56 protein-coding genes (2 of these 56 only partly in view) are annotated in these 57,671 nt (G+C 40.8%); 47 read left to right on the top strand and 9 right to left on the bottom strand.

Annotated features, from left to right (window positions below; genetic code table 11):
* From ORH16_RS07415 to ORH16_RS07380, 8 genes are all read left to right on the top strand, one after another.
* Positions 1-487, top strand: partial view of a DUF4352 domain-containing protein gene (locus tag ORH16_RS07415; protein WP_265457602.1) — the 3' portion only. 608 nt of this gene lie to the left of the window's left edge; 487 of the gene's 1,095 nt are visible here — the last part of the coding sequence; its start codon lies beyond the left edge, outside the window; its stop codon occupies positions 485-487.
* A 322-nt stretch (positions 488-809) separates the two neighbouring features.
* A complete protein-coding gene (gene alaS, locus ORH16_RS07410) occupies positions 810-3,455 on the top strand; it encodes an alanine--tRNA ligase (protein WP_265457600.1) in 2,646 nt (881 codons plus the stop codon).
* Between the two features lie 118 nt (positions 3,456-3,573).
* On the top strand, positions 3,574-4,188 hold the full coding sequence (locus tag ORH16_RS07405) for an ECF transporter S component (protein WP_265457598.1): 615 nt from the start codon (positions 3,574-3,576) through the stop codon (positions 4,186-4,188).
* A gap of 65 nt (positions 4,189-4,253) precedes the next feature.
* Entirely contained in the window at positions 4,254-5,423 is a 1,170-nt protein-coding gene (locus tag ORH16_RS07400; RefSeq protein ID WP_265457596.1) for a cation diffusion facilitator family transporter, read from the top strand.
* Positions 5,424-5,583: 160 nt separating this feature from the next.
* Positions 5,584-6,930 (top strand): PTS sugar transporter subunit IIC, encoded by a 1,347-nt coding sequence (locus ORH16_RS07395; protein ID WP_265457594.1) that lies wholly within the window; start codon positions 5,584-5,586, stop codon positions 6,928-6,930.
* 63 nt (positions 6,931-6,993) lie between these two features.
* The gene (locus ORH16_RS07390) at positions 6,994-7,254 is read left to right on the top strand and encodes a hypothetical protein (RefSeq protein WP_265457592.1); all 261 of its coding nucleotides are present in this window, start codon (positions 6,994-6,996) and stop codon (positions 7,252-7,254) included.
* Between the two features lie 12 nt (positions 7,255-7,266).
* The gene (locus tag ORH16_RS07385) at positions 7,267-8,352 is read left to right on the top strand and encodes a DUF871 domain-containing protein (RefSeq protein WP_265457590.1); all 1,086 of its coding nucleotides are present in this window, start codon (positions 7,267-7,269) and stop codon (positions 8,350-8,352) included.
* A 45-nt stretch (positions 8,353-8,397) separates the two neighbouring features.
* The gene (locus ORH16_RS07380) at positions 8,398-9,393 is read left to right on the top strand and encodes a sugar kinase (protein WP_265457589.1); all 996 of its coding nucleotides are present in this window, start codon (positions 8,398-8,400) and stop codon (positions 9,391-9,393) included.
* 58 nt (positions 9,394-9,451) lie between these two features.
* On the opposite strand, the gene ORH16_RS07375 is transcribed toward ORH16_RS07380, so the two are convergent.
* A complete protein-coding gene (locus ORH16_RS07375; protein WP_265457587.1) occupies positions 9,452-9,862 on the bottom strand; it encodes a ribonuclease HI family protein in 411 nt (136 codons plus the stop codon).
* A gap of 64 nt (positions 9,863-9,926) precedes the next feature.
* On the opposite strand from ORH16_RS07375, the gene ORH16_RS07370 reads away from it, so the two are divergent.
* Positions 9,927-10,340 carry an EbsA family protein gene (locus ORH16_RS07370; protein ID WP_265457585.1) on the top strand — a complete coding sequence of 138 codons (414 nt, stop codon included), beginning with the start codon at positions 9,927-9,929 and terminating at the stop codon, positions 10,338-10,340.
* Between the two features lie 46 nt (positions 10,341-10,386).
* Here the strand turns inward: ORH16_RS07370 and ORH16_RS07365 are convergent, their stop codons facing one another.
* Complete coding sequence (locus ORH16_RS07365) at positions 10,387-10,593, bottom strand: cold-shock protein (RefSeq protein ID WP_265457583.1); 207 nt, start codon at positions 10,591-10,593, stop codon at positions 10,387-10,389.
* A 180-nt stretch (positions 10,594-10,773) separates the two neighbouring features.
* Between ORH16_RS07365 and ORH16_RS07360 the strand changes: the two genes are divergently transcribed.
* The 17 genes from ORH16_RS07360 to ORH16_RS07280 all read left to right on the top strand — a co-directional run bounded on the left by ORH16_RS07360 (position 10,774) and on the right by ORH16_RS07280 (position 28,920).
* The gene (locus ORH16_RS07360) at positions 10,774-12,444 is read left to right on the top strand and encodes a formate--tetrahydrofolate ligase (protein WP_265457582.1); all 1,671 of its coding nucleotides are present in this window, start codon (positions 10,774-10,776) and stop codon (positions 12,442-12,444) included.
* Between the two features lie 120 nt (positions 12,445-12,564).
* Entirely contained in the window at positions 12,565-12,999 is a 435-nt protein-coding gene (locus ORH16_RS07355) for a hypothetical protein (protein ID WP_265457580.1), read from the top strand.
* Between the two features lie 17 nt (positions 13,000-13,016).
* Positions 13,017-13,709: a CBS domain-containing protein gene (locus tag ORH16_RS07350; protein ID WP_265457578.1), complete on the top strand. Its 693-nt coding sequence runs from the start codon at positions 13,017-13,019 to the stop codon at positions 13,707-13,709.
* 31 nt (positions 13,710-13,740) lie between these two features.
* On the top strand, positions 13,741-14,211 hold the full coding sequence (gene lspA / locus ORH16_RS07345) for a signal peptidase II (protein ID WP_322597292.1): 471 nt from the start codon (positions 13,741-13,743) through the stop codon (positions 14,209-14,211).
* Positions 14,198-15,103 carry an RluA family pseudouridine synthase gene (locus ORH16_RS07340; protein WP_265457576.1) on the top strand — a complete coding sequence of 302 codons (906 nt, stop codon included), beginning with the start codon at positions 14,198-14,200 and terminating at the stop codon, positions 15,101-15,103. Before lspA ends, ORH16_RS07340 begins: the two co-directional genes overlap by 14 nt.
* Before the next feature lie 223 nt (positions 15,104-15,326).
* Positions 15,327-15,863, top strand: coding sequence for a bifunctional pyr operon transcriptional regulator/uracil phosphoribosyltransferase PyrR (gene pyrR / locus ORH16_RS07335; RefSeq protein WP_265457574.1), 537 nt, complete (start codon positions 15,327-15,329; stop codon positions 15,861-15,863).
* Positions 15,864-15,870: 7 nt separating this feature from the next.
* Complete coding sequence (locus ORH16_RS07330; protein WP_265457572.1) at positions 15,871-17,154, top strand: solute carrier family 23 protein; 1,284 nt, start codon at positions 15,871-15,873, stop codon at positions 17,152-17,154.
* A gap of 45 nt (positions 17,155-17,199) precedes the next feature.
* Entirely contained in the window at positions 17,200-18,126 is a 927-nt protein-coding gene (locus tag ORH16_RS07325; protein WP_265457570.1) for an aspartate carbamoyltransferase catalytic subunit, read from the top strand.
* Between the two features lie 33 nt (positions 18,127-18,159).
* The gene (locus ORH16_RS07320; RefSeq protein WP_265457568.1) at positions 18,160-19,443 is read left to right on the top strand and encodes a dihydroorotase; all 1,284 of its coding nucleotides are present in this window, start codon (positions 18,160-18,162) and stop codon (positions 19,441-19,443) included.
* Positions 19,444-19,445: 2 nt separating this feature from the next.
* Positions 19,446-20,525, top strand: coding sequence for a carbamoyl phosphate synthase small subunit (locus tag ORH16_RS07315; protein ID WP_265457567.1), 1,080 nt, complete (start codon positions 19,446-19,448; stop codon positions 20,523-20,525).
* Position 20,526: 1 nt separating this feature from the next.
* Positions 20,527-23,709, top strand: coding sequence for a carbamoyl-phosphate synthase large subunit (gene carB, locus ORH16_RS07310; protein ID WP_265457565.1), 3,183 nt, complete (start codon positions 20,527-20,529; stop codon positions 23,707-23,709).
* Positions 23,710-23,863: 154 nt separating this feature from the next.
* The gene (locus tag ORH16_RS07305) at positions 23,864-24,646 is read left to right on the top strand and encodes a dihydroorotate dehydrogenase electron transfer subunit (protein ID WP_265457564.1); all 783 of its coding nucleotides are present in this window, start codon (positions 23,864-23,866) and stop codon (positions 24,644-24,646) included.
* Positions 24,647-25,585: a dihydroorotate dehydrogenase gene (locus ORH16_RS07300; RefSeq protein ID WP_265457562.1), complete on the top strand. Its 939-nt coding sequence runs from the start codon at positions 24,647-24,649 to the stop codon at positions 25,583-25,585.
* 31 nt (positions 25,586-25,616) lie between these two features.
* Positions 25,617-26,330: an orotidine-5'-phosphate decarboxylase gene (gene pyrF / locus ORH16_RS07295; RefSeq protein WP_265457788.1), complete on the top strand. Its 714-nt coding sequence runs from the start codon at positions 25,617-25,619 to the stop codon at positions 26,328-26,330.
* The gene (gene pyrE / locus ORH16_RS07290) at positions 26,331-26,960 is read left to right on the top strand and encodes an orotate phosphoribosyltransferase (RefSeq protein ID WP_265457560.1); all 630 of its coding nucleotides are present in this window, start codon (positions 26,331-26,333) and stop codon (positions 26,958-26,960) included. It abuts the gene before it with no gap.
* Positions 26,961-27,334: 374 nt separating this feature from the next.
* A complete protein-coding gene (locus ORH16_RS07285) occupies positions 27,335-28,024 on the top strand; it encodes a carbonic anhydrase family protein (RefSeq protein ID WP_265457787.1) in 690 nt (229 codons plus the stop codon).
* Positions 28,025-28,026: 2 nt separating this feature from the next.
* Positions 28,027-28,920 carry a LysR family transcriptional regulator gene (locus ORH16_RS07280; protein ID WP_265457558.1) on the top strand — a complete coding sequence of 298 codons (894 nt, stop codon included), beginning with the start codon at positions 28,027-28,029 and terminating at the stop codon, positions 28,918-28,920.
* 22 nt (positions 28,921-28,942) lie between these two features.
* On the opposite strand, the gene ORH16_RS07275 is transcribed toward ORH16_RS07280, so the two are convergent.
* Positions 28,943-29,386: a GNAT family N-acetyltransferase gene (locus ORH16_RS07275; protein ID WP_265457556.1), complete on the bottom strand. Its 444-nt coding sequence runs from the start codon at positions 29,384-29,386 to the stop codon at positions 28,943-28,945.
* A gap of 165 nt (positions 29,387-29,551) precedes the next feature.
* On the opposite strand from ORH16_RS07275, the gene ORH16_RS07270 reads away from it, so the two are divergent.
* A complete protein-coding gene (locus ORH16_RS07270; protein WP_265457554.1) occupies positions 29,552-30,010 on the top strand; it encodes an NUDIX hydrolase in 459 nt (152 codons plus the stop codon).
* Between the two features lie 160 nt (positions 30,011-30,170).
* Here the strand turns inward: ORH16_RS07270 and ORH16_RS07265 are convergent, their stop codons facing one another.
* From ORH16_RS07265 to ORH16_RS07250, 4 genes are all read right to left on the bottom strand, one after another.
* On the bottom strand, positions 30,171-30,569 hold the full coding sequence (locus tag ORH16_RS07265; protein ID WP_265457552.1) for an NUDIX hydrolase: 399 nt from the start codon (positions 30,567-30,569) through the stop codon (positions 30,171-30,173).
* Between the two features lie 102 nt (positions 30,570-30,671).
* Positions 30,672-32,363 (bottom strand): fibronectin-binding protein EfbA, encoded by a 1,692-nt coding sequence (efbA, locus tag ORH16_RS07260; RefSeq protein ID WP_265457550.1) that lies wholly within the window; start codon positions 32,361-32,363, stop codon positions 30,672-30,674.
* 126 nt (positions 32,364-32,489) lie between these two features.
* Complete coding sequence (locus ORH16_RS07255) at positions 32,490-34,151, bottom strand: phosphoenolpyruvate carboxykinase (ATP) (RefSeq protein WP_265457548.1); 1,662 nt, start codon at positions 34,149-34,151, stop codon at positions 32,490-32,492.
* Positions 34,152-34,217: 66 nt separating this feature from the next.
* Positions 34,218-34,586 (bottom strand): DUF1622 domain-containing protein, encoded by a 369-nt coding sequence (locus ORH16_RS07250; protein WP_265457547.1) that lies wholly within the window; start codon positions 34,584-34,586, stop codon positions 34,218-34,220.
* A gap of 650 nt (positions 34,587-35,236) precedes the next feature.
* On the opposite strand from ORH16_RS07250, the gene trpX reads away from it, so the two are divergent.
* The 16 genes from trpX (at position 35,237) to ORH16_RS07170 (ending at position 53,184) form a co-directional block, all read left to right on the top strand.
* Positions 35,237-36,271, top strand: a complete 1,035-nt coding sequence (trpX, locus tag ORH16_RS07245) for a tryptophan ABC transporter substrate-binding protein (protein WP_265457546.1) — start codon at positions 35,237-35,239, stop codon at positions 36,269-36,271.
* Positions 36,271-37,155 carry an ABC transporter permease gene (locus ORH16_RS07240; RefSeq protein ID WP_265457544.1) on the top strand — a complete coding sequence of 295 codons (885 nt, stop codon included), beginning with the start codon at positions 36,271-36,273 and terminating at the stop codon, positions 37,153-37,155. Before trpX ends, ORH16_RS07240 begins: the two co-directional genes overlap by 1 nt.
* The gene (locus tag ORH16_RS07235) at positions 37,155-37,937 is read left to right on the top strand and encodes an ABC transporter ATP-binding protein (RefSeq protein WP_416207843.1); all 783 of its coding nucleotides are present in this window, start codon (positions 37,155-37,157) and stop codon (positions 37,935-37,937) included. The genes ORH16_RS07240 and ORH16_RS07235 overlap by 1 nt, the downstream gene beginning before the upstream one ends.
* Positions 37,938-38,200: 263 nt before the next feature.
* A complete protein-coding gene (locus tag ORH16_RS07230) occupies positions 38,201-39,511 on the top strand; it encodes an alkaline phosphatase family protein (RefSeq protein ID WP_265457784.1) in 1,311 nt (436 codons plus the stop codon).
* On the top strand, positions 39,495-40,751 hold the full coding sequence (locus ORH16_RS07225) for an MFS transporter (protein WP_265457542.1): 1,257 nt from the start codon (positions 39,495-39,497) through the stop codon (positions 40,749-40,751). Before ORH16_RS07230 ends, ORH16_RS07225 begins: the two co-directional genes overlap by 17 nt.
* A gap of 374 nt (positions 40,752-41,125) precedes the next feature.
* A complete protein-coding gene (gene aroE, locus ORH16_RS07220; protein ID WP_265457540.1) occupies positions 41,126-41,995 on the top strand; it encodes a shikimate dehydrogenase in 870 nt (289 codons plus the stop codon).
* A 52-nt stretch (positions 41,996-42,047) separates the two neighbouring features.
* Entirely contained in the window at positions 42,048-43,088 is a 1,041-nt protein-coding gene (gene aroF / locus ORH16_RS07215) for a 3-deoxy-7-phosphoheptulonate synthase (RefSeq protein WP_265457539.1), read from the top strand.
* Complete coding sequence (gene aroB / locus ORH16_RS07210; protein ID WP_265457537.1) at positions 43,088-44,158, top strand: 3-dehydroquinate synthase; 1,071 nt, start codon at positions 43,088-43,090, stop codon at positions 44,156-44,158. Before aroF ends, aroB begins: the two co-directional genes overlap by 1 nt.
* Before the next feature lie 3 nt (positions 44,159-44,161).
* A complete protein-coding gene (aroC, locus tag ORH16_RS07205) occupies positions 44,162-45,328 on the top strand; it encodes a chorismate synthase (RefSeq protein WP_265457535.1) in 1,167 nt (388 codons plus the stop codon).
* Positions 45,329-45,396: 68 nt separating this feature from the next.
* Complete coding sequence (locus tag ORH16_RS07200) at positions 45,397-46,497, top strand: prephenate dehydrogenase (protein ID WP_265457533.1); 1,101 nt, start codon at positions 45,397-45,399, stop codon at positions 46,495-46,497.
* 29 nt (positions 46,498-46,526) lie between these two features.
* The gene (gene aroA / locus ORH16_RS07195) at positions 46,527-47,813 is read left to right on the top strand and encodes a 3-phosphoshikimate 1-carboxyvinyltransferase (RefSeq protein ID WP_265457531.1); all 1,287 of its coding nucleotides are present in this window, start codon (positions 46,527-46,529) and stop codon (positions 47,811-47,813) included.
* Between the two features lies 1 nt (position 47,814).
* Positions 47,815-48,333, top strand: coding sequence for a shikimate kinase (locus tag ORH16_RS07190; protein WP_265457530.1), 519 nt, complete (start codon positions 47,815-47,817; stop codon positions 48,331-48,333).
* The gene (pheA, locus tag ORH16_RS07185; RefSeq protein ID WP_265457528.1) at positions 48,334-49,185 is read left to right on the top strand and encodes a prephenate dehydratase; all 852 of its coding nucleotides are present in this window, start codon (positions 48,334-48,336) and stop codon (positions 49,183-49,185) included.
* 181 nt (positions 49,186-49,366) lie between these two features.
* A complete protein-coding gene (locus ORH16_RS07180) occupies positions 49,367-50,632 on the top strand; it encodes an LCP family protein (RefSeq protein ID WP_265457526.1) in 1,266 nt (421 codons plus the stop codon).
* Between the two features lie 80 nt (positions 50,633-50,712).
* The gene (locus ORH16_RS07175; protein WP_265457525.1) at positions 50,713-51,561 is read left to right on the top strand and encodes a DegV family protein; all 849 of its coding nucleotides are present in this window, start codon (positions 50,713-50,715) and stop codon (positions 51,559-51,561) included.
* Positions 51,562-51,750: 189 nt separating this feature from the next.
* Complete coding sequence (locus ORH16_RS07170) at positions 51,751-53,184, top strand: alanine/glycine:cation symporter family protein (protein ID WP_265457524.1); 1,434 nt, start codon at positions 51,751-51,753, stop codon at positions 53,182-53,184.
* A gap of 208 nt (positions 53,185-53,392) precedes the next feature.
* Here ORH16_RS07170 and ORH16_RS07165 read toward each other — a convergent pair whose 3' ends face one another.
* The gene (locus tag ORH16_RS07165; RefSeq protein ID WP_265457522.1) at positions 53,393-54,259 is read right to left on the bottom strand and encodes a LysR family transcriptional regulator; all 867 of its coding nucleotides are present in this window, start codon (positions 54,257-54,259) and stop codon (positions 53,393-53,395) included.
* A gap of 116 nt (positions 54,260-54,375) precedes the next feature.
* On the opposite strand from ORH16_RS07165, the gene ORH16_RS07160 reads away from it, so the two are divergent.
* The 3 genes from ORH16_RS07160 to ORH16_RS07150 are packed head-to-tail and all read left to right on the top strand — an operon-like array spanning position 54,376 to position 55,908.
* A complete protein-coding gene (locus tag ORH16_RS07160; protein ID WP_265457520.1) occupies positions 54,376-54,945 on the top strand; it encodes a DapH/DapD/GlmU-related protein in 570 nt (189 codons plus the stop codon).
* A gap of 17 nt (positions 54,946-54,962) precedes the next feature.
* Positions 54,963-55,511, top strand: coding sequence for a cyclophilin-like fold protein (locus ORH16_RS07155; protein ID WP_265457518.1), 549 nt, complete (start codon positions 54,963-54,965; stop codon positions 55,509-55,511).
* A 16-nt stretch (positions 55,512-55,527) separates the two neighbouring features.
* On the top strand, positions 55,528-55,908 hold the full coding sequence (locus ORH16_RS07150) for a MerR family transcriptional regulator (protein ID WP_265457516.1): 381 nt from the start codon (positions 55,528-55,530) through the stop codon (positions 55,906-55,908).
* A 33-nt stretch (positions 55,909-55,941) separates the two neighbouring features.
* On the opposite strand, the gene ORH16_RS07145 is transcribed toward ORH16_RS07150, so the two are convergent.
* Positions 55,942-56,799, bottom strand: coding sequence for a LysR family transcriptional regulator (locus ORH16_RS07145; protein WP_265457515.1), 858 nt, complete (start codon positions 56,797-56,799; stop codon positions 55,942-55,944).
* Positions 56,800-56,890: 91 nt separating this feature from the next.
* On the opposite strand from ORH16_RS07145, the gene ORH16_RS07140 reads away from it, so the two are divergent.
* Positions 56,891-57,671: the 5' portion of an MFS transporter gene (locus ORH16_RS07140; protein WP_265457514.1), read on the top strand. Its footprint extends 416 nt past the window's final position; 781 of the gene's 1,197 nt are visible here — the first part of the coding sequence; it begins with the start codon at positions 56,891-56,893; its stop codon lies off the right edge, out of view.

The raw sequence follows: 57,671 nt of genomic DNA, 5'->3' as shown, positions 1-57,671 counted from the left end.
CTCTGAGACAGCAGGCAGTGAAACTTCTGCTGATGACAGCACTGACGCGTTGACAGAATCTTCAGAAGCAGCATCTGAAACAATTGTGCCAGTTTTTGAAAGTTATGACGGAGAAGAATTTCGCATCGCTGTCACCGAGATTCGGATGGAACGGGAGATTCGTGAATCCGATTTGCTGAGTTATACAGCAGACGAGGGAACAAAATATTTGCTAGTCTATTTAACTGTCATGAACACTTCTGACAGTATGGGCTCGTTTTCCACCAGTGATTTTAGGGTAATTGATGAAGCAGGGGCGCAATATTCGCCGACAACTTTATTGGGCCTATCAGACAACATTTCCTTTGAATCGATGAATCCGGGAATTGAAACGCGGGGCTTTTTAGCTTATACGGTGCCGGAAAGTTTAGAGGTTACCGGCCTGCAATTAGCGTATAGTGGTTCAAGTTTATTTTCCAGCGAACGGGTTTTATTTGCTTTAAGCTAAACTTTCCTTTGACATTTCCACAAGTTTTTCATATAATTTCAGTAGCAAAAATATGATTTAATTTTCACTCTTCACAGAAAATCCTTCATTGCTGAAAGAAGGATAAGAGTCGGTTAAATTGCTCTTTTGCAGTTTTGATAGCAATATCAACGGCAACTCACCGTTATCGAGTTTAAGAGGTAATGATCGACATCATTGCAATCAAGGTGGTACCGCGAGTGTTCGTCCTTGAGTGCAGGGGTGTCTTTTTTGCATTTAATAGTTGGTAAAAAAATTGCCAGCTTTTAAACCAATGCCATCATAAAAAACGAGGAGACCAGTTATGAAACAATTATCAAGTGCCCAAGTACGACAAATGTTTTTAGATTTTTTCAAATCTAAAGGCCACAGTGTAGAACCCAGTGCATCTTTAGTGCCAGTGAATGATCCAACTTTATTATGGATTAATTCTGGGGTTGCAACCTTAAAAAAATATTTTGATGGCAGCGTAGTACCGGAAAATCCCCGGATTACCAATGCTCAAAAATCAATTCGCACCAACGACATTGAAAACGTCGGTAAGACTGCCCGTCACCACACCATGTTTGAAATGCTCGGTAATTTTTCGATTGGTGATTATTTCAAGGAAGATGCCATCACCTTTGCTTGGGAATTTTTAACCTCATCAGAATGGATGGGCTTTGAGCCGGAAAAAATTTATGTGACTGTCTATCCCGAAGATGCCGAAGCAAAACGGATTTGGCGGGAAGTCATCGGCTTGACAGAAGAGCATATCGTCGAGATTGAAGATAATTTTTGGGATATCGGCGCGGGTCCTAGTGGCCCCGATTCAGAAATTTTCTATGACCGGGGACCTGAATTTAATAATCTAAGTGAAGATGCCCCTGAAAATTATCCTGGTGGCGAAAATGAACGCTATTTGGAAATTTGGAATCTCGTCTTCTCTGAATTTAATCATAAACCAGATGACACCTATGAACCATTACCCCATAAAAACATTGATACGGGGATGGGCTTAGAACGAATGGTTTCGATTATTCAAAACGCTCCAACTAATTTTGAAACAGATTTATTTTTGCCGATTATTCATGAAACGGAAACCCTGAGCGGCCAATTTAAATATGCCGCAGATAAAACAAAGGATATTTCCTTTAAAGTAATTGCCGATCACATTCGGGCTTTATCTTTTGCGATTGGTGATGGTGCTTTACCTTCAAATGAAGGACGGGGTTATGTGTTGCGTCGCTTATTACGTCGCGCAGTCATGCATGGGAAAAAATTAGGCATCAACGAACCATTTTTATACAAATTAGTACCGATTGTCGGCGATATCATGGTCAGTTATTATCCAGAAGTGACCAATCAAAAAGATTTTATCGAAAAAGTTGTTAAATCAGAGGAAGAACGCTTCAATGAAACCATCAACGAAGGCTTAGCAATGTTAGACCAAGTGATTGCTGAAGTTAAATCAGCTAACGAAGATACGCTAAAGGGAGAAATTATTTTCAAACTGTATGATACTTTTGGCTTCCCCGTTGAATTAACGGAAGAAGTCGCTGAAGATGAAAATCTAAAGGTTGATCATGCCGGCTTTGAAGTTGAAATGGCCGCTCAAAGAGAACGAGCGCGTGCTGCCCGCAGCAAAGAATTATCAATGGGCACCCAATCAGCCTTGTGGACAGATATTAAAGTTACTAGTAAATTTGTCGGCTACGAACATTTGGAAGCCGAAACAGAATTAATTGTTGCCGTGCAAAATGAAGAGGTTACACCAGAGGTTCATGACGGTACAGCGCAATTACTTTTTGCTAAGACACCATTTTATGCAGAAATGGGGGGCCAGATTGCTGATAAAGGAACTTTAGTCAGCCTTGAAGGTGAAGTAGTTGCTAACATTATCGATGTTCAAAAAGCACCCAACGGTCAGTTTATGCATGAAGTTGAAATTGTTAGACCTGTGTCTGTTGGTAAAACTTACTTTTTACAGGTGGATGCTCACCGCCGCAATAAAATTTTGAAAAATCATACAGCGACGCACTTATTGCACAAAGCATTGAAGGAAGTCTTAGGTACCCACGCCAATCAAGCAGGTTCACTTGTAGCGCCAGGTCATCTGCGTTTTGACTTTACCCACTTCGGTCAAATCACCACCGAAGAATTGGCGGAGATGGAAAAAATCGTCAACCAAAAAATTTGGGAGGCTATTCCTGTCGTCACGCTGGAAACAGATTTGAAAACTGCAAAAGAAATGGGCGCTATGGCATTATTTGGTGAAAAATACGGCAACGATGTGCGGGTTGTCAATATTGGCGACTGGTCAATTGAACTCTGCGGGGGTACCCATGTAGCCAACACCGAAGACATCGGTATTTTCAAAATTGTTTCTGAGTCTGGCATTGGCGCTGGTGTTCGCCGAATTGAAGCAGTTACGGCTCAAGAAGCATACGAAGCGTATCGGGAAGAAGAAAATCTTTTGACGGCTGTAGCTCAAACGATTAAATCACCACAGGTAAAAGAAGTCGTGAACAAGACAGAACAATTACAGGCGCAATTAAAAGAATTGCAAAAAGAAAATGAAAAATTAGCGGCTAAATTAGCTAATCAACAGGCCGGTGATGTCTTCCAAAATATTCAAGAGGTTGCTGGATTAAAAGTTATCGCAGCTGAGGTCAACGTTAAAGATATGAACCAGCTGCGTCAATTGGCAGACCAATGGAAGCAAAAAGAATTATCGGATGTTCTAGTATTGGCGACAGCCCAAGAAGACAAGGTGAATTTATTAGCGGCGATGACCAAATCCACGAATGAAAAAGGCTTAAAAGCTGGCGATTTAATTAAAGCAATTGCACCGTTAGTTGGCGGCGGCGGGGGCGGTCGTCCAGACATGGCTCAAGCCGGTGGTAAAAACCCAGCGGGCATTCAAGCGGCCTTGGCAGCTGTACCCACTTGGTTAACAGAACAAAAATAATTTATTTGTAAAAAATTCTTAGTAAAATAAATCCAACAATTCAGAGTAATTGTTGGATTTTTTTCACAGGATAGAGCATAATAAAAAAACGAAAATATTTATTCTGGAGGTCTTTAAAATGAGAGAGCAGGATCGAACCTATCGCTTAGTTTTACGGGGAATTTTATTAGCCATTATTATTGTGCAGGCGATGGTGCCGTTTTTAGGCTTTATTCCTTTAGGGGTTATTAGCTTGACCATCATTCACATCACGGTGATTGTCGCAGCTGTTGTTTTAGGAACAAAAGACGGAGCCATCATTGGTTTGTTCTGGGGACTTGCGACGATGGTGAGGGCCTATGCGATGCCAACGACGCCCTTTGATACTTTGGTCTTTACGAATCCGATTATTTCTGTTTTGCCTCGCATCTTAGTTGGTGTCGTGGCCGGGATTGTCTTTAGCCAAATTTATCGTCGCAAAAAATCGGTGGCTTTAGCTTCCGCTATCGGAGGTGTGTTAGGTTCTATCGTCAATACTGTTTTAGTGCTTGGCTTGATGGGCTTGTTGTATAGCTCTGCAACAGCGACAGCCTATGGAACTGACACTTCAACTCTGTTTACCGTCTTATTCGGTGTTGGCGTGGCCAATGGGATTCCTGAAGCGATTGCGGCGGGAATTATCACACCACTCATCGCCTCTGCTTTATTTGCAGCCACACCATTGACACCAAATCATGGTAAAATAAAGTCGTAGATTATCTGCGGCTTTTTTATTATTAGCTATTGGTTTTGGTTTATAAAGAAAAAAAGGGGACAGCTATGATTCAATTTATTTTAAATAAATTAGAAAAATCTGATCAAGATGCGACACTTTTTCGCAAAAAAGTTGGCAACACCGCCGCAATCATTGGTCTTTTAACAAATGGGTTATTATTTGCTGCCAAAATTTTAATTGGTTTACTTTCCAACAGTGTCTCAATCATGGCGGATGCGATTAATAATTTATCAGACACGGCTTCATCACTGCTAACTTTAGTCGGCTTTCGAATTGCTGCTAAGCCCGCCGATCGGGAGCATCCCTATGGCCACGAGCGCTTTGAATACATCAGCGGCTTTTTAGTTTCTCTATTGGTGACGTATGTTGGATTCCAATTTTTGCATACCTCCTTTGATAAAATTTTAAATCCCTCCAGCACATTAATCACCCCATTAGTTTTTGTGGTGCTGCTCTTATCGATTATTATCAAAATCTGGCAGGGAAAAATGTACCGCAGCTTTAGCCGCCGCATCAAATCAGAGACGTTAAATGCCACAGCACAGGATAGTCTCAATGATGTCTTCACAACGGTAACTGTTTTAGTTTCAGCACTGATTGAATTTATCACCGGCTGGCAGCTGGATGGGTATATCGGTTTTTTAATTGCCCTCTATATTTTATACAGTGGCATTAAAATGATTAAAGATTTTATCGATGAACTGATGGGCAGTCGGCCGACTACCGAAGACATTGTACAGATGGAAGAACGTTTGGAAACTTACCCTGATATTTTGGGCTTCCATGATTTGTTGGTGCATAATTACGGACCAAATAAAAATTTTGCGACTGTTCACATTGAGGTCAATGAAGATTTAAGTTTGGAAGCGGCCCACCATATTATCGATGGCATTGAAAAAGATTTTAAAAAATCCCTCAATATTAATTTGGTTTGTCATGTGGACCCCGTGCCGGTGAATGATCGGCAGTTCATGACGAATTTTCATATTGTTAAAACAATTATTGAAGAATTGAAATTAAACCTGCGGATGCATGATTTCCGGATGGAAAAAAATCCAGAAGAGCTGGCTTTTGATTTAGTTGTCCCGCCGAAATGTCCTTTAACAGACGAAGAAATTTATAAAAAAATTCAAGCCAAATTGTTGCTGATACTAGGCCCAACCAAGCTGAGTATCGACTTTGACCACAATTATTTGCTGACCAAAAATAATTGAGAAAATTTTTTTAAAACTAAATCCAGTAACAGAACCCTTTCAAAAAAGCGCTAAAACTTTTTTTGAAAGGGTTCTTTTTTGCTATTTACAAGTTGGTTTTAATTTGTTATTATTAATGCGCAAACATTATAATGTTATTATTTTGAAAAGGGGAAGTATGATGGATAAGTTTGTTAATGTGTTAGAGCAGAAGATTATGCCTTTTGCTAACAAAATCGGAATGCAGCGTCACATGGTTGCAATTAGAAAAGGGATTATTGCGACGATGCCTTTAACAATTGTCGGCTCGTTTTTCACCATTTTGTTAAACATGCCAGTTGATTCTTTGGCACAAGCAATTGAACCGTATCGGGATTTATTGGATATTCCTTTTCGTTACACAGTCGGGATTTTAGCTTTATATGCAACCTTTGGTATTGGCTCAGCGCTCGCAAAAAGTTACAAGGTGGATTCATTGACCGCCGGAATTTTATCTTTGATGGCTTTTCTCGTTACCGCCGCACCGCCAATTCGTTTAGTCGATGGTGTCGAAGGTGTGATTGATGCAGGTCGTTATATTAATATTGCTAACTTAAGTTCTTCGTCTTTATTTGGTGCCATTGTGACTGCCATTGTTTCTGTAGAAATTTATCGAATATTCATTCAAAAAAATATCACAATCAAAATGCCAGAAGGCGTGCCACCGGAAGTTTCCAATTCCTTTATCGCTTTGATTCCTGGAGCAGTCATCTTAATTTTATTCTGGGTCTTACGTCATGTTATCGGCTTTGATTTAAATGGTTTCTTGAGTAGTATCTTAATGCCGTTAAAAGATGTTTTAGCTGGTAATAGTTTGTTTGGCGGATTGCTAACTGTCTTTCTAATTTGTTTCTTCTGGGTGCTGGGAATTCACGGACCAGCAATTTTAGGTCCAGTCATTCGTCCTTTCTGGGATATGTCGATTGCTGAAAATATGGATGCGTTTGCTGCTGGTGTCAGCGCTCATAACATGCCGAATATTTTCACGGAACAATTTATTCAATGGTTCGTTTGGATTGGCGGTTCAGGAACAACTTTAGTGCTTGTCTTTATGTTTATGTTCTCTAAATCAAAATATTTGAAGAGCTTGGGACGCTTGTCCTTTTTACCAGGCATTTTTAATATCAATGAGCCGATGATTTTCGGTGCACCAATCGTGATGAATCCAATTTTAGCCATTCCATTTATCGTCGCACCGTTAATTACCACAACCGTAGCTTATTTTGCCACAATAACGGGGATTGTGCCGATGATGGTCGCTCGATTAGGTTTTGCGATGCCGGCACCAATCGCAGCGTGGATGAGTACCAACTGGAGTGTCTCAGCGGCAATTTTAGTCTTTGTTAACTTCTTTATCACTTTTGCGATTTACTATCCATTCTTTAAAGTCTTTGAAAAACAACAGCTGGAAAAAGAAGCTGCTGAAATTGCGCAAGAAGATGCGCAAAGAACAACGATGGAAATTGCTGACGAAACAACTGGAAAATAATAAGTAAGTCTTTGTGATAAGCGTGACGACAGCACTAGTTTTAATAAAGAAAGATGGGATAATATGACAACCTTTAATTTTATACTTGCGGTAGTAGTTTTTATTGGCACTCAAGTTATTGTCGAGAAAAAAATTGCACCTGAAAAAATTCAACAGATCAAACTTCGCTGGCTGATGCTATTGTCGGTTGTTGCCATCGGGGGAGCCGTCTTTCTTGCCACTCAGCTGCATTTAGGTGCAGCACCAGTGCTGGTCGTTACAATCATTGCTGCGACGATTCTTAGCCAAAAATATCGGTTGAAATCAGCAACATTTTATAATTAGAGGAGACAAATCATGAAACGAGCCTTAGGAGTATCGGTTTATCCTGACCACAGCAAGCTTGAGGACGATAAAAATTATCTGCAAAAAGCCCACCAATACGGGTTCTCACGGACTTTTATGAGTATGCTAGAGGTGACGGAGGGCAAAGAAGCCGTCCAAAAGAAATTTAAAGAGTTGATAGACTTTGCCAAGGAGCTAAATTTTGAAACCATCTTGGATGTCGCTCCTAATATCTTTGAAGAGCTAGGTATTTCCTATGACGACCTGACTTTTTTCCACGAATTAGGTGCTGATGGCATTCGTTTAGATTTAGGTTTTGATGGCAATAAAGAAGCAATGCTGACTTATAATCCCTTTGGTCTAGCAATTGAATTAAATATGAGTAACGATGTTGCCTATCTGGATAATATTTTGACTTATCAAGCCAACAAACCGTTTTTATACGGCTGTCATAATTTTTACCCGCAGGCCGGCACAGCCTTACCTTATGAATTTTTTGAAAAATGTAGTAGCCGTTTTAAACAAGCTGGTATTCGTACGGCAGCCTTTATCACCTCACAAGCGGGGAAAATTGGCCCGTGGGATATTAATGATGGCCTGCCAACGTTGGAAATGCACCGCCACTTGCCAGTGGAAGTTGCCACAAAACATTTCTTTGCTACTGGTCTGATTGACGATGTAATTATCGGCAATGCCTATGCCAGCGATGAAGAATTGCAAAAAATGGCAACAGTCAATCGTTATCAAACAGAGTTTGCTGTCGAATTTGTGTCAGCAGTTAATCCTGTTGAAAAAGAAATTGTGTTAGCTGAACAGCATTTTCGCCGTGGTGATATCACGGATCAAGTGATTCGTTCAACCCAAGTTCGCAAAAAGTATAGCCAAGCAGCCAATCTGCCCCATGATAATGAAATTGAGTTTCAAGTAGGGGATATCGTCATCGGAAATGATCAGTTTGGCAAATATAAAAATGAACTGCAGGTAGTTTTAGAGCCCCATAAAGATTCCCGTAAAAATAAAGTTGGGCAAATTGCCGAGCAGGAAAAAATTCTCTTGCCCTTTATTGAGCCTTGGAGTAAATTTAAGTTTCAAGAATAATTAAATTGTCAGTAAAACAATTTTAATAAATGAGGAGTGTGCTGTATGCGGGTAGCTGCTTTTGGGGAAGTCATGCTGCGTTTAAGTCCCCCGGAATATTTGCTTTTAGAGCAGACCAATCAATTACGAATGGATTTTACTGGTTCAGGTGTCAATATTTTAGCGAACTTAGCTCATTTTGGCCAAGAAGTGAGTCTGCTGACGACTTTACCGGATAATCGCTTAGGCCAGGCCGCCGCCGCTCATCTGCGAAAATTGAAAATAAATGATGATTATCTGCAATTTTATCATCAGCATTTAGGCAGTTATTTTGCTGAGATGGGTTATGGTGCCAGAGCTACTCAAGTAACCTATCAAAACCGACTCAGCAGCTCATTTGGGCAAAGTGGACCAGCAGTTTACCCATTTTCAGAAATGATTGGCAATTTTGATTTGTTTCACATCTGTGGCATCTCTCTTAGTCTGACAGATCAGACCCGAGCAGCAGCACAAAGTTTTGCCGAAAAAATTGCTGCTAGCGGGAAGCCAATCTGTTTTGATTTCAATTTTCGGCCAAGCTTGAATACTGAGCCGGATAAATTGCAGTTGATGCGCCAGCAATATCAAACAATTTTACCCCAATGTAAAATTGTTTTTGGCAGCAGTCGTGATCTAACTGATTTATTAGGTATCGAGCAAAAAGGCACCAAAGAAGAATTAATTCAGGACTTTATGAGGGAGTATCAAATTGAATTATTTGCCGGTACGAAAAAGATCTCTAAAGACGGTAAACAGTACGTTCAAGGCGTTCTATATACTCTGAATAAACAAGTTAGCAGTCCACTATTTGAATTGCAGGTTTTGGATCGGATTGGGGCAGGGGATGCCTACGCCGCTGGAATTTTGCAAGGCTATTTAGAAGGCTGGGAGCTAGAGCAAACAGTAAATTTTGCTACCATGAATAATGTCTTAGCACATACCATGCACGGGGATGTGCCGCTCACCACAGAAAAAGATGTCTGGTTGGCTTTAGATCATCCAGAAATTAATTTAATCCGCTAAAAATAGCCGAGTAAGTCTGATGATCCAAAGACTTACTCGGCTATTTTATTTGAAGCGGCTAATTCGTTTTTTTCTTCAGCTGCTTTTGCAATCCTTGGCGGGCCAGATTATCAGCCCCTTTATTCTCTTTTTCAGCTAGCCACTGGATTATCAGCAAAGGAAAAGTAGTTTCCAATTGTTGAAATTCAGCGAGATACGGTTGGAAAGCGGCGTTGCTAGTATAATTTTTTTCAATCGTTTGTGCTAACACCTTACTATCAGTGAAAATAAAAATGGTTTCTTGATTAAGCTCTTGTTTTATTAATAGCTGTAAAGTTTTGATTAAGGCAGCAAACTCGGCCTCGTGATTGCTCATGGTGCCTAGTGGAAAGCTGAGCTGTTGATACTGACCGGCGCCAGTAATCATGGCACCACCGCCGCTGGGTCCGGGATTACCTTTTGTGGCAGCATCGATATAGACTTTTAACATTTGGGTCCTCACTTCTTTTTCAATCTGTGTTATGATGGTTTTATTGTACTCTATGGATGGGGAGTTGTGGGCTATCAAACAGGAACATTCGCGATATTACTGGCAACCTGAGCCTTATTTTGCTTTTGCTTATTGGGGTTGTGCAGTTAGTCTGATTTTATTATATGCGGTTTTCGCCGTTGAGGACAGTATCTTTAATTATAAGGGACTTTTTTTGCTAGCTATTGGGCTAGTGATGATTTTTCTCGGCAGTCGCCGGCAAATGTATTTTCAAGAAAAAACTTTATACATTCGTACTTGGCTACCAATTTATCGGGAAAAAATTCCGGTGGCTAATATTGAAAAAATTAATTATCACTCCCGTCATTTGATGATGATTGTCACAGGGGAAAAGCGGCCCCGGGTTTATTTGATGAACCAAAAGCGCCAAGTCTTTTTCTTAAAGGAATTGGCCACATTACAACAATTGGATAATTAAAAAAGGCTAGCCCCAAAAAAATGGGTTAGCCTTTTACTTTTTGTGACTATTCGACAATCTTTCGCACATGTGCGGCTTGCGGTCCCCGGGCGCCTTCACGAATCTCAAAGCTAACCAATTGATTTTCATCGAGGAATTTGTATCCTTCTTCTTCAATTGCAGTAAAATGAACAAAAATTTCTTCTGAGTCATTGTAACTGATAAAGCCATATCCTTTTTTTGCGTCAAACCATTTTACATTCCCTGATTCCACAAACGCCACAACCTTTCATGAAAGAAGTATGCCTCTATTATAACGGTCAAAGGTGCTACTGGCAAATACGGGATTTTTCTCTTGTTTTCAGGTGATTTTCTTTTGAAAAACGTTTATAATAGGAAATAACTTAACAAAAGAATCAACTCAATAAAAAATAGTTCGGAAATGAGGCTGGAAATGAAAACGGATATTGAAATTTCACAGGAAACAACTTTACAACCGATTAAAGAAATTGCAGCACAGGTTGGTTTAACAGAGGATGACTTAGAATTATATGGAAAATATAAGGCAAAAGTGGAATTTGAAACGATTGCAAAAGTGTCAAAAAATTCTCAAGGGAAATTAATTTTGGTGACCTCGATTAATCCTACACCAGCGGGCGAAGGCAAATCGACGGTAACTGTCGGCTTAGGCGATGCGATGAATGCAATTGGGAAAAAGACTGTGATTGCGCTAAGAGAACCATCACTTGGTCCAGTGATGGGCATTAAAGGTGGCGCAACCGGCGGCGGCTACGCGCAAGTTTTGCCGATGGAAGATATTAATCTACATTTTACTGGTGACATGCACGCAATTACGACAACCAATAATGCGTTATCAGCGCTATTAGATAATCATATTCAACAAGGCAATGAATTGAATATTGATCCCCGCAGAATTATTTGGAAGCGGGTCGTTGATTTAAACGACCGGGCTTTAAGAAATGTCGTTATCGGTTTAGGAGGACCCATCCAAGGTGTGCCCCGTGAAGATGGTTTCGATATTACCGTTGCCAGCGAAATTATGGCGATATTATGTTTAGCAACGGATTTGGAAAATTTGAAACAACGGTTAGGCAATATTGTCGTTGGCTATACTTACGATAAAGAACCGGTTATTGTCAGCGATTTGAAAATTGAAGGGGCCTTGGCCTTACTTTTAAAAGATGCGATTAAACCAAATCTAGTCCAAACTATTTTCGGCACACCGGCTTTAGTTCACGGCGGACCTTTTGCTAATATTGCCCATGGTTGTAATAGTATTTTAGCAACGAGAACAGCGTTAGGCTTAGGTGACTATGTGATTACCGAGGCTGGCTTTGGCGCTGACCTTGGGGCTGAGAAATTTTTAGATATCAAAGTGCCAAACTTAGGCAAAGCCCCTGATGCTGTTGTGATTGTTGCAACCATCCGTGCGTTAAAAATGCACGGTGGTGTGGCAAAAACTGATTTAAGTGCAGAAAATGTGCCAGCCTTAACTGCCGGCTTTGCTAATTTGAAAAAACATATCGAAAATATGCAAAGCTATGGCCTACCAGTCGTGGTGGCAATCAATGAATTTATCAGTGATACCGATAAAGAGCTGGCAGCTTTAAAAGAATTGATTGAAAATCAAGGGGTTAGCGTGGAAGTGGCTAGCGTTTGGGAAAAAGGACCAGAAGGCGGTAAAAAATTAGCGGAGCTAGTTAGTCGTGTGATTGACGACTCCGACCATAATTTTAAAACAATTTACAAGAGTGCCTCTGGTTTAGAAGAAAAAATTGAAACGATTGTTAAGAAAATCTATGGCGGAAACGGCGTGAATTTCTCACCAAAAGCTAAAAATCAATTAGCCACCTTTAGTCAATATGGCTGGGATCGTCTGCCGGTCTGTATGGCGAAGACTCAGTATTCTTTATCTGACAATCCGCAGGCATTAGGTGCGCCAATGGATTTCACAGTGACCATTAGAGAATTGGTACCAAAAGTCGGTGCTGGTTTTATTGTTGCCTTAACTGGTGATGTGATGACAATGCCGGGCTTGCCGAAAAAACCGGCTGCTTTAAACATGGACGTCGACAAAGACGGTAATGCAATTGGCTTGTTTTAAAATCGTATTTTCCAACCCCTCTTGATTTTTTTCAAGAGGGGTTTTTCTGTGACTATCAGTAGATACAGTCAAGCTAGATTTTTTCCTTTAAAAAGGTTAAGCGCAAGACGAACTTGCCTCTTGTGTTTTATAATAGGTTCAGAGATAATAGGAGGCGCTGATTATGCAGGTTTTATTAAACGCAAGACTGGTTTTTTTGGTTACGGCAGTCCTTTGACCTTGAAAATTGACGGGGAAAAGAAATTGCTGATTAATGAAAATCAAGAAAAAGATTTTATTTTGAATCAGACTAGCCAACTAGAGGTCGGTTTTTATTGGCTAAAGAGTCAGCCGCTGACAGTAGCTGCCAACCAACGGGAATTGAATTTGAAAATTATTATGAATCCACGGCTGGTGACTATTTATATTGGATTATTTTTGGCGGCCTTTTTAATTCCGCTATTTTTCCGCTACTGGCTGATAATTCCAGTGTATCTATTGGCCTATGGATTTTTCGTGATGCGTCAGTTCAAGCAGGCTTACATAATTGAAGTTGTCAGTGGTTTTGATGACTAGTTGAAGGGGGAGACCGTGTGACACGGGCTGAAGAATTTTTAAATAGTTTCAATCGAGTTGAAAAATGGCTGAAGGATGAGCTGAATAATCCCAGCAGCATGGGGTTTAGCGAAATGGTGCGGCGGCTCGCTCATCGCAAAGACTTGCCAGTGAAAGATTATGAAGATGATCTCTTACAGATGGCGCAACTGCGCAATGCGATTGTTCACGAAAAAATTTCGGATGATTTTATTATCGCCGAACCGAATCAATGGGCGGTTGATCGAATCAGCAAAATCGAAAAGCTGTTAGCTGAGCCAGAAAAAGTTTTGCCCCGTTTTAAAAAGAATGTCACTGGTTTTGAGATGGATTTGCCGATGAAGGATATTTTAAAAACAATTCGGCAAAAGCGTTATTCGCAGTTTCCTTTGTATAATAGAGGGAAATTCGAGGGCTTAATTACCTTGCGGACTATCGGCTATTGGTTGGCGACTGAAGCTGATGAAGATACGATTGACTTGAAAAATCGCCATGCTCAAGATTTTTTAATGAGTGACGGCAAATCAGCTAACTACCGCTTTGTTAGTCAAACGACAGAAGTTTATGCTGTTGAAAAAATGTTTCAAGAGCTGAATTCTTTAGAGGCGGTATTAATTACGAAGGATGGCAATCCTGATGGAAATCTTTTGGGAATTATTCGTCCAAGGGATATTTATCAGCAGGAAGATTAGCGCTTATCTATAATTGAAGGAGATTTACGGAATGCTTATTGTGTATTTATTATTGGCAGTGGCAGTGATTGCTGTTGACCAAATGGTGAAACTTTGGACTGTTGCCAACACGGCTTTAGGAGAAGTTCATAGCTTTATTCCTAATGTACTTTCACTGACCTATATTCAAAATACTGGTGCTGCCATGGGAATTTTAGAAGGAAAGATGTGGATTTTTTACATTATTACCGTCGTGGCAGTTGTCGGCTGTTTGTATGCTTTGTGGCGTTTTCGAAAAGGTAGCAAGCTATTAGGCTTTGGAATTGGTTTAATTTTGGCGGGGGCGATCGGCAATTTCATCGATCGGGTGCGCTTAGGCTATGTGGTGGATATGTTTAAAACGGATTTTGTCGATTTTTGGATTTTTAATGTTGCTGACGCCGCATTAACAATTGGCGTCGTCTTGATTTTAATTTATCTATTTTTAGATGAAAGAAAGGACAAGCAGCATGGAACAAATTGAAGTGATTATTCAGCAAGAAAAAGGTCGACTAGATAAAGTCTTAGCTGAGCGTTTACCTGAGTATACCCGTTCGCAAATTCAAGGCTGGCTCAAAGAAGACTTAGTTGCTATCTCTGATCAACCAGTCAAAGCAAATTATAAGGTTAAAGCTGCCGATCGAGTTGTCATTACCTTGCCTGAACCTGAAGAGCTGGATTTAATTCCAGAAAATTTACCTTTAGATATTGTTTATCAAGATGAGGATGTTGTCGTGGTCAATAAACCTCAAGGAATGGTTGTCCATCCCTCAGCTGGTCATAGTCAGGGCACACTGGTCAATGGTTTACTGTATCACGTCAAAGATTTATCGACAATTAATGATGTGGTGCGCCCAGGGATTGTTCATCGCATTGACAAAGACACGTCTGGCCTTTTAATGGTCGCGAAAAATGACCATGCTCATGAAGCGCTCGCTAAACAATTAAAGGATAAAAGTTCTTTACGGAAATACGTGGCTTTAGTTCATGGAGAGATCCCCCATGAAAAAGGACGGATTGAAGCACCCATCGGTCGTTCAAAAGTTAATCGCAAAATGCAGGCGGTAGTGGATGACGGCAAACCGGCTGTGACTCATTTTACAGTTTTAGAACGCTTTAAAGATTTTACTTTTATCGAATTGCAGCTAGAAACTGGCCGTACTCATCAAATTCGTGTTCACATGCAATATATCGGCTATCCTGTTGCCGGCGACCCGCTTTATGGACCGAAAAAGACTTTAAAGGGTCAGGGACAATTTTTGCATGCGAAGCTGTTAGGCTTCACCCATCCGACAACTGGTCAAGAAATGGTTTTTGAAGCGCCGCTGCCAGAAATTTTTGAAAAAACTTTAGAAATGTTACGGAATAATCATTGATTTTTTCCGCTAATAACGGTATAGTCTTCTAGAGAGAAAATTTAATAGCTCCTTTAAGAATAGTCCCGTGAGGCTAAGAAGGAAATGCAAGTGGCTTATTGGGTGTGCCCAATAGAAAACTTGCCTACTTTGTTGCAGTTAAAACTGCTTGAACCAAGTAACTTCCTCCTGCCTGTTTTGGGTAGGAGTTTTTTTTTGAAAAAAATTAATTGGAGGAATCACAATGCAAGCAAAAGAAGTCGTGGATAACGTGACAATGAAACGGGCCTTAACGCGGATTACCTATGAAATCATCGAGCGCAACCACAGCATTCAAGACATTGCTTTAGTTGGAATTAAAACCCGGGGAATTTACATCGCCCAACGGATTGCCGAGCGCTTAAAACAATTAGAGCAAATTGACGTTCCAGTGGGAGAATTGGACATCACATTGTATCGGGATGATCAAAAATCACCAGATGAAGCTGAATTGCATTCTTCGGATATTCCGTTTCCGATTGAAGGCAAGGAAGTCATTTTAGTCGATGATGTCCTGTTTACTGGCCGGACGATTCGCGCAGCGATGGATGCAGTGATGGATTTTGGACGACCACGAAAAATTTCTTTGGCCGTGTTAGTCGACCGAGGGCATCGGGAGCTACCGATTCGAGCGGATTACGTCGGCAAAAATATTCCGACTTCCATGAAGGAAGAAATTGTAGTTGAGATGGAAGAATTAGATGGTCAAGATCGGATTTTAATTGAGAAGATAGGGGAGTAATTGGCAAATGTCGCAACCAGAAGATTTTCACAATGATGATGTGGTGTTAGACATCCACGACCGGCCAAAGCTAGGACACTGGATTGGCTTGAGCATCCAGCATTTATTTACCATGTTTGGCGCCACAGTTTTGGTCCCAATTTTAGTCGGAATTAATCCCAGCATTGCCTTAGTCAGTTCAGGCTTGGGGACAATCGTTTACTTGACAGTCACTAAAGGAAAAATTCCAGCTTATCTAGGCAGCAGCTTTGCTTTTATCGCTGCGATGCAATTGTTAATGCAAAGCGATGGCTATCCGGCGATTGCTCAAGGCGCCTTGACAACCGGTTTAGTATACTTGATTGTTTCATTTATCATTAAAAAAATCGGCAGCACTTGGCTGGATAAAATTTTACCACCGATTGTTGTGGGACCGGTCATCATGGTTATTGGCTTGGGCTTGGCAAGTAATGCCGCCAATAATGCAATGTATAATGGTAGCGAGTATGATTTTCGTTTCGTTTTTGTCGCCCTGGCAACCTTAGCCGTGACCATTATCTTCAATATGTTTTTAAAAGGATTTCTCGGTTTGATTCCCATTTTACTTGGCATCATCTGCGGCTATCTAATTGCTTTGATGGTGGGGATTGTCGACTGGCAATCGGTAGTCGATGCCCCATGGTTCCAATTACCGGCCTTTGAAGTACCCTTTGTTCAATATACGCCGAAACTTTATTTAAATGCCATTACTATCATGGCACCAATTGCTTTTGTGACGATGACAGAGCATATTGGTCATCTGATGGTCTTAAATAAATTAACCAAGCGTAATTTTTTTGAAGATCCGGGTTTAAGTCGCACACTTATGGGAGATGGCTTAGCACAGATTGTAGCCGGAGTTGTCGGCGGTCCGCCAGTTACTAGTTATGGTGAAAACATCGGTGTACTTGCTATCACTCGTGTCCACAGCGTTTTTGTTATCGGTGGCGCAGCTATCTTTGCAGTCGGACTTGGTTTTGTCGGTAAGTTGAGCGCCTTAATCTTAAGCATTCCCAACCCCGTTATTTCAGGCATCAGTTTTGTGCTCTTTGGAGTAATTGCTTCTAGCGGCTTGAAATTATTAATCGAAAATAAAGTTGATTTCGATCAAAAGCGCAATTTATTAATCGCCTCAACAATCTTAGTCATCGGAATTGGAGGTTTAGTCTTTGAAATCGGCACCTTCACATTATCAGCAATGGCTTTAGCAACCGTCTTAGGAATTTTCCTAAACTTAGTTTTACCCGAGCAAGCTGCCAGTGAGAAAGAATAACGATTGAAGAAATTTAATACATTAAAACGAACTAGGAGGACTGTCATGATCATTCCATCAGAACAAGTTAGTTTGAAACATTTGTTAACAGTGGAGGCTTTGAGCGATCAGGAAGTTATGGGGCTGATTCGCCGAGGGCAGGAGTTTAAAAATGGTGTCCAGTGGATGCCGCAGCGGCGTCAGTATTTTGCGGCGAATTTGTTTTTTGAAAACAGCACCCGGACCCACAAGAGCTTTGATGTCGCTGAGCGCCGGTTAGGGTTGGAAGTGATTGAATTTGACATCACGACTAGTTCGGTTCAAAAGGGTGAGACCTTGTATGACACCGTCTTAACTCTTTCGGCGTTGGGCATCGATATTGCGGTTATCCGTCATGGAGATGAAAATTATTATGATGAATTAATTCAAAGTAAAACCATTCAGTGCTCGATTGTCAACGGCGGTGACGGCAGCGGCCAGCATCCTAGCCAATGTTTGTTAGACCTAATGACCATCTATCAAGAGTTTGACGGATTCAACGGATTGAAAGTAGCCATTGTCGGGGATATTACCCATTCCCGAGTAGCAAAATCAAATATGCAAATGTTAAAACGTTTAGGAACTGAAGTTTATTTTTCCGGACCGGAAATCTGGTATGATGAATCCTTTGAAGTCTACGGTCATTATCAACCATTGGATGAATTAATTCCTGAGATGGACGTGATTATGTTGTTACGGGTTCAGCACGAACGCCACGACGGCAAAGAAAGTTTTTCTAAAGAAGCGTATCATCGTGAGTATGGGTTGACCATTGAGCGGGAAGCAAAAATGAAAAAATCTGCGATTATTATGCATCCAGCGCCAGTCAATCGGGATGTAGAAATTGCCGATTCTTTAGTGGAAAGTTTAAAATCAAGAATTGTTGAACAGATGACCAATGGTGTTTATGTACGGATGGCCATTTTGGAGGCAATTTTAAACGGTAAAGCATAGTTGAAGGAACCGACTTAATGAGGGGGAACGAATATGAAAACATTAATTAAAAATGGACGGATCAACACTTTTGGCAACCAGACAACAGCCGCTGCCATCTGGTTAGAAAATGGTATTATTCAAGGTATTGGAGTCAATTTTCCAGAAGCAGACTTTGATCAGGTATATGATGCACAAAATCAATTAATCACACCGGGCTTGGTGGACGTCCATGTTCATTTAAGAGAACCAGGCTTTACCTATAAAGAAACGATTAAAACCGGTTCACAGGCAGCAGCAAGAGGCGGCTTTACCACCGTCTGTGCGATGCCTAATTTAAATCCAGTTCCAGACACTGTCGAAAAATTTACCGCCTTAGAAGAAATTATCAAGCAGGACGCAGTTGTCAAAGTTTTACAATATGCCCCCATCACCGAAGAATTGCGTAGTGAAATTTTAACTGATCAAAAAGGCTTGAAGGCTGCTGGCGCATTCGCCTTCACCAACGACGGTGTTGGCGTTCAAACGGCCGGAACGATGTATCTTGCGATGAAGGAAGCTGCAGAAAACAATATGGCAATCGTTGCCCATACTGAAGATGAATCTTTACTTTTCGGTGGCGTGATGCATAAAGGTGCTGTGTCAGAGAAATTAGATTTACCGGGAATTATGAGTGCGACAGAATCCTCACAGATTGCCCGTGACTTAATTTTAGCGGAGGAAACAGGTGTTCATTATCATGTCTGCCACGTTTCAACAAAGGAAAGTGTCCGAGTAATTCGTGATGCTAAAAAAGCTGGCGTGCATGTGACCGCAGAAGTTTCTCCTCATCATCTGATTTTAATTGATGAAAATATTCCTGAAGACAATGGTTTTTGGAAGATGAATCCGCCATTAAGAGGGGATGAAGACCGTCAGGCGTTGATCGAAGGTTTGTTAGACGGCACGCTTGATTGCATTGCAACGGACCATGCCCCCCATTGTTTAGAAGAAAAACAACAAAGTTTCTTAAAAGCACCTTTCGGGATTGTCGGCAGTGAAACGGCCTTTCAATTAATATATTCCAACTTTGTCGAAACTGGTATCTTCACTTTCGAACAAGTGATTGACTGGATGGCTGTGCAACCGGCCCGTATTTTTGGTTTAGAAGTTGGCACATTGACAATTGGCCAACCAGCGGATATTGCTGTCTTTAATCTAACAGAAGAGACTGTGATTGATGACAAAGAATTTCAATCGATGGGTGTGAACACGCCCTTTGTTGGCTGGAAAATTAAAGGGGAAACCTTAATGACATTTGTCGATGGCAAACTTGTCTATCAAAAGGAGGCTAAATAAGTATGAAGAGACTTTTAGTCTTAGAAGATGGTTCAGTGTTTGAAGGAGAAGCCTTTGGCGCTGACGTGGATGTCTTCGGTGAATTAGTGTTTACAACTAGTATGACAGGTTACCAAGAAACAATTACTGACCAGAGTTTCAACGGTCAAATTATTACCTTTACTTATCCAATGGTGGGGAATTACGGAATTAATCGTGATGATTACGAAAGTATTTCGCCAACCTGTAAAGGGGTGGTCGTTAAGGAGCATGCCCGCCGTGCTTCCAACTGGCGCAATCAAATGACCTTAGACGAATTTTTAAAACGCAAAAACATTCCCGGAATTTCTGGAATCGATACCCGTGCCTTGACACGAAAAATTCGCAGTTTTGGTACGATGAAAGCCAGCATGGTAGATGTCGGTGATGAATTCAATCACATTTTTGATCAACTGAAGGCAACGGTCCTACCAAACAATCAAGTGGCGCAGGTTTCTACAACGAAACCTTATCCAAGTCCGGGAATCGGTCGCAATGTAGTGGTCATTGATTTTGGCTTAAAACACAGCATTTTGCGGGAACTTTCCAAAAGAGAATGCAATTTAACAGTGATGCCCTACAATACAAATGCTGAAACTATTTTAGATTTGCATCCAGATGGCGTGATGTTAACCAACGGGCCGGGAAATCCTAAAGATGTGCCGGAAGCCATTCAAATGATTAAAGAAATCCAAGGTAAGGTGCCGATTTTTGGTATTTGTTTAGGCCATCAGCTTTTTGCCTTAGCGAATAACGCCGATACCTACAAGATGAAATTTGGTCATCGAGGCTTGAATCATCCGGTCAGAGAAATTGCGACTGGCCGCATTGATTTTACTTCGCAAAATCATGGCTTTGCGGTGGACCCTGAGACAATTGACAATGAAAAATTAATGATTACCCACGTTGAAGTGAACGACAATACGGTGGAAGGTGTTCGTCACCGTCAGTATCCGGCTTTCTCTGTTCAATTTCATCCAGATGCAGCACCGGGACCACATGATGCCGTACATTTGTTTGATGAGTTTATGGAAATGATGGACGCTTGGAAGGAGCAACGATAAGATGCCAAAAAGAGATGATATTAAAAAAATTATGGTCATCGGCTCAGGTCCGATTATTATCGGCCAAGCCGCTGAGTTTGATTACGCTGGCACTCAAGCGTGTTTAGCTTTAAAAGAAGAAGGCTATGAAGTTGTTTTAGTCAATTCCAATCCAGCAACAATTATGACGGATAAAGAAATTGCCGATCAGGTCTACATCGAGCCGATTACATTAGAATTTGTTTCGCGGATTTTGCGAAAAGAACGACCAGATGCGTTACTGCCGACATTAGGCGGGCAAACTGGCTTAAACATGGCGATGGAATTAGCCAGCTCAGGTATTTTAGATGAGCTGCATGTGGAATTATTGGGAACAAAATTATCAGCCATCGATCAAGCTGAAGATCGTGATTTATTTAAGCAATTGATGGAGGATTTAGAGCAGCCCATTCCAGAATCAGAAATTGTTAATACGGTTGCCGAGGCTTTAACCTTTGCTGAAAAAATTGGTTTCCCTGTGATTGTTCGCCCAGCCTTTACCCTAGGTGGAACCGGCGGCGGCATGTGTGATACACCAGAGGAATTAGCTGTTGTCGCTGAAAATGGTTTAAAACTTTCGCCAGTAACCCAATGCTTGATTGAAAAAAGTATTGCTGGCTTTAAAGAAATCGAATATGAAGTGATGCGGGACTCAGCAGACAATGCAATTGTCGTCTGTAACATGGAAAACTTTGATCCGGTGGGAATTCACACCGGCGACTCGATTGTTTTTGCCCCAAGTCAAACCTTATCAGATAATGAATATCAAATTTTACGGGATGCTTCTTTAAAAATTATCCGAGCTTTAAAAATCGAAGGCGGCTGTAACGTTCAGTTGGCTCTTGACCCATACAGCTTTAATTATTATGTGATTGAAGTAAATCCGCGGGTTTCTCGTTCATCTGCTTTAGCTAGTAAAGCTACCGGTTATCCAATTGCTAAATTAGCAGCTAAAATTGCCGTTGGGTTAACACTGGATGAAATGAAAAATCCAGTCACCGAAACAACTTATGCTGAGTTTGAACCAGCCTTAGACTATGTTGTTGCCAAAATTCCCCGCTGGCCTTTTGATAAATTTGAGAAGGGCGATCGTCGCCTCGGGACTCAAATGAAGGCGACCGGTGAAGTGATGGCGATTGGCCGCAATATCGAAGAATCTTTGTTGAAGGCGGTTCGCTCATTAGAAATTGGGGTGCACCATGTGGAAATGAAGGAATTAAAAACCGTCAGCGATGAAATTTTGACGGATAAATTAGTCAAAGCACAAGATGATCGTCTGTTTTATTTAGCAGAAGCGATTCGCCGCAATTATTCGATTGAAGAATTGCACGCTTTAACTAAAATTGATTTATTCTTTTTAGATAAGCTGTTGCACATTGTCGAGCTAGAAACAGAACTAGCAGAAAATAAACATGATTTACCCCTTTTAAAAACTGCTAAACAAAATGGCTTTACCGATAAAAAAATTGGCGAGCTTTGGGAACTCTCAGAAGCTGAGGTCAATCAAATTCGTCATGAGGCGCAAATTTTACCAGTTTATAAAATGGTGGATACCTGTGCAGCTGAATTTGAATCCAACACGCCATATTTTTACAGCAGCTATGAATTTGAAAATGAAAGCCTGCGCTCAGAGAAACCTTCCGTCTTAGTCTTAGGCTCTGGACCGATTCGTATCGGTCAAGGGGTCGAGTTTGATTATGCAACTGTGCATTCGGTCAAAGCGATTCAAGCAGCTGGCTATGAAGCAATTATCATGAATAGCAATCCAGAAACAGTTTCAACTGACTTTTCTATCTCTGATAAATTGTATTTTGAACCGTTAACTTTGGAAGATGTCTTGAATGTGATTGAACTGGAACAGCCAATTGGCGTTATCGTTCAATTTGGTGGGCAAACGGCCATTAATTTAGCTGAGCCATTGGTCAAAAATGGCGTGAAAATTTTAGGCACCACTATTGAAGACTTAGACCGGGCAGAAAATCGCGATTTATTTGAGCAAGCCCTAAAAGATTTAGATATTCCACAGCCGCCAGGGGATACGGCGACTAGTCCAGAAGAAGCTGTAGCAATTGCCAATCGGATTGGTTATCCCGTTTTAGTTCGACCTAGTTATGTTTTAGGTGGTCGGGCAATGGAAATTGTCGAAAATCAAATTGACTTAGAAGATTATATGGCCAACGCTGTTAAAGCGTCACCAGAACATCCTGTCTTGGTGGACAGCTATCTAGTTGGTAAAGAATGTGAAGTCGATGCAATCTGTGATGGCACTACTGTTTTGATTCCAGGGATTATGGAGCATATTGAACGGGCTGGTGTTCACTCAGGAGATTCGATGGCTGTCTATCCGCCGCAAACTCTCTCAAAAGACATTCAAGATAAAATTGCAGACTATACGAAACGCTTAGCATTAGGCCTAAATTGTATCGGCATGATGAATATTCAATTTATTGTGCGGGATGACATGGTCTACGTGATTGAAGTCAATCCGCGGGCTAGTCGGACAGTGCCGTTTTTAAGTAAAATTACTGGTATCCCGATGGCACAAGTTGCGACCCGAGCAATCTTAGGGGAAAGTTTAACGGACATGGGCTATCAAGATGGTTTGTATCCTGAAAGTAAAAATGTTCATGTGAAAGCACCCGTCTTCTCCTTTACGAAATTACTCAAGGTAGATACTTATTTAGGACCTGAGATGAAATCAACTGGGGAAGTCATGGGGACTGACCATAATTTAGAAAAAGCTTTGTATAAAGTTTTTGAAGCAAGTGGGCTGCATCTGCCTAGCTATGGCGCAGTGTTGTTTACCATCGCTGATGACGCAAAAGAAGAAGCTCTCAGCTTAGCAGAACGTTTCAATCGGATTGGCTACAGTTTAATTGCCACCGAGGGCACTGCTGAATTTTTAGAAAAACGTGGCTTAAATGTTCAACACATTGCAAAAATCAGTGATGATGCCGATGAAAATGTGATTGATTTAATCCGCAGTGGTAAGGCGCAGGTTGTCATTAACACGATGGATAAAAATCGCAATAATTCTTCAGAAGATGGCTTTTTGATTCGCCGGGAAGCCGTCGAGCATGGTGTACCATTGTTTACCTCTTTAGATACAGCAAATGCAATTCTAAAAGTCATGGAATCCCGCTCGTTTTCTGCTGAAGCCATTTAAAAGAAGACTGCAAAGTCCATTCGACACCTGACACTCATTTTTTCAGTGAAGACTGTCTATCTTGAGTGTCAGGTGGTATAGTAAAAAGGAAGTTGCAGTCTAGTACATAAGAAAAAATCGTAATTTTCTGTCAAGAAATGGAGGACATGTCCCAATGAAACAAGAGATTATGACAATTGCCAAACAACGCCAATTGGCTCCCAGAATTTTTGAGATGACATTACAAGGTGAGCTAGTCAAAGAAATGCAGATACCCGGACAATTTATTCATCTGTTAGTTCCAAGAGCTGATTTATTATTGCGGCGACCAATCAGTTTAAATCATATTGATCAAGCAGCCGGCACCTGTCGAATTATTTATCGGGTGGAGGGCGATGGCACAAAAGTTTTTTCAGAAATGTCAGCTGGCGATCAAATTGATGTGATGGGTCCGTTAGGCAATGGCTTTTCTTTAGAAAATATTCAAGCTGGCGATGAAGTTTTTATCGTCGGCGGCGGGATTGGCATTCCCCCTTTATATCAATTGTCAAAAGCCTTGTTGGCCATTGGGGCAAAACCAGTTCATTTCTTGGGCTATGCCTCTGCTGAGGTGGCGTATTATCATGAGGAATTTGAAGCTTTAGGGGAAACTTTTTTTGCAACAGATGACGGCAGTTTTGCTTATCATGGAAACGTCGGCGGTCTATTGCAGGAAATTACGCAACAGCGTCAGGCCAAAGCGGTTTTTGCCTGCGGCGCTAACGGCATGTTAAGAGCCGTGGAAACAATTTTCGCTGATCATGATAATGTTCAATTATCTTTAGAATCGCGGATGGCCTGCGGGATGGGGGCTTGTTACGCCTGCGTTTGTCATTTACAGGATGACGAAACGGGTACTAAATATGTAAAAGTATGTGATGATGGTCCGATTTTCCAAGCAGGAAAGGTGGTTTTATAAATGACAAATCCTTTAGCAATTGAAATCCCCGGCTTGCATTTAAAAAATCCAATTATGCCCGCTAGTGGTTGTTTTGGTTTTGGTAAAGAATACAGTAATTATTATGATTTAAATCAATTAGGTTCAATCATGATTAAAGCGACGACCCCGAAAGCTCGCTTTGGAAATGAAACACCTCGAGTTGCTGAAACACCAAGTGGCATGCTAAATGCGATTGGTTTACAAAATCCCGGCTTAGAAGTCGTGATGACAGAAATTTTACCAAGCTTAGAACAATATCAAGAGCTGCCGATTATTGCCAATGTTGCCGGTTCTTGTGAAGAAGATTACGTGGAGGTTTGCAGTCGAATTGGTGAAGCACCGAATGTTAAAGCAATTGAATTAAATATTTCTTGTCCGAATGTGAAACACGGCGGGATTGCCTTTGGGACACAACCGGATGTTGCCTTTAGTTTGACAGAAGCTGTCAAAAAAGTGGCATCTGTTCCAATTTACGTGAAATTATCACCCAATGTCACTGACATTGTGCCGATTGCTCAAGCAGTTGAGGCTGGTGGAGCAGATGGCATTTCGATGATTAATACTTTATTAGGCATGCGGATTGATTTAAAAACCCGCAAACCAATTTTAGCCAATCAAACTGGCGGCTTATCCGGACCAGCTGTTAAACCTGTTGCAATTCGTTTAATTCATCAAGTGGCACAGGCGACCAGCTTGCCGATTATCGGCATGGGGGGCGTGCAAACGGTGGATGATGTCTTAGAAATGTTTATGGCGGGTGCTAGTGCTGTAGCGGTAGGAACAGCGAACTTCACTGACCCTTACATCTGTCCAAAATTAATCGACGCTTTACCACAACGGATGGCAGAGCTGGGAATCACGTCATTACAAGAATTAATTAATGAAGTTGCCATGACCCGACCAAGTTTGGTTAAATAATTTTTTTCAAAAAGGAGAACCGTCTATGTTAATGGATTCACGTCCGATTATCGCTTTAGATTTTGCTAGTCAACAAGAAATTGCAGCATTTTTAGAAAATTTTCCCGCAAGCGAAAAACTGTTTGTCAAAGTGGGGATGGAAATTTTTTATCAAGAGGGACCGGAAATTGTTCGCTGGTTAAAATCTTTAGGCCATGATGTTTTCTTGGATTTAAAGCTACACGATATTCCTAATACGGTTGAAAAAGCGATGCAGGGAATTGCAAAATTAAATGTGTCAATTACCAATGTTCACGCTGCTGGCGGGGTTGCGATGATGGCGGCTGCTTTAAAGGGATTAAAAGCGGGGACTGCTGAGGGGCAAACTGTGCCACAATTAATTGCGGTGACGCAATTGACCTCGACGAGTGAAGACCAGATGCATCAAGACCAATTAATCGAGGTCAGTTTAGCTGAAAGTGTCGCCCATTATGCAAAATGTGCTGAAAAAGCGGGCTTAGCCGGCGTGGTCTGCTCGGCTCTAGAAGTTGCCGACATTCATCAGGCAACGAATTCAGAATTTATCTGTCTGACACCTGGTATTCGTCCTGCTGAAAGTGCGGTTGGCGATCAAAAACGTGTGGTGACTCCAGCTCAGGCAAAGGAGATCGGATCTTCTTATATTGTGGTAGGGCGGCCGATAACGCAAGCGGAAAATCCATATCAAAGCTATCTAGAAATTAAAAAAGATTGGAGCAAAAATTAAATGGCAGTGGCAGAAAATATTGCAAAAGATTTATTAGAAATTGAGGCGGTTTTTTTAAGCCCTAACGAACCTTTTACTTGGGCGAGCGGGATTAAAAGTCCGATTTACTGTGATAACCGCATCACCATGAGTTATCCGAAAATTCGCCGGGAAATTGCTCAAGGCCTAGCGGAAAAAATTAAAGAAACTTTTCCAGAGGTGCAAGTGATTGTTGGCACTGCAACGGCTGGTATTCCCCATGCCGCTTGGGTGGCAGAAATTTTAGATTTGCCAATGGTCTATATCCGCTCAAAAGCTAAAGACCACGGGAAAGGCAATCAAATTGAAGGGCGCATTTTTGAAGGCCAGAAAATGGTTGTAATTGAGGATTTGATTTCTACTGGAGGCAGCGTGTTAGAAGCAGCTGAAGCCGCAACGAGAGAGGGAGCAGATGTTTTAGGTGTCGCAGCAATTTTCACCTATGAACTGCCAAAAGGCCAAGCCAACTTTGCTGAAAAAAATGTAGAGCTGGTAACCTTAACCAACTATTCGACTTTAATTGATGTTGCTCTTGAGATGAATTACATCGATGAAAAAGACGTTGCTCTGTTAAAAGAATGGAAAAAAGATCCTGCTAACTGGTTGAAATAGAAATGTTAAAGAGACTGTCCTTAAGTTTTACTTGCAGAAGTTTTTCCGAATTTTTAATAGTCTTCCTGCGATTAGTGAGTCGGCAGGATAAATAAATGCCTGCGTATCTCTGATTAATTAAATCAGAATTGTGAATTCAGGTTTTGCAGCAGCATTTGTTAAAGAAATTCGGAACGGTTGCATTTGTTAAACTTATGAAGCAGTCTCTTTTTTTGATGTGAAAATTCTTCAAAAATTTTAAGTAATCGAAAAATTATGAAGGGTAAATCCAGTTGGTTTAGATTGCCATTTTATTTAAAAATCGCTATCTTTGAAAAGGTAGACTATTTTTAAATTTTTTTTTGGAGGTTTTTGTTGTGGCAAAAATTAAGAACATGGACGTCGAGTGGGGTTATTCTGGAGAGCGTGGACCGGCAAATTGGCACACCCTGTGTGATTGGTTTGCTGAAGGAGCTAAATTTCCGCTGCAATCCCCAATTGCTTTAACGCAAAGTATTTGCCAGACGGATAATTCAACCTATCAAGCCCTCAGCATTCACTACCAAAAAGAGTTATTTACTGAAAAAGAATTTAAAAATACGATTCACTTTGTACCCTTTGACACTAAGAGTTTTGTAGTGTTTAATAAGATAGAATATCATTTGACTGATATTCATTTTCATATGCCTAGTGAGCATGTGATAGAAAATCAGCGCCAACCTTTAGAATTTCATCTTGTGCATATGAATGCGGCAGGGGAAAATTTAGTTTTAGGTGTCTTATTTGATTTGACGGAGGACGAGGGCAAAATTTTTAACAACCAACCGGATACTATCTGGGATTTTGCGAACCATCTTCAGGAATTCAATCCGGTGATTTTTCTGCCGGAAAAACGCAGCCACTATCACTATGTGGGCTCGTTAACGACGCCGCCGACCAAAGGCCCAATCAATTGGTTTGTCTTTGATACCATCGGCAAGATGAAACTGGATTTTATCGACCTGTTTCGTGAAGACGTGGCGGAGAATAACAGCCGCCCATTACAGGAGTTAAAGGAGCGCCAAGTTGATTATTACGGTGGTTAAACATGAATATCCAACAATTACGCTATGTGATTGCTGTTGCCAACAGCGGCAGCTTTCGCGAGGCTAGTAAAAAATTATTTATAACGCAACCCAGCTTGTCCAACGGCATCAAGGAATTAGAGGCTGAGGTTAAAATCAGCCTGTTCACCCGCACCAATCGGGGCGCCTATTTAACCGAAGAGGGAAAAGAATTTTTAGCCGGTGCCGAAAAAATTATTGAGCAGATGGAGCTCTTTGAAAATCGCTACCACAATCAAGAGGTCAGCGATACTTTTTCGATTGCTTCTCAGCATTATGACTTTTTAGGGACATTGGTGGCTGAGCTTTTAGCAGAGACTAGCGCCTCCATTAAAAAATTTCGCATTCATGAGACGACGACAGGGACAGTTATTGAAGACGTCCGTAATTTTTACTCAGAGATTGGCTTGATTTATTTAAACGAGCATAACAGGGCTGGAATCAAACGGTACCTTGAGCAAGCGGAGCTGGATTATTTTGCAGTCGGAGATTTTCAGACTCATATCTTTTTGGGTAAGCAGCATCCGTTGGCAGAACAAAAGGAAATTCGCTTGACCGAATTGGTGGGCTATCCTCAGGTCCGCTTCACGCAAGATGGGAGTAATTTTCCTTATTTTGCGGAGGACTTAGTTGAAATTCCTGAACAAGAGCAAGTCATCTATACAAGCGATCGGGGTACGTTGGTCAATATTTTGACGGCTACTGATGCATATGCCTCTGGATCGGGCTTAGTGATTGGTCCCGCCAAAGAGGTCATTCGCTTAATTCCGTTAGCTGAGTCCCCAAGCAATACGTTTTATATTATCCACTCTAGAAAACGGCCATTAAGCCCAGTTGCTCAGCAGTTTATTAAAAAGTTTCAGCAAATAATTAAATAAAGATGAACACCACTGCGCCGAATTACGGTTCTGTGGTGTTTTTTTCGGCCTGCCAAAGTAAGGTGTAACGACGGCAGTTTTGATATTTTAGTTCGCTTTTGACAAGCTCAAACTGATTTTTTTGATAGAAGGAAAGACTATCATCATCTGTTTCAAGGCTAATTTGCTGAGGCTGTTTACTTTTTATAAAAAAGCCAATAAGTTCAGAAGCGATATGTTGGTGGCGCATTTCGGTAGCGACTGCCAATGCTTCAATCAGAAAATTATTTTCTGCCCTTTTAGTAATCAAGAGGCCAACAGTTTTCTGCTTATTTTTCGCAACAAAAAAATTAGTATCAGGATCTTCTATTAAGGGACTGATTCTAGCTTTCAAAGCTGCTTGATTGTCATAGGTGGCAAAACAATCCGCAAGTAATGCAATAATTTCAGATGTCAGCGGTAGCTGTTGAGTCTCAAAATAGTCCATTGTTAATATCTCCTGTCGCTAGTAGTTAAATTAAATGTATAAATAAGTTTAGCATAATTTGGTGAGAAACCATTAGTCTAGAAAAAAATGGTAGTATAAGTAAGGACTTAACTTTTTAAACTATAATAAAATTATGTAAACTAAAACAACTGAAAGGAGAATTATATGCAGACAAAGGGTGTTTTTACCATTCTAACAAATGCTCAGGAAAAAATTTTATTAGTAAAACGCAGAGATATTCCCTTTTGGGATTTACCCGGTGGCGGTGTGGAACCAAGAGAAACTGTTGAAGTCGCTGCCGTTCGCGAAGTGTTGGAAGAAACCGGACTGCAAGTAGAAATTGAGAAAAAAATTGGGCTATACACTTTGCCGAAGCATCAAGATCAACAAGTAATCTTTTTTGGTAGAATCTGTGGAGGCAAATTAGTTACGGATGGGGCTGAGACAAGAGCTATCAAATATTTTGCCAAAAATCAGCTGCCAATTAACTTGATTCCTTTTCGGAAACGGCAAATCACGGATTTTTTTCAACAAAAGGAAATGGTCACAGAAACTTTGCGGGAGAGTAACAGCTTAATGGTGGCAGAATTTTTTGTGACGCGTTTGTTAAAATTTATAAAATGATACAAACAGGCTGAGCTTTAGATTATTTAATTATCCAAGGACGAAGTAGATTCTCTTTTTATCTAAAATAAAGCTGAGACTTCATCTGAGTTTCATTTCAGAGGACCAATCAGCATGAAGGGATTTTTCAATATCTGTTATCATATCTTCATGCTGCTGATTAACCAGTGGCGGAAAAATCAGACAAAGAAAAGTATTGTAAAGCCAACGATTCAGTATTGCTTTTAGCAAGCTTTCCGCTACGAATGTCTACCAAAAAGAAATGGGTGATTGGCTGAGCAATATCACCGTTTGGATAGTGCTCTTCATATTTAGAATAAATCCCTAGTAACTTTTCAATACTTACCTCAAGTCCGGTTTCTTCTTTGATTTCACGAATTAAAGCTTCTTCTAAAGATTCCCCCAATTCAACGGCTCCTCCGGGAAAACCCCAGACTCGTTTATCTGCTCTCTTTTGTAGCAGAATCTGCTTTTTTTCGCTGACGATACAAGCGCCGACAAAATTTAGAATAATTTTTTGGTGGCCGACAAGTTTTCGAAGATCTTTAATATAATCCATTTTGAAATTCCTTTCAGTAAACAAAAATGACTGAAGGAAGAGAGTTCCCATCATTTAACTATAATTTTGTTAAATGATAGTACTCTTCCTTCAGTCAAAAACTTATTTTCGCAGTTGATTAATTTTTTCTTCCTCTGGTGTGACAAATAGAGTTTTTTGATTTTCGTAAATCACAAAACCCGGCTTGGCACCGTTTGGTTTATGAACGAACTTGACTTGGACATAATCGACCGGAACTTGGGCGGATTGGCGATATTTTGAGAAATAAGCCGCCAGTTCTGCCGCCTCCAATAACGTTTCCTCACTAGGATTATCGCTTTTGATGATGACATGGGAGCCGGGAATATTTTTGGCATGCAGCCAGACATCTGTTTTTCGAGCAGTCTTTAAGGTCAGTTGATCGTTTTGTAGATTATTTTTGCCGACTAGAATTTGCGTGCCGTCTGAGCTGGTAAAGATTTCTGGTTTTGACGGCTGTTCCTTTTTGCGTTTTTTGCTGGCTTTTTTGAGATAGCCTTGGCTAGTCATTTCTTCTTTAATCACCTCAAGATCCCGAGGAGAGGCCAAGTCTAATTGAGATTGCAGAGATTCCAAATAATTGATTTCATCTTTGCTTTCTTGGATTTGCTGATGCACCAGTTTGACCGCATTTTTTAATTTTTGATAGCGATTAAAATATTTTTGCGCATTTTGGTTGGGCGTCAAAGCAGGGTTTAAGGGAATCGTTAAAGGTTGATCCTCATCATAATAATTGGCCAAGGTGACTTCGCTAGCTCCTTTAGGCACTTGTGCCATAAAGGTCGTCAACAATTCGCCATCTCGCCGAAAATCCTCGGCATTTTCAGAATCTTTTAAGGTTTGCTGGCGCTTGGCTAATTTTGTCTGATTGCGTTTCAATTCGTTTTCAACCCGTTTTAGCAATTCATTTCCCTGTTGCTTGACGCGATCTTTTTCTGCCCGGTCGCCATAATAATCATCTAGCAATAAGCTGAGACTGGCAAAGGTTGCCACAGGAGTTCCCAAAGTTTCAAAAGGGAAGAGGGTGAAATAATCTTTTGTGTCCTTTTGACTATAACTTGGCTCTATTTGCGTTTGCGCTTTTTGCCAAAAATTATCCCAGACCCGCATTTTTTCCTGCGGGTGCTCCGTTAATAAAAAGGCCAGCTCATTAGTGGTGTCCCAACCGAGACCTTGAAAGTTCGCCTGTAAATATTTGCCTGTCAGTTCAGGCGCTCTTGAAAGAATATCAAAGACAATTTCTTTTTCAACGGTGAAAGGATTTTTTTGTTCTTGTTTTGGCGGCTCAATATAGTCTACTCCGGGTAAAAGGGAACGATAAGTATTTTGTGACGAGCCGATGTGCTTAATGGCATCGAGAATTTTGCCGCTGGCTTGATTCACCAAAACGATGGTACTGTGACGGCCCATCAATTCAACAATCAGCTGAATATTTTGCAAATCGCCTAATTCATCCCGTTTATTAAAATGAAACAGCAGCACCCGATCATTATCTTGTTGTTGAATACTTTCTAAAATGGCTCCGTCTAAGTGCTTGCGGAGCATCATCACAAAATTCGGCGGAGTATCCGGATTGCCGTAAGCAATTGTTGTGATTTGCACCCGAGCATAACTAGGGTGAGCGCTTAATAATAATTTGTGATTTTTTCCTTGGGAGCGAATCACAAAAACAACTTCGTTAGGGTAGGGCTGATGGATTTTTGAAACTCGGCCGCCGATTAATAAAGCGCTGAGTTCTTTGACCATCCCATGGGTAAAAACGCCATCAAATGACATAACTATTCCTCATTTCTATTTAAAACTGCTTGTTTCATTATAACGGAAAACGCTAGAGATACCAATGAATACCAATTCCGCAAAAAAAACCTGCAATCTGTAAAGATTGCAGGCGTTGCTGTTTGCTTAGCCTTGGAAGGTTTCCAATTCTAAAATTAAGTGTTGAATCAATAAGGAGGTTTCTTCCGGTAGGGCATTATAGCCGTCGTTTGATTCCTTCATTTCTAAAATAAAGTTCAACCGGTTTTCCATCCGTTTTCTTAGGCGAGTGACATATTCTTTGTCAGTGAAATCAGGCTCGTGTCCTTCAACCGGTAAATAACTCATCGCTGTCATCGGGCCAAAGTCGACAAACTTCGCCTTGTCTTCTACAACGGATTCGATACTACCTAAAGTATCTTTTGGTGTCACTTTATTACCGTTGAAGAAACCAGTATTTAAAATATAGCAGGCAGTGTCCTGCATGGAGAATAAATCACGGAAATCTTTGTAATCTTCTCCTAAAGGATAGCTGCGGAATGGATTAGCAAATGGTTCGATAACTAAATCGTCTAAGTCGGTTCCCGGCACGACATTTTCAGCAGTCGAACGTTTTGTTGCCAAGGTTACTCCGAAAACAGCAGCCAATACCGGATCATCAATCCGCACAATCGGCGGTAGAGAATCATCCTTCATAATCCAATAAATTGCATCAATTTTTTCATCTAAATGGTCAACCCGATTCGGTGTCACAAAACGCGATTTTACGGTCCGGCCGTTACCGTTACGAATATCTTCAGTGACTAAAACTTTTTGACCTTTTTCATCCAAGGTCACGCCGATATTTTGACAGGTTAAGAAATATTTCACCGTTTCATCCGCCATCGGGTAATCCTGCGTCTTATCAAAGTAGGCAGGCTCTAAAGCGGTGGTTGTGCCGTCTTTTTTAGAAATAACGAAGGCATCGTCATGTAACACTTTGACATCATACTTGTCGCCGTGTTTGGCTAAAGTGATAGTTGATTTTCCAGAACCGGAAAGACCAAAGGCCGCCATCGTATATTTACGATCTGGTAGTTGATATTGTTTCATACCGCCGTGACAAGAAACAAAGCCATTGCGGTGAGCCAAGCCCCAAGCTAAAGTCAAGGTCGCTTTTTTGAATTCACCAAAATAGCGTAGCCCTAAAATAGCAGCGGTATTATGAATAGGATCAAAGAGAGCTAAGCCAAGGGGATAATCCGGATGGCTCCAAGTCGGATCGCCGTAAATATAAATATCGCCCTCTGTATATTCTTTAGAATCTTTGTACATTTTTTTGTATTCGTCATTCATGATTTGGAAATTTAATAGATAAGAATAAAAATCAGCTTCAAAGCCTTTTGGCAGCATAATATGCGAGCGCACCATAAAGTCAGCGTCTAAGCCGACAACGACTTCACCGTGATAATATTCTTTGAAGGTGCTGTGGTAAACAGCCTCCCTTAAAATGCCGGCAAGCTCTGCGCTGTTGACACCAGGTTGGCCGATAATGCGTCTGGCAGCAGCCGTTCGACCAAAAATTTTCCCATCGTTATTGACTAAAATTTTTGCGTCATGGGGAATGCCTTGACGTTTTGGTTCATAAACCGGCAAATCAGTGACAATTGTACCGGGCGCTTTTTTTGCCAGCTCATAAGCTTCAGCAATCGTTTTGATTTTAGTGACGTGATTGCCATAGAAGGCAGTTTCAATTGTAGCCCGAAAATTTGAAAATAACGGATTTTCTTTGGTGATTTTGTCAATTGGTGTTCCTTGAATGGTACTCATTTGGTTTCCCCCTTGTGTTAAATTTTTTTATAAATTAATTGTACCATAAGAATAAGAAAACGCTTATTATTTTTGAATAATCTCAAAATCTTTTATTTCCTTGGCTAAAAAGTAGGAAATGACCGTTCTGATAACGACAAGGGCAGCTAATTTAAAAATATCTGCCAAAGTTGGATTAATCACCGATTCGATAATATCAGCAGCAATTAACACTTCCAAACTGAGCAAAATATAACTACCTAATTTATTTTTTATGATGGTATTATCATAGTTGGGATTGCCCCAGTTTTTTTTGGAAAGCTGGCTGCGACCAAATTGAATCAGGGCATGAACAACACCGATAATCAAAATCAAAATAGACGCACTGCTTAAAATAAAGACAAAGACGTCAAAAAAAGGTCTAACGTAATCCATCAGTTGATCGTTGAGATGCATAGAAATGCCTCCTCGTAAATTTCTTTCAGTATGTCTATTGTACTAGTTTTTGCAGGATTTAGACAATTATTAAATAGAGATTGAGAGAAAGAAAGTGAAAGGAGTTTTACTTAACGCAATTGATTCAGACGACTGTTGAGTTAAGTAATCAAAAATTGAACTAAGCTGATGCAATTGAGTTTTATGTGAGCAAGTAAAGTTTTCTAGAAAATCAAAGTGAAGTTGGCTTTGAAAGTCTTCTCAAAGCTAAAGGCATTCAAAAAAAAATGCCTTATTCATAATTTGATTAAAAAAACCTCATATTTTTTTCATTTTCTTATTGCAATTTGTCAGAAGATTCGGTAGACTAATTGCAAATCAAAAATCTTTTTGGAAGGGGCAAGTCAAATGCATTTATCAAAATTTTCATGGCAAAATTGGCGCAGATAAGTTGTATTTGTCGAGGCTCGATAGATACGACTTTTTAGAGTTTTCTAAAACCGTATCTATGCCAAGAGTATTTCAGACGAAACCTTCGACCGCATAGACTAACATCTATGGGGTCTTTTTTTGACTTCAAAGACTTGTACAATGGGAGAAAACTTTAAAAGGGTCAATGAAGTTAGCTGTAAAACAACAACTAAAACGGGAAATTATTGGAGGAAGTTTAAATGAAAAACAAAGCATTAATTGCAAGTGTCGCTGTTATCGCAGTCATTTTAGTCGGATTTTTTGCCTATCAATTAGGTCAACAGAGTAATTCAGCCGACTCAACAGCTGATTCAACAACCGAAAGTAGCACTGTTGAAATGAAAACCGTCGGAATTTTACAATATGTCAGTCACAATGCTTTGGATCAAATTCATCAAGGAATTATTGAAGGCTTAGCAGAAAGCGGCTATGTTGAAGGAGAAAATTTAACTATTGAATTTCAAAACGGTCAAGCGGATCAAAGCCGGTTAAACACGATGAGCCAGCAATTAATTTCTGAAGGCTCCGATGTCTTAGTGGGGATTGCCACACCAGCAGCGCAAGCTTTGGCCAATGCCACGACAGAAATTCCGATTGTCCTTGGAGCAGTCACTGATCCAGTTGGAGCCGGTTTAGTTGCTGATTTAGATGCGCCAGGTGGCAATATCACCGGCGTTTCCGATCAAACACCGGTTGCCGCTGTTTTACAATTGGCTCAAGAAATTTTACCAGAGGCTGCAACAGTTGGTATTTTGTATTCTTCTGCTGAAGATAATTCGCAAGCGCAGGTCGCCCAAGCGCAAGCAGCGGCAGCTGATTTAGGTGTTGAGACGAAATTATTTGCTGTTAATTCCAGCAATGAAATCGCCCAAACTGTTCAAGTAATGGCAGCACAAGTTGATTACATTTTTATTCCGTTGGACAATACGATTGCCAATGCGATGGAAACCGTTGTTCAAGAAGCGGACGCTGCCAACACACCAATTTTCCCCTCCGTTGATACAATGGTGGAACAAGGCGGTATTGCGACGATTGGGTTAAACCAATTCCAAATTGGAGTGGAAACGGGCAAGATGGCAGCGCAAATTTTAGATGGCGCTGACCCGGCAACAACACCGGTTTACTTATTTACAGAAGGCGAAACTATTATCAATTCACAGCAGGCAGCAAAATTAGGCATCACAATTCCAGCTGATATTGTAAGTGAAGCCACTGATTTAGGAGGAGAAGAGTAATGCTCGTTTCATCAATCGGACAAGGTTTATTATGGGGCATTTTAGGTCTGGGAATTTTTATGACCTATCGGATTTTAAATTTTCCTGATATGACTACTGAAGGAACTTTCGGTCTCGGCGGTGCCGTTTGTGCGACGGCAATCGTACAGGGTATTCATCCTGTGTTGGCGACCCTTTTAGGAGTTTTAGCCGGCATGGCCGCTGGTTTTGTGACAGGTATGTTATATACGAAAGGAAAAATTCCCGTTATTTTGGCAGGGATTCTAGTGATGTCTGCATTAAATTCTGTAATGCTCTTTGTCATGCAGACGCCAAATCTTTCTTTGCGGAACCAACCGCGGATTCAAGATTTTTTTACCAATTTAAATTTACCGCCTTATTATGACATGATTTTTGTTGGACTGATTGCCGTTGGTTTGCTGATAGGCTTGCTATTATTTTTCTTCAACACAGATTTAGGTCAAGCCTATATCGCAACAGGTGATAATGAATCGATGGCCCGCTCCTTTGGCATTAAAACGGATTTCATGAAAATTCTCGGCTTAACCTTGTCGAATGGTGTTATCGCATTATCAGGCGCTCTCGTCACACAAAATGACGGCTACGCCGATGTCAGCCGTGGCGTTGGTGTGATTGTGATTGGCTTAGCTTCAATTATTATCGGGGAAGTTTTATATGGCGAGCTGACTTTTACGGAACGTTTAATTGCAATTATTGTCGGCAGTATTATTTATCAATTGCTGATTTTATTAGTGATTCGCGCTGGCTTTGATACCACTTATCTAAAAATCTTCTCCGCAGTTGTTCTAGCTGTCTGCTTGATGATTCCACAGCTGAAAAAAGGGTTGAATTTGGTGACCGGTTTTGAAAAGGGGGCAAAATAATGGCAATTTTAGAATTAAAAAAAGCCACTAAAGTGATTCATAATGGCCCTAATGAGCATTTGACAATTTTGGATCATGTAAATTTGAAAATTGCAGCTGGCCAATTTGTGACGGTATTGGGAGGTAATGGTGCCGGTAAATCGACTTTATTCAATGCGATTAGCGGCAGCTTGAGTTTAACTAGCGGCGATGTTTTTATTAAAGAAAAAAAAATTACCAAAGAAAGCGAAGAAAAACGGGCCGCTTATTTAGCACGAGTCTTCCAAGACCCCAAAATGGGGACGGCCCCAAGAATGACCGTCGCTGAAAATTTATTGCTGGCACAAAAGCGTGGCCAATCCCGTAAATTAGTCACCCGTAATTTACAAAATCAGCGGGAATTATTTATTCAATTGTGTGCGGAAATCGGCAACGGCTTGGAAAATCATTTAGATACCCCAACTGGTTTGCTTTCTGGCGGGCAAAGACAAGCCCTCAGCTTATTGATGGCAACGATTCAAAAACCGGACTTATTGTTATTAGATGAACATACTGCCGCCCTCGATCCGAAAACTTCTCGTCAGTTGATGACTCTGACGGATAAAAAAATCCAAGAGGAAGCCTTAAGCTGTCTGATGATTACTCATCGCATGGAGGATGCCTTAAATTATGGCAATCGGTTGTTGGTTTTAAAAAATGGCCGCATTGTTCAAGATTTAGATGCTACTGAAAAACAACAGTTAACCTTGAGTGACCTTTTATTATTCTTTGAAGAGATGGAAGAGTTGCCTGAAGTTATGTAAACATCAGATATGTACAAAGAAAAAATTTTAATGAGAAGTTCTTTCCAGATTATTTTGGAAGGAACTTTTTATTTTGTAGAAGATGGTTCAGCCTTTTTATTATTATAATAAAATTATGCAACTCTAATTCAAAAAAATTAAAACGTTAGAAAACAGAGCACAAATTTTTTTATTTAAAGAAATAACACTTTTCCTTTTCTACCCCTTTTGCCCTCTGTTATAATTAAAGGAAAGAGAAAGGGCGGTTAAAAAACGTGAAAAAAATGGTGATTATTTCCATCGATGCCATGGGCGCCAGCGATTTAAGCGGGGACTTGGAGCATCTGCCCAACTTAAAAGCTTTTCGCAACCAAGCGACTCATGTAAAAAATATTCGGGGGATTTACCCAACCCTCACTTATCCCTCCCACACCACAATTGTAACGGGAGAATATCCGAAAACTCATGGTGTGATTAACAATACAAAAATTCAGCCGGGCCGCAAATCTCCCGATTGGTATTGGTATCAAAAGGATGTCCAAGTGCCCACCTTGTATGATTTAGCCAAACAAGCTGGTATGACCACGGCGGCTTTTCTTTGGCCGGTGACAGCTAAGAGCAAAACAATTGATTACAATATCGCCGAAATTTTTCCGAATCGCATCTGGACCAATCAAGTGATTCGTTCCCTGAGCGCCAGCTCACCGAAATTTCTTTTGGAAATGAATCAAAAATTTGGTCATCTGCGCAATGGTATTCAACAGCCCAACTTAGACGATTTTATCACCGCCTGTGCTGTCGACACACTATTATCTAAGCAACCGGATTTGACGATGATTCATCTGGTGGATTTAGATAGTATGCGTCATCGCTATGGTGTTCTTTCAACAGAGGCCCAAGCAGCTTTGCGGCGGCAGGATTTGCGGGTTCAGCAAATTATTGATGCAACTAAAACTGCTGGCACTTTTGGTGATACCACCTTTGTAATTTTAGGAGATCATTATCAAATTGATGTCAGTCAGATGATTCGCTTAAATAGTTTGTTTGCTGCACAAGGCTGGCAAAAAGCAAAAAAAGATGGCACGGTTGCCAAGGGATGGCAGGTGTATGCTAAAAGCTGTGATGGCTCCTGCTATATCTATGTAGATCGTAAAAGTCTTGTAGAGCCGCGGGAAATCCGTGAGCTTTTAAAAACAATTCCCGGCATCTCCCACATTTATACGACAGAGCAGGCTGGGCAAAAAGGCGCTGCGCCAAACGTAACGTTTATGTTGGAAGCCAAACGGGGTTATTATTTTATTGATGAAGCAATTGGAGAAGTCTTGGAGGAAGTCAATCCAACGACAATTGGCCAACCGGAACGTTATCGGGCGGTTCATGGTTTTTCACCAGATAAACAAAATTATGCGACAACCTTGATGATTAATGGAGGGGGGATTGCCAAAGGAAAAGTGATTGAAAATGCAGATTTAATTGATGAAGCACCAACTTTTGCCAAAATTTTAGATTTGAACTTTCCGCAAATTGTTGCGGGGCGCACCTTGCTAGAAATTTTTGAAAATAACGAGGAGGTACCAAATGAAGTTTTGGAATAGTTATACCAAAGAAGAAAAGGGTTGGATTTTATATGACTGGGCGAATTCTGCTTATTCGCTGGTGATTGTCACCGCAATTTTACCGATTTATTTTAAATTTGTCGCCGGAGAAGCCGGCATTTCCAATGCGACCTCGACGGCTTACTGGGGATATGCCAGCTCTTTTGCTACATTACTCATCAGTTTATCCGCACCTATCTTAGGGACTTTAGGCGATTACAAAGGCAAGAAAAAGAAATTATTTAACTTGTTTGCATTCTCAGGTATTATCATGACCTTTGCCTTAGCCTTTGTACCGGATAAAAGCTGGATGGCGATGCTGGTGGTCTATGTTATTTCTCATATGGGCTATCAAGGGGCCAATATTTTTTACGATAGTTTTTTGGTGGATGTCACTGAAGACGAGCGGATGGATGATGTCTCTTCTATGGGCTACGGCATGGGCTATGTCGGCAGTGCGTTGCTCTTTGTCTTTGTGATGATTTTACAAGTGACAGACGGTTTTGGTTTGCTTGGCACGGTTTTGACTACTAAAGTTTGTTTTGTCTTAACAGGGATTTGGTGGCTACTGTTTTCTTGGCCGTTTTTAAAAAATGTTCATCAAAAATTTTCAATTCCTAATATTAAAAATCCGGTCAGGGTCAGCCTGCAGCGCTTGGGTCAGACGATTCGGGAAATCGGCAAGTACAAACAAATTGTTTATTTTTTGATTGCCTATTTCTTTTATATTGATGGCGTGGATACTATTTTCACAATGGCGACTTCCTTTGGAATTGACATGGGCGTCGATTCTAATATGCTAATTATTATTTTATTAGCGATTAATTTTATTGCGTTTCCTTTTACGATTTTATACGGTAAGATGGCCAAGCGTTTTGGTAACAAGCCGTTGATTCTAGTGGCAATCGGGGTCTACACTTTTATCTGTATTTATGCATTATTTATGGATACTGTTTTAGATTTTTGGATTTTGGGTATTCTGGTGGGGACTTCTCAAGGGGGGATTCAAGCCTTGAGCCGATCTTACTTTGCCCAGATGATTCCGAAAGAGCATTCCAATGAATTCTTTGGATTTTATAATATTTTTGGTAAATTTTCGGCAATTTTAGGACCGTTGCTTTTTGGGTTGATGACCAATTTGACTGGCAATTCTCAGTACGGGATTGCTAGTTTAATCGTCTTGTTCATTATTGGCGGCTTCCTTTTCGCATTTACCCATAAAGAAAATGCTCGAGCTTAAATCGTTTTCAAAAAGAAAAATTAAAAAATGATGAAAAAATTGTTGACTTCTGATTTTAAAAGAAATATACTGAGTTCAACCTAAAAAACAGTTTGGAGCGATGATGATGAAAATCACAAATTCCCAAAAACTGAATAATTACTACTTTAGCTATTTTAGATGAGTTTGTATTCATGAACGTCATGGGTGCAGACAACCGTTTGTATCTATGATGGCTAGAGAAATTTGTAACGACTTTCAGCCACGTAGATGAAAAATCTATTGTGGCTTTTCTATTATCCTTTTTTGCGGGGGACCCACTGTAGATTTTCAAAAAATTTACAATGGGCACCTCGCTTTTTATTTTTTAGGAAAGACACTTGGAGGGATTTTATATGACAAAGGAAATTACAGGACACACAAGATTAGTTGGTTTATTTGCGACACCGATTCGCCACAGCGTTTCTCCCATGATTCAAAATGCAGGCTTTCAAGCCTTAGGGATTGATGCAGTCTATCTGGCTTTTGACCTCGGAACGGATCGCATCGAACGGGCCATCGATTCCATCCGTAATTTAGAAATGTTAGGTGCTAATCTTTCCATGCCAAACAAAATTGCGGCGGTTCCATTGATGGATGACTTAAGTGATGCTGCTAAATTAGTTGGAGCCATCAATACCATTGTCAATCAAGATGGTAAACTTACCGGCCATATCACAGACGGCATCGGCTTTATGCGTAGCTTAAAAGACATTGATGTTGACATCATCGGCAAAAAAATGACAATTACCGGAGCCGGTGGAGCAGCGACTGCGATTATTGTTCAAGCGGCCCTTGACGGCGTGAAAGAAATTGCCGTTTACAATATTAAAGATGAATTTTTCGAAAGAATTCAAGCCACTCTGCAAACCATCGCAGAAAGTACCGGCTGTAAAATTGTGTTAAATGATTTAGCAGATGAAGCGGCTCTAGCGAAAGATGTTGCTGAAAGTGTTCTTTTGACAAATGCAACTGGCGTTGGCATGAAACCCAACACGGAGGCTTCGACAATCAAAAACTTTGATATTATCACAAAAGAGTTAGCTGTGGTGGATATTATTTACACACCACGGGAAACAAAATTATTAAAAGAAGCCAAAGTCCGTGGTGCCAAAACTTCTAATGGGTTAGGCATGCTCTTATATCAAGGAGCGGCTGCCTTTGAATTATGGACTGGCCAAGCAATGCCAATTGATGTAGTCAAACCAATTATTGAAAAAAACTGATAAACACAAATTAAATAAAACGAAAAAAAAGCGAAAAATGGAGGAACTAAAAATGATTGTAATTATGAAACCAGGAGCTACGAAAGAGCAATTAGAACGAGTGTTAAAAAGAATTCAAGAAGAAGGCTTGGAGGTTCAAGTCAATCAAGGGAAAGAACAAGTCGTCATCGGTTTAATCGGTGACACTCACAATATGCAAGACGTGGCGTTCAACAGTTACGAAGGTGTTGAAAACACAGTCAGAATTTCTAATACTTACAAATTAACTTCACGGGAATTCCATCCGCAAGACACGATTGTTGATGTTAATGGTGTAAAAATTGGTGGAAACGAAAACTTTGTCACAATGGCAGGCCCTTGTTCAATTGAAGGCCTAGAACAAATTATGGAAACAGCCCGCATGGCCAAAGCTGGCGGAGCGCAAGTTTTACGGGGTGGCGCTTTTAAACCAAGAACTTCACCTTACGCTTTCCAAGGCTTAGAAGAAGAAGGCTTGAAATACATTCGGGCCGCTGCTGATAAATACGATATGCAAGTGATTACTGAAGTGATGGATGAAGAACACATCGACATGGTAGCTGCCTACAGTGATATTTTACAAATCGGGGCCCGCAACATGCAAAATTTCAAACTCTTATCTAAGGTCGGCAAAACCGGCAAGCCAATCGGTTTAAAACGTGGCATCTCCGGTACAATTGATGAGTGGTTAAATGCCGCAGAATACATTGCTGTGCAAAATAATAACAACGTGATTTTTATTGAACGGGGTATTCGGACTTATGAGCCAGCAACCAGAAATACATTTGACTTAAGTGCGGTTCCGTTAATTAAAAAATTGAGCCACTTCCCGATTATCGTCGATCCAAGTCACGGCACTGGTATTTGGGATTTAGTGACACCAATGGCTCGGGCGGGAGTTGCTGCCGGCGCTGATGGTATGATTGTTGAGATTCACCCAGATCCAGCCAATGCTTGGTCAGATGGACCACAATCTCTAAATGAAAAAACTTACCTTAAAATGATGAAGGAAGTTCAAATTATGGAGAAAGCCATGAAGGAAATTGCCGCTATAGAAAATCCGGTAAATGTCTGATGGATTTACAAATAAATTTGCCGCAACACCAGTATCAAATTGCAATTGAAAACCAAGGCTTAAAACAAGTCGGCAGCTGGGCCAAAACAATTTGGCAATCACAAAAAATTGCAATCCTCACAGATGAAACAGTGGACAGCTTTTATGGTACGACGGTTGAAGAGTCGCTGAAAGCAGCAGGCTTTGCTGTTTGTAAATTAGTCGTTCCAGTAGGCGAGCAATCCAAATCTTTAAGCCAGGCAGCGGCCTGCTATGACTTTTTAGCTGATAATCAAATGACGAGAAGTGATGGCATTTTAGCTTTAGGCGGCGGAGTCATTGGAGATTTAGCTGGCTTTGTGGCAGCAACGTATATGCGGGGCATTCATTTTCTGCAAGTGCCGACTACTCTTTTAGCTCAGGTGGATTCAAGTATTGGTGGTAAAACAGGAGTCAATACAAGTCGTGCAAAAAATCTGGTGGGAGCCTTTTGGCAGCCAGATGGCGTCTTGATTGATATTGCGACATTACTGACTCTTGAAACAAGAAGAGTGAGAGAAGGCATTGCCGAAATCATTAAATATGCGGCTATCGCTGATGAAGAACTGTGGCAGTTATTGTCAAGTTTTAATGGCGAAGCAGATTTATTACAAAATGCAACGGAAGTTATTTTAGCTTGTTTGAGAATTAAAAAAGCCGTGGTGGAGGAAGATGAGTTTGACAATGGTCAACGACTGATTTTAAATTTCGGCCATACAATCGGTCACGCTGTTGAAAATACTAGCGGTTATGGTGTTGTCACCCACGGAGAAGGTGTGGCAATCGGCATGGTCAAAATTTCGGAGGTTGCCGAAGCTAGAGGTGAAATGCCAGCGGGAACCACTGAGCAATTGATTCAGCTGATTCAAAAATTTAATTTACCAATTAAACAAGAGCCGTGGAATCAACAAGCTTTGTATGAAGCCTTGACCCACGACAAAAAAACACGAGGCGGTTCAATTAAAATTATTTTACTGGAAAAAATTGGCAAAGCAAAAATTGTCACCATTCCCATTGAAACGATGCAGAATTATTTAGAAAAGAGGAACTAACACATGCGCTACATTACAGCAGGAGAATCCCACGGTCCGGAATTAACGGCAATTATTGAAGGCTTACCGGCGGGGATGCCTCTTTTAGCAGAAGATATCAATATTGAATTAGCCAGAAGACAAGGCGGTTATGGTCGCGGCGGCCGGATGCTGATTGAAAAAGATCAGGTTCGCTTTACTTCAGGAGTGCGCCACGGAAAAACTTTAGGCTCTCCAGTGACCATGGTGGTTGAAAATAAAGATTGGAAAAACTGGACCAAGGTGATGGCAATTGAAGAAGTGCCGGAAAAAGATCGCAAGCTCCGACGTTTAAGTAAGCCCCGGCCCGGTCACGCTGATTTAGTTGGCGGACAAAAATACCATCATGCAGACTTGCGCAATGTTTTAGAACGCTCTTCGGCTAGAGAAACAACCATGCGGGTGGCAATTGGCGCCATTGCCAAAAAATTATTAAAAGAATTAGACATTGAAGTTGCCGGTCATGTGGTTATTTTAGGCGGTATCGAAGCGACGGTTCCCGAAAATTTAACCGTCAAAGAGATTCAAACAATCTCAGAAGCTTCCCCTGTCAGAGCATTAGATGCTAGTGTGGAAGAAGAGATGAAAACTTTGATTGACCAAACAAAAAAAAATGGCGACACAATTGGTGGTGTCGTTGAAGTGGTTATCGGCGGTGTGCCAGCCGGCTTAGGCAGTTACGTTCAATGGGATAAAAAACTGGATGCTAAAATTGCTCAAGCTGTTACCAGTATCAATGCCTTTAAAGGTGTTTCCTTTGGTCTTGGTTTTGAAATGGCCAATCGCCCCGGCTCACAGGTGATGGATGAAATTATCTGGGATGAAAGCAACGGCTACACCCGCAAAAGCAATAATCTTGGCGGCTTTGAAGGTGGGATGACCAACGGCGAAGCAATTGTCGTTCGAGGTGTCATGAAGCCGATTCCGACTTTATACAAACCTTTGATGAGTGTCGATATTGATTCAAAAGAACCTTATAAAGCGAGTGTTGAACGCTCTGATAGCACGGCGGTGCCAGCGGCTTCGGTTGTCTGTGAGAATGTTGTGGCAACGGTCTTAGCCGCCGAAGTGTTGGGAAAATTCTCCAGCGATTCCTTTGAAGAATTGCAAGCGGCCGTAGCGGATTATCGTGAGTATCTGAAAAACTATTAATTTTCAAACTCAAGCTGCAAAAAAATCATTTGCGGCTAACAGATAATTTACGCAAAGGAGCTTAGAAAATGCCCCAACAAAATGAAAAAATTTTAGTGATTGGTTTAGGATTAATCGGCGGGTCCCTCGCTTTGAATCTTAAGCAGCAAAATCCTACCGTTGAAATTTTCGGCTGGGATAAGAATAAAGAATCAGAAAAAATCGCTTTAGCAAAAAAAGTGATTGACCAGATTGCGCCGAGCATTGAAGCTGTAGCCGCAGAGATGGATATTATTTTATTGGCGATTCCTGTCAAATCCTGTCTTGAAAAACTGCAGCTTTTAGCGCAGCTGCCATTAAAAAGCAGTGTGATTGTCACTGATGCTAGCAGTACCAAAGAAGAAGTTGTGAAGTTTGCCAAAGAGTTGCCCTTTACCTTTGTCGGTGGGCATCCAATGGCTGGTTCCCATAAGTCCGGAATTCAAGCAGTCAATCCAGATTTATTTGAAAATGCTTATTACATTTTTACTAACGCTGAAGAAAATCCAGCCGCTGTAAAAAAATTGGAAGCCATGTTGAGTCAGACCCGGGCGAAATTTGTGCACTTGGAGGCCCATGAACATGATCAAATCACCGGGATGCTTAGTCATTTGCCGCATATTATTGCGGCGGGCTTGGTCAATCAAAGTGATGTTTTTAGTCAAACTTATCCCAGAGCTAGACAGCTAGCGGCTGGAGGCTTTCGTGACATTACCCGCATCGCTTCTTCAGATCCGCAGATGTGGACGGATATTTTAATTAGTAACCGGGAAACTTTGCTGGAGGAAATCAGTGAGTGGCAGCGGTTGATGACCCATATTACCCATTGGCTGGCGATTGAAGACGAGTCGGCGATTTATCATTTTTTTGATTCCGCCAAAGATACCCGAGATAAACTACCTGTTCATGAAAATGGTGCGATACCCGCTTTTAATGATTTATTTATTGATGTACCAGATGTGCCAGGGGTAATTGCGGAGGTCACTGGACTATTAGGTGAAGCGGGTATCTCGATTATTAATTTGAAAATTTTGGAGACACGTGAAGATATTATCGGTGTCTTACAGGTCTCGTTTAAAACAAAAAAAGATTTAGAAGCTGGCAAGGCTTATATAGAAGCCAAAACCAATTACCATTGTCGGATTAAATAAAGTTTCTAGTTGAAAAAAAGGAGTTCGTTATGAAGTTATTGACAAATGCCGCTGGTTTAGTCGGCGAAATTGAAGTGCCCGCAGATAAATCTATTTCTCATCGCAGTATTATGTTTGGTGCTTTAGCCAAGGGGAAGACGACGATTAAAAATTTCCTGCGGGGGGAGGATTGCCTGACGACCCTCAAAGCCTTTCAAGATTTAGGCGTCACCATTGAAGACGACGGTGAAACGATTACTGTTGAAGGCGTTGGTTTTGCTGGCTTAAAAAAACCAGCAGACATTTTAGAAATGGGCAACTCCGGCACGACGACCCGATTAATCATGGGGATTTTAGCCGGCACAGATTTTACCAGTGTGCTTTCAGGAGATGCTTCATTAAACAAACGACCGATGGCCCGTGTCATGGATCCTTTGAACCAAATGGGCGCCGATTTAACTGGCGCAGCTGGTGGAGAACTGCCGCCAATTACGATTGTCGGTCAAAAAAAGCTGCAGCCGATTGACTATCTGATGCCTGTTGCCAGTGCGCAGGTTAAATCAGCAATTATTTTTGCGGCTCTGCAAGCTCAAGGCACCAGCACGATAGTTGAAAAAGTAGCTTCCCGCAATCACACCGAAGAAATGATTCGCCAATTTGGTGGCACAATTGAGGTGACTGGCCGGGAAATAAAAATTACTGGTCCGCAAACATTTAGTGCACAGTCAGTGATTGTTCCAGGAGATATTTCTTCAGCGGCCTTCTTCTTGGCTGCCGGCTTAATTGTACCGAATAGCGAAGTGACGCTAACAAATGTTGGAATCAATCCGACCCGCACCGGTATTTTAGAAGTGATTCAAGCAATGGGGGGCAGCTTAACAGAAAGCGCCATTGATGAAAAAAATCAAAGCGCCACGTTAACTGTTAAAACTAGCTCACTAAAGGCAACTGAAATCGGCGGTGCTATTATTCCCCGTTTGATTGATGAGCTGCCGATTATCGCTTTATTAGCGACACAAGCAACGGGAAAAACCGTCATTAAAGATGCTGAAGAATTAAAAGTAAAAGAAACCAATCGGATTGATGCTGTCGCTACCGAATTGAAAAAAATGGGTGCTGATATCACCGCAACAGCAGATGGCTTAATTATCAATGGACCGACACCACTCCACGGAGCTGCTGTCACCAGCTATGGCGATCATCGGATTGGCATGATGCTGCAAATTGCCGCTCTTTTAGTAAAGAATGGAACTGTTGAATTAGAACAAGCGGAGGCGGTTGCCGTTTCTTATCCGCAATTTTTTGAAGATGTAACCAGTTTGAATGGAGGACGTTAATATGAAGGGAATCGTTTTAATCGGTTTTATGGGAGCCGGCAAAACTACAATTGGCAGAATGCTGTCAGAGGAAATCAATGTGGGACATCTTGACTTTGACGATGTTATTATCGAAGAAATCGGCATGACTATCCAAGAATATTTTGATCAATTTGGCGAGGAGGCTTTCCGCAAACGGGAAACGGAAATTTTAAGCCGCTACTTAGATCCCAAGCATGTCATTTCAACCGGTGGCGGAATTGTTTTAAAAGAAGAGAATCGCAAATTATTAAAACAAATGCCGACAGTTGTTTATTTGAAAACTGATGCAGATGAATTGGTGAAGCGTTTGAAGGCAGATCACACAAGCATCCGCCCGCTAGTCGTCTCAAAAAGCCCCGAAGAAATTAAAGAAGTTTACCTGCCACGGATTCCTTTTTATCAAGAAAGTGCCAGCCTGATTGTGGAAACCACTGGCAAATCTCCCGCTGAAATCGTCGCTGAAATTTTAGCTACTGATGTTAAGCAGGCAGGTGCTTAAATGAAGATTGCGTATTTAGGTCCTGAAGGCTCCTTCACCTCAACGGCAGCCGTCAAAGCTTTTCCAACTGAAGAATTAGTTGCGTACCCGTCAATTCCCGCTTGTATTAAAGCTGTTGAATATCAAGAGGTTGACTTAAGTGTGGTGCCGATTGAAAATACTTTAGAAGGTTCCGTCAACATGACCTTGGATTATTTATTTCATCAGGCTCAGCTACCAGTGGGGGCAGAAATTGTTTTGCCGATTCATCAGCATTTAATGATGACTCCCGCCCATGCAAAACAATGGCGGGAAATTACTAAAATATATTCTCACCCGCAGGCTTTGGCCCAATGCCAAAATTTTATTCAGCAAAATTTTGATGAAGTCATAACCGAAGCGACTCCTTCAACAACTTATGGGGCCAATTTTGTTAAAAATCATCCAGAGGAATTTATCGCCGCAATTGCACCAAAGGAAGCCGCAGAAAAATTCGGCTTGACGGTTGTCGCTGAAAACATTCAAGATATTGAAGTTAACCGCACTCGCTTTTGGGTGATTGGGCAAGCAGATGTGGCCGTTGAGCTGACTAAAAGCAAAGAAAAAATGAGCTTGGCCTTCACCATGCCCAACAACATGCCGGGCTCTCTACACAAGGCGTTGTCAGCATTTGGCTGGCGGGAAATCGATTTGAGTAAAATTGAGTCCCGGCCGTTAAAAACTAGCTTAGGGGAATATTTTTTCTTGGTTGATATCAATGTCGACAAGCCGCTACAGTTAATTCAAAATGCCTTAGAGGAGATTGAACTCTTAGGAGGAGAAATTAAAGTTTTTGGTAAATACGATGTGCATCTAATTCCAGCAATTGATTAAACTGAAACCGGACAGACTTTTTAAAAAAGCTGGTCTGGTTTTTTTATTGTCATTAAATGAATGGGTATAAATTTATATAGTAGGACAGGCAACTGTTTTTTGAGAAAAAGTAAATTCTAGTGAAAAAAGATGCTTTTTCCTGAAAAGTGAGGTAACCTATCAAAAGTAAGGTGGGGATGTTATGAGCCGAATGGATCGTTATAAAAAAGTCCATGACGAATCAGATAAATATGAGAAAAAAGGGAAGGGGTTTGCGGTCCGTAAAGAACGGCAGCAACCGGAGCGACCGGATGATGGCGAGCACATTTATTATCGCAGTTCAGAAAATGACGATGATCAATTGCAAGAGCCGATGAAGGACAATCACTATCAAAATCCCGAGTATTATCAATTTGATCAACAATATCAGCAGCAAAATCAGCAATCAAAGCGGGAGCAAGCACAGTACAAGCAGCCTTCTAATGAAGAGGAACAAGTCAAATACGGTTTTTTTTCAACGAAAAAGAAAAAAGCCAAGGCTAGTAATAGTGGCGGCTCTGGTCAAAAGCCTAAGAAAAAACGCAAATCCTGGAAAAAGCGGATTGGTATTATTTTAATTATTTTTTTATTGCTGGAAATCGGCAGTTTTTTCTTAGGAAAATTTCAAGCAGAGGCAGATTCCTCGATTCCGCAGCAGGAGCTCCAGACCTTTAACGGAACAGCCGATAGCAGCGGCGCTAAAAATATTTTACTTTTGGGAAGTGACTCACGAGAAGGTGAAACTTCCCGAGCCGATACGATTATGGTGGTGAACTTAGATAATCCATCGAATCAGCCGAAACTCATTTCTTTTATGCGGGACACTTACGTGAATATTCCTGGCTATGGTTATAATAAATTAAATGCCGCCTATGCATATGGCGGCGCTGATTTAGTTCGCCAAACGTTGGCTGAAAATTTTGGCGTAGAAACTGAATACTATGCAATTGTTGATTTTCAATCCTTTGAAAAAGTGATTGATGCGCTCTTTCCAAGCGGCATAGAAATTGATGCCGAAACCAGTCTAGAACTGGATGGCGTGACAATTGAAGCCGGTCAGCAGCGAATGGACGGCAATACCTTGTTGCAATACGCCCGTTTTCGTCATGACGCCGAAAGTGATTTTGGCCGTGTCAGACGTCAACAACAGGTGATGTCCGCAATTTTAAGCCAAGTCAAAAATCCTTTAGCAGTTTTACGGATGCCTTATGCAGCTGGAAAAGTTATGGGGTACACCTCGACAAACTTAGCTTTTACTTATTTGTTAACGCATATCTTTACTTTAGCCAATAGTGCAAGTGGCATCGGTACATTGTCGGTTCCTGTGGATGGCTCTTGGTCAAACGGTTATTATGATGATGCCGGCAGTGTGCTAGAAATCGATGAGGCCACCAATTACTCCGCTGTCCAAACTTTTTTAAATGAATAAATTTTAACAAACGTTTTTAAAGTGAATCATTTTATGCTATATTATTTTTAATGCAAAAAAAAGTGAATTGAGGGAAATAAATGAAATTAGCGGTGGTGACGGACAGTACTGCGGTATTACCTGAACATATTAAAGATAAAGAAAACTTATTTATTGTACCGATTCCGGTTATTTTAGACGGTAAAAGTTATAATGAAGGCGTCGATATTGAGGCTGATGAATATTATGCTCTACTCAAAAGCAGTAAGGAATTTCCGAAAACTTCCCAACCTTCTTTAGGCGAAGTGCTTTCCCTTTACGAAGAAATCGGTAAAAAGGGCTATGATACCATTATCAGTATCCATCTTTCCGGTGGAATTTCTGGCTTTGTTCATAATCTTGAAGGGATTAAAGATGCCATTGATGGGGTTAAAATTATTCCTTATGACTCGAAAATCACCAGTATGCCGATGGGCCATATGGTGGAATCTGTTATTGAATTAAATGAAGCCGAAAAAAATCTAGAAGAAATTTTAGAGCATTTAGATATTATTCGAGATAATACTTATGCATATTTGATTGTCGATGATTTAAACAACTTAGTCCGGGGCGGCCGCTTAACCAATGGTGCTGCGATTATCGGCGGTTTGTTGAAAATCAAACCGATTTTAACTTTTGTGGACGGAAAGATTGTCTTGTTTGAAAAAATCCGTTCAACCAAAAAAGCCTTCAATCGTGCCGAAGAGATTATTGGTCAACGGATTGTTGAAATTAAACATCCGACTAAACTGTATGTGATTCATGCCAATAATTTATTAGTAGCAGAAGAAGAAAAAGAAAAACTGCAGCAAAAATACCCCGATGCTGAAATAATTATCGGCCACTTTGGTCCGGTAATTGGCAGTCATCTAGGGGAAAAAGCGATTGGAATCGCTGTGTCTGCTCAATAATTAATCCACTCTTATACTTTTATCAGCACAAGCTGAAGGAGTATAAGAGTGTTTTATTTTGTATAAATGTTAGAGCTTCAGCTAGGTAAAATAATTTTAAAATTATTTTTGCTAATTGTTTTATAAATATTTTCTCATTTATTTGTAATTTGTGGTACAATTTAAAAAAAGCTGGAGGATGACAAAAAAATGGGTGATTTCTTAACAAGTATCAATGATTTAGTCTGGGGCCTGCCATTAATTATTTTAGTAATGGGAATTGGCGTCTTGCTAACATTCGGTTTAAAAGGGCTACAATTTCGTAAGCTGCCCTTAGCATTAAAATATATGGTATCAAATGAAGAGGGTGGACAAGGTGATGTCAGCAGTTTTGCTGCGTTGTGTACGGCACTCTCTGCGACAATTGGAACTGGAAATATTGTCGGCGTAGCTACAGCCATTGTTGCCGGTGGTCCCGGTGCACTTTTTTGGATGGAGGTGGCCGCCATTTTAGGCATGGCCACTAAATATGCAGAAGGTCTGCTAGCGGTAAAATACCGCACCTTTGATGACCAAGGGAAAGTCTTAGGCGGCCCCTTTTATTATATTGAGCGGGGCATGGGCAGCAAGTGGCGCTGGTTGGCGAAATTTTTTGCCTTTTTCGGCCTATTAGCCGGCTTGTTAGGGATTGGTACCTTTACCCAAATCAATGGTATTACGAGTGCTGCCCAAAGTTTCTTTGATCCGCATTTTTTAAACACTGTCACCTTATTTGGCAGAAAATATTCGATTGCGATTATTATTGTCGGCTTAATGGTAACCTTTGGTGCGGCCGCCGTTTTATTAGGCGGCGTGAAGCGTATCAGTAAGGTTGCCGAGTTGATTGTCCCAGCGATGATTGTCGTTTATGTCGGACTTTGTATAGTTACGATTGGCTTTAATATTCAAAATCTGCCTGCAGCGATCAGTGAAATTTTCCAAGGTGCTTTTGGTTTACGAGCGATTTCTGGTGGCGCATTAGGAGCGATGATTGTTGCAATGCAAAAGGGTGTCGCCCGCGGAATTTTTTCAAATGAATCGGGACTTGGTAGTGCGCCGATTGCGGCAGCGGCGGCCCGGACGAAAGAACCAGTGCGACAAGGACTTGTCTCAATGACGGCAACCTTTATTGATACGATTGTCGTTTGTACGATGACTGGCTTAACAATTATCATGACTGGTGCTTGGGATTTAGGTTTAGATGGTGCCGCTGTAACGATTTATGCTTTTTCAGAGGCGTCGCCGTTTTCTTATACGGTCGCTAGCTTTTTATTAATGTTGTGTCTGACTTTCTTTGCCTTCACAACAATTTTGGGCTGGAATTATTATTCAGAGCGATGCTTAAGTTATCTGACTAACGGCAGCACCAAGGGCACTAAAATCTTCCGTGCAGTTTATATTTTAGCCGTCTTTATTGGTCCATATATGACAGTTTCAGCGGTCTGGACGTTGGCGGATATTTTCAATGGCTTGATGGCATTTCCTAACTTGATTGCATTGGCTGCCTTGAGTCCGGTGGTCTTCAAGGAAACCAAAAAATATTTTGCTAAATTAAAAGTCGGGGATGACTTGACCACTGAAAGTTTAGAAGCTGTCGATGATTAAGTGACAATAAAATGAAACAAAATATGACCTCAGAAGCTATTAGATTTTTCTTTTGAATCCCACAAGTCTTCAATCCTGCTTTAAAAGCAAGAAGAAGAGGAGAGGGCAAAAAATAAAATCTGATTCTTCTGAGGTATTTTTGTGGTGCTTTTTGAAAATCAATTTGAAAAAGCGAAAGGGGTCTCCTCTGACCTGATAAATTTTTTAGTCAGCCTTCCTTGAGAATCGTTAAGAAGGCCTTCGCAGCATTGGAGAAAACTTGATTTTTCTTCCAGATTAAACTAACTGAAACCGTTAAGGGTGGCTCGCAGGGTAAAAAGCTTAAATTTGTCCCGATGGTATTGATAATACCATCTAAGCAAAGAGCGGCGGCTAGCCCGTCTTTAACTAATAAAGAAGCATTGTACAATAGATTATAGGTGCCTAAAATTTGATAGTTGGCTAAATTTCCCCCAAGCCAGCTGGCTAGTTGGTTGTCGACAAAACTTTGATTAGAAATTAGTAAAGGTACAGCCTGTAAATCTGCTGGTGAGATGCGGCTTTGTTTCGCTAAAGGGTGGTTGTTATTGATTAGCACGCCCCATTGATCTTGATGGGGTAGACTGAGATATTCATATTTTTGTTTTTCCACCGGATCAACTACTATCCCAAAATCCAACAATCCCCGATCGATTTTTTCTAATAAATCATCGGCATTACCACTGAAAAGGTTGATTTTAATGGCAGGATTTTCTGCGAGTAAAACCTGTAAATAATTTCCGATGATTTTCATTCCTTCAGTTTCCCCAGCTCCGATAGTAATTTCTCCGCCGACGGCTTGTTTTCTTTCTAAATTTTCTGTAGTGGTGGCCACTAAGCTGAGAATTTCTCGGCCACGGTTGACGAGGTAATAACCATCTTCGGTTAAAGAAATTTCTCGATTGCCACGAATAAATAATTGCACGCCTAATTCATTTTCCAATTCTTTTAACTGTTTAGACAGGGTGGGCTGAGAAAGGTGCAGTACCTCTGCAGCTTTGCTGATGGTTTTTTCTTGAGCCACCGTTAAAAAGTAGTTTAAAACACGTAATTCCATTTTTTCTCAACTCCTATAGCTTAAAAGCATATCTAAGTATTCAATATAAATATTAGTCAAGGCTATTATAACAAGTTATGCTAGATACAACAAAGCTATCAAAGGAGAAATTATTTATGACATCAGCTAATTTGTTAGAAAAACTTCAAGGAAAAGAAATTTTAGCAGGCTCAGAGATTTTTAAAGAAATCCATGTGCTAAAAGAACAGAATGAACGACGCATATTTGATTTGAATACTGGCTTTCACAGCAAAGCCGAAATTCATGAGGCTCTGGAAACAATTACCGGCAAACCAATTGAAGAATCGGTGGAAGTGCAATTGCCGTTCTACTCAGATTTTGGCAGGCATATCCAATTTGGGAAAAATATTTTTATCAATCTTAATGTGACCTTTGTCGATTTAGGCGGCATTACCTTGGAAGATCAAGTCCTGATTGGTCCAGGGGCTCGCTTGATTACTGTTAATCATTTGACCGATCCTAAAAAGCGCCGAGGGCTGAAAGTTGCGTCGATTCTACTCAAAAAAAATGTTTGGATTGGGGCAAACGCTACGGTACTGCCAGGAATAACGATTGGTGAAAACTCAATTGTAGCCGCTGATGCAACTGTCACTAAAGATGTTCCTGATAATGTTATTGTGGCGGGAAGTCCAGCAAAGATTGTCAAAACAATCCTTGAAGATTAAATAAAGGCGGTTTGGAGATGAGAAAAATCCTGTTTTATAGTTTATCTGCATTATTCGGACTGAGCTTAACAGCTTGCCAGTCCTTTGAAGAAAGGCAAGAAAATAACGAAATTGCTTCAACCATATCATCCTCTCAAGCATCGGTTGGCGTATCAGAAATTTTAGAGACAAGTGAGACTTCAATTATGCAAGAAACTGAATCAACTTCAGCAACGACTCCAAGTTCACTTCAACAACTGACTATTCAAGGTCAAACCTACAATGTAGAGTTTTTCGACAACACCACCGTGACCGCCATGAAAGAATTGCTGCCACTAGAAGTAACGATGCAGGATTTACATAGCAATGAGAAATATTATTATTTTGAAGCCAGTTTGCCGACGAATTCGCAGCGCATTTCTCAAATTAATGCCGGCGATATTATGCTTTATGGGGATGATTGTCTGGTTATTTTCTATGAAAGTTTTCAAACATCATATGCTTACACACCGCTGGGGCGAGTAACGGATTCAACATTTTCAACGCAACTTAAAGAACTCGGCCAAGTGACAATCGAGTTCTCTTGATGAAAGGAGGAGCCAAATGAATATTTCCCAAGCTGCTAAGCGAACTGAATTATCCGCTGTTACCTTAAGATATTATGAAAAAGTTGGCTTGATTCCACCAATTGCAAGAAAAAATGGCAGTGTGAGAGATTATGCTCTCCAAGATATTGAATGGATTAAGTTTATCAAATGCATGCGCTCTGCTGGCTTATCAATTGAAGCGCTAGTCAGCTATACGGCTTTGTTTATTGAAGGACAGGACACCGAGGAACAACGCCAACAAATTTTGCAGGATGAGCGGAAAAGCCTTCAAGAAAAATATCAAGAACTGGGAGCAACGCTTCAGCGCTTAGATCAGAAAATTGAGTTTTACGAATTGCGACAAAATGAAAAAATGCTAGCCAATGGAAAAATTTAGTTCAAATTTTTATTAACTCCTTCTCGTTAAAGGCTATTGAAGAATCTTAATGATTCCCTCCACTAAATCAGACGATACATGGGACTGGCTGTAAGCGACATCTATGGAATAATGCCAAGACTGTGCCAGCTTTGTTGGCACTTCAATCAATTCCTGTTGTTGAAGTTCTTTCTCGACAAAAAAACGTGGTAAAAAGACTGCAGCATCACTAACTTGTAAAAGCTGTTTGACAACAGCTAATGGAGCAATTCTGCGCATTTGGTCTTGGGGGATTTGCGTCTGCAGCAATTTTTCAACGAGTTTAGAGAAATCAACTCCCCAAGGATATAGAAGCAATAAATGATTATTAAAGTCTGTGAAATCAGTAAGCGCATCTATTGGCGGCTGATTTTCTTTTTTTATCAAGACAATTGGACTGTTGAAAACTGTTCTTTGCTTCAACTGGTGATTGTCAAAAGGATTTTCTTTAAAGCCGATATCAAGTGCACCGGCTAATAAAAGCTTTTCGATTTCTGCCGAATGGAAATGATGAAACTCATAAGCAAGTTTTTCTTGATTGAGAAAAGTAATTAATTTAGGAAAGATAATCTCAGCAACCGCAGTGGGGGCTGCGATTTTTAATACTCTTTCCCGAGCAATATTGCGGGCCAAGTCAAGACTTCGGTTCATTTGTTCTAGGGAGATGGCCGCTTGATCCAGCAAAACTTTACCTGCTGCTGTCGGTGTGACGCCATTATTTTTCCGATTAAAAATGACGAAGCCGGCTTCTGCTTCAATATTTTTTACCCGCTTTGAAACTGTGGACTGGGACAAATGTAAAGCCTCCGCTGCTTGGCTTAAATTTTTGGTGCGGGCAATTATTGTTAGAATTTCTAAATCAGTAAAATCCATCGCTATTCCTCCTGGGCATATCATAATGAAAATATTCCATAATAATAAACCTTCTATTGCCTTTATAATAGCAAAAAAAGGAGGATTATCTATGGGAAAATTTAAAAATATTTCCTTCACTTCGCTTTCCACAACTTTTTTTGGTATTTTTGTAACGAATATCAGTACCTTTATGCTCAGTGCTTTTTGGACTATCTATCTAAGCCAAAGAATTGGATTAACCGCTAGTCAAATTGGCTTAGTTTTGACATTGTCTTTAATCAGTCAACGGGGATTTACTTTTTTTGGTGGACTTCTTGGCGACCGTATTGGCACAAAAACGGTTTTGGTCAGCGGCTTGCTTTTACGAGCTGTTGGTTATTTTTCATACCTGTTTGCGACTAGCCTGCCGTTAATTATCCTCAGCTCGATCCTTGTCGGGCTTGGCGGAGCCCTCAAAGATCCCACTTTAAATGCTGCTGTTGTTCTGTTTGCTGATAAAAACCGTTTGATGGCCTTTACTGGCAAGGCGATGATGGGAAATTTGGCACAATTTTTGGGTCCGCTATTGGCAACTTTCTGTAAAACAAATTATCAAGGGATTTTTTTGATAACAACCATTACCCATCTGCTGTTTGCTTTTTTGATTAGCCAGCAAACATTTTCACAAAAAACTCGCCAGTCTAACGAGAAAAAAAGGCAACTGGATTTGACAGCTGTTTTCCAAGATCAACAACTCATTACGCTGACCCTTATAACTAGCGGTTTTTGGTTCTTATATAGTCAGTTCACCTTGACGATTCCACTTTATATCAGCAACTTTTTCAGTAACGATAATTTAATCAGCATGGTTTACAGTCTAGATGGTGTCTTAGCTTTGGTTTTACAAATGA

Source organism: Enterococcus sp. HY326 (assembly GCF_026157065.1).
In the GTDB taxonomy this organism is placed as follows: domain Bacteria; phylum Bacillota; class Bacilli; order Lactobacillales; family Enterococcaceae; genus HY326.
This window is presented reverse-complemented; position numbering and strand designations above follow the sequence as displayed.

Excerpts from the sequence above, each read along its gene's own strand:
- alaS (WP_265457600.1), top strand. The coding sequence starts at position 810 with ATGAAACAATTATCAAGTGCCCAAGTACGACAAATGTTTTTAGATTTT.
- ORH16_RS07405 (WP_265457598.1), top strand. The coding sequence starts at position 3,574 with ATGAGAGAGCAGGATCGAACCTATCGCTTAGTTTTACGGGGAATTTTA.
- ORH16_RS07400 (WP_265457596.1), top strand. The coding sequence starts at position 4,254 with ATGATTCAATTTATTTTAAATAAATTAGAAAAATCTGATCAAGATGCG.
- ORH16_RS07395 (WP_265457594.1), top strand. The coding sequence starts at position 5,584 with ATGGATAAGTTTGTTAATGTGTTAGAGCAGAAGATTATGCCTTTTGCT.
- ORH16_RS07390 (WP_265457592.1), top strand. The coding sequence starts at position 6,994 with ATGACAACCTTTAATTTTATACTTGCGGTAGTAGTTTTTATTGGCACT.
- ORH16_RS07385 (WP_265457590.1), top strand. The coding sequence starts at position 7,267 with ATGAAACGAGCCTTAGGAGTATCGGTTTATCCTGACCACAGCAAGCTT.
- ORH16_RS07380 (WP_265457589.1), top strand. The coding sequence starts at position 8,398 with ATGCGGGTAGCTGCTTTTGGGGAAGTCATGCTGCGTTTAAGTCCCCCG.
- ORH16_RS07375 (WP_265457587.1), bottom strand. The coding sequence starts at position 9,862 with ATGTTAAAAGTCTATATCGATGCTGCCACAAAAGGTAATCCCGGACCC.
- ORH16_RS07360 (WP_265457582.1), top strand. The coding sequence starts at position 10,774 with ATGAAAACGGATATTGAAATTTCACAGGAAACAACTTTACAACCGATT.
- lspA (WP_322597292.1), top strand. The coding sequence starts at position 13,741 with ATGCTTATTGTGTATTTATTATTGGCAGTGGCAGTGATTGCTGTTGAC.
- ORH16_RS07340 (WP_265457576.1), top strand. The coding sequence starts at position 14,198 with ATGGAACAAATTGAAGTGATTATTCAGCAAGAAAAAGGTCGACTAGAT.
- pyrR (WP_265457574.1), top strand. The coding sequence starts at position 15,327 with ATGCAAGCAAAAGAAGTCGTGGATAACGTGACAATGAAACGGGCCTTA.
- ORH16_RS07330 (WP_265457572.1), top strand. The coding sequence starts at position 15,871 with ATGTCGCAACCAGAAGATTTTCACAATGATGATGTGGTGTTAGACATC.
- ORH16_RS07325 (WP_265457570.1), top strand. The coding sequence starts at position 17,200 with ATGATCATTCCATCAGAACAAGTTAGTTTGAAACATTTGTTAACAGTG.
- ORH16_RS07320 (WP_265457568.1), top strand. The coding sequence starts at position 18,160 with ATGAAAACATTAATTAAAAATGGACGGATCAACACTTTTGGCAACCAG.
- ORH16_RS07315 (WP_265457567.1), top strand. The coding sequence starts at position 19,446 with ATGAAGAGACTTTTAGTCTTAGAAGATGGTTCAGTGTTTGAAGGAGAA.
- carB (WP_265457565.1), top strand. The coding sequence starts at position 20,527 with ATGCCAAAAAGAGATGATATTAAAAAAATTATGGTCATCGGCTCAGGT.
- ORH16_RS07305 (WP_265457564.1), top strand. The coding sequence starts at position 23,864 with ATGAAACAAGAGATTATGACAATTGCCAAACAACGCCAATTGGCTCCC.
- ORH16_RS07300 (WP_265457562.1), top strand. The coding sequence starts at position 24,647 with ATGACAAATCCTTTAGCAATTGAAATCCCCGGCTTGCATTTAAAAAAT.
- pyrF (WP_265457788.1), top strand. The coding sequence starts at position 25,617 with ATGGATTCACGTCCGATTATCGCTTTAGATTTTGCTAGTCAACAAGAA.
- pyrE (WP_265457560.1), top strand. The coding sequence starts at position 26,331 with ATGGCAGTGGCAGAAAATATTGCAAAAGATTTATTAGAAATTGAGGCG.
- ORH16_RS07285 (WP_265457787.1), top strand. The coding sequence starts at position 27,335 with ATGGACGTCGAGTGGGGTTATTCTGGAGAGCGTGGACCGGCAAATTGG.
- ORH16_RS07280 (WP_265457558.1), top strand. The coding sequence starts at position 28,027 with ATGAATATCCAACAATTACGCTATGTGATTGCTGTTGCCAACAGCGGC.
- ORH16_RS07275 (WP_265457556.1), bottom strand. The coding sequence starts at position 29,386 with ATGGACTATTTTGAGACTCAACAGCTACCGCTGACATCTGAAATTATT.
- ORH16_RS07270 (WP_265457554.1), top strand. The coding sequence starts at position 29,552 with ATGCAGACAAAGGGTGTTTTTACCATTCTAACAAATGCTCAGGAAAAA.
- ORH16_RS07265 (WP_265457552.1), bottom strand. The coding sequence starts at position 30,569 with ATGGATTATATTAAAGATCTTCGAAAACTTGTCGGCCACCAAAAAATT.
- efbA (WP_265457550.1), bottom strand. The coding sequence starts at position 32,363 with ATGTCATTTGATGGCGTTTTTACCCATGGGATGGTCAAAGAACTCAGC.
- ORH16_RS07255 (WP_265457548.1), bottom strand. The coding sequence starts at position 34,151 with ATGAGTACCATTCAAGGAACACCAATTGACAAAATCACCAAAGAAAAT.
- ORH16_RS07250 (WP_265457547.1), bottom strand. The coding sequence starts at position 34,586 with ATGCATCTCAACGATCAACTGATGGATTACGTTAGACCTTTTTTTGAC.
- trpX (WP_265457546.1), top strand. The coding sequence starts at position 35,237 with ATGAAAAACAAAGCATTAATTGCAAGTGTCGCTGTTATCGCAGTCATT.
- ORH16_RS07240 (WP_265457544.1), top strand. The coding sequence starts at position 36,271 with ATGCTCGTTTCATCAATCGGACAAGGTTTATTATGGGGCATTTTAGGT.
- ORH16_RS07235 (WP_416207843.1), top strand. The coding sequence starts at position 37,155 with ATGGCAATTTTAGAATTAAAAAAAGCCACTAAAGTGATTCATAATGGC.
- ORH16_RS07230 (WP_265457784.1), top strand. The coding sequence starts at position 38,201 with ATGGTGATTATTTCCATCGATGCCATGGGCGCCAGCGATTTAAGCGGG.
- ORH16_RS07225 (WP_265457542.1), top strand. The coding sequence starts at position 39,495 with ATGAAGTTTTGGAATAGTTATACCAAAGAAGAAAAGGGTTGGATTTTA.
- aroE (WP_265457540.1), top strand. The coding sequence starts at position 41,126 with ATGACAAAGGAAATTACAGGACACACAAGATTAGTTGGTTTATTTGCG.
- aroF (WP_265457539.1), top strand. The coding sequence starts at position 42,048 with ATGATTGTAATTATGAAACCAGGAGCTACGAAAGAGCAATTAGAACGA.
- aroB (WP_265457537.1), top strand. The coding sequence starts at position 43,088 with ATGGATTTACAAATAAATTTGCCGCAACACCAGTATCAAATTGCAATT.
- aroC (WP_265457535.1), top strand. The coding sequence starts at position 44,162 with ATGCGCTACATTACAGCAGGAGAATCCCACGGTCCGGAATTAACGGCA.
- ORH16_RS07200 (WP_265457533.1), top strand. The coding sequence starts at position 45,397 with ATGCCCCAACAAAATGAAAAAATTTTAGTGATTGGTTTAGGATTAATC.
- aroA (WP_265457531.1), top strand. The coding sequence starts at position 46,527 with ATGAAGTTATTGACAAATGCCGCTGGTTTAGTCGGCGAAATTGAAGTG.
- ORH16_RS07190 (WP_265457530.1), top strand. The coding sequence starts at position 47,815 with ATGAAGGGAATCGTTTTAATCGGTTTTATGGGAGCCGGCAAAACTACA.
- pheA (WP_265457528.1), top strand. The coding sequence starts at position 48,334 with ATGAAGATTGCGTATTTAGGTCCTGAAGGCTCCTTCACCTCAACGGCA.
- ORH16_RS07180 (WP_265457526.1), top strand. The coding sequence starts at position 49,367 with ATGAGCCGAATGGATCGTTATAAAAAAGTCCATGACGAATCAGATAAA.
- ORH16_RS07175 (WP_265457525.1), top strand. The coding sequence starts at position 50,713 with ATGAAATTAGCGGTGGTGACGGACAGTACTGCGGTATTACCTGAACAT.
- ORH16_RS07170 (WP_265457524.1), top strand. The coding sequence starts at position 51,751 with ATGGGTGATTTCTTAACAAGTATCAATGATTTAGTCTGGGGCCTGCCA.
- ORH16_RS07165 (WP_265457522.1), bottom strand. The coding sequence starts at position 54,259 with ATGGAATTACGTGTTTTAAACTACTTTTTAACGGTGGCTCAAGAAAAA.
- ORH16_RS07160 (WP_265457520.1), top strand. The coding sequence starts at position 54,376 with ATGACATCAGCTAATTTGTTAGAAAAACTTCAAGGAAAAGAAATTTTA.
- ORH16_RS07155 (WP_265457518.1), top strand. The coding sequence starts at position 54,963 with ATGAGAAAAATCCTGTTTTATAGTTTATCTGCATTATTCGGACTGAGC.
- ORH16_RS07150 (WP_265457516.1), top strand. The coding sequence starts at position 55,528 with ATGAATATTTCCCAAGCTGCTAAGCGAACTGAATTATCCGCTGTTACC.
- ORH16_RS07145 (WP_265457515.1), bottom strand. The coding sequence starts at position 56,799 with ATGGATTTTACTGATTTAGAAATTCTAACAATAATTGCCCGCACCAAA.